General features: G+C 51.6%; 53 protein-coding genes and 1 tRNA gene. 41 read left to right on the top strand and 13 right to left on the bottom strand.

The features are described 5' to 3' along the window. The first annotated feature begins 244 nt into the window (after positions 1-244). The 8 genes from ACML7B_RS08675 (at position 245) to ACML7B_RS08710 (ending at position 10,841) form a co-directional block, all read left to right on the top strand. Positions 245-1,240, top strand: coding sequence for a hypothetical protein (locus ACML7B_RS08675; protein ID WP_418540658.1), 996 nt, complete (start codon positions 245-247; stop codon positions 1,238-1,240). 68 nt (positions 1,241-1,308) lie between these two features. Further along, on the top strand, positions 1,309-2,292 hold the full coding sequence (locus ACML7B_RS08680) for a LacI family DNA-binding transcriptional regulator (protein ID WP_418540659.1): 984 nt from the start codon (positions 1,309-1,311) through the stop codon (positions 2,290-2,292). A gap of 434 nt (positions 2,293-2,726) precedes the next feature. Next, entirely contained in the window at positions 2,727-3,962 is a 1,236-nt protein-coding gene (locus ACML7B_RS08685) for a sugar ABC transporter substrate-binding protein (protein ID WP_106789237.1), read from the top strand. Between the two features lie 101 nt (positions 3,963-4,063). Beyond that, on the top strand, positions 4,064-4,948 hold the full coding sequence (locus ACML7B_RS08690; RefSeq protein WP_106789236.1) for a carbohydrate ABC transporter permease: 885 nt from the start codon (positions 4,064-4,066) through the stop codon (positions 4,946-4,948). Between the two features lie 24 nt (positions 4,949-4,972). Continuing rightward, complete coding sequence (locus ACML7B_RS08695; RefSeq protein ID WP_106789235.1) at positions 4,973-5,803, top strand: carbohydrate ABC transporter permease; 831 nt, start codon at positions 4,973-4,975, stop codon at positions 5,801-5,803. A 19-nt stretch (positions 5,804-5,822) separates the two neighbouring features. Then, complete coding sequence (locus ACML7B_RS08700; protein WP_418540661.1) at positions 5,823-7,310, top strand: glycoside hydrolase family 32 protein; 1,488 nt, start codon at positions 5,823-5,825, stop codon at positions 7,308-7,310. 28 nt (positions 7,311-7,338) lie between these two features. After that, positions 7,339-8,697 carry a right-handed parallel beta-helix repeat-containing protein gene (locus tag ACML7B_RS08705; RefSeq protein ID WP_418540662.1) on the top strand — a complete coding sequence of 453 codons (1,359 nt, stop codon included), beginning with the start codon at positions 7,339-7,341 and terminating at the stop codon, positions 8,695-8,697. A gap of 143 nt (positions 8,698-8,840) precedes the next feature. Next, entirely contained in the window at positions 8,841-10,841 is a 2,001-nt protein-coding gene (locus ACML7B_RS08710) for a beta-galactosidase (RefSeq protein ID WP_418540664.1), read from the top strand. Here the strand turns inward: ACML7B_RS08710 and ACML7B_RS08715 are convergent. Genes ACML7B_RS08715 through ACML7B_RS08725 form a run of 3 tightly spaced genes read right to left on the bottom strand, consistent with a single transcriptional unit; the run spans position 10,816 to position 13,406 of the window. Next, entirely contained in the window at positions 10,816-11,697 is an 882-nt protein-coding gene (locus tag ACML7B_RS08715; protein WP_418540666.1) for a DMT family transporter, read from the bottom strand. The genes ACML7B_RS08710 and ACML7B_RS08715 overlap by 26 nt on opposite strands. Positions 11,698-11,736: 39 nt before the next feature. After that, positions 11,737-12,423 (bottom strand): YjjG family noncanonical pyrimidine nucleotidase, encoded by a 687-nt coding sequence (locus ACML7B_RS08720; protein ID WP_418540668.1) that lies wholly within the window; start codon positions 12,421-12,423, stop codon positions 11,737-11,739. Positions 12,424-12,446: 23 nt separating this feature from the next. Further along, positions 12,447-13,406, bottom strand: a complete 960-nt coding sequence (locus ACML7B_RS08725) for a DNA/RNA non-specific endonuclease (protein ID WP_418540670.1) — start codon at positions 13,404-13,406, stop codon at positions 12,447-12,449. A gap of 215 nt (positions 13,407-13,621) precedes the next feature. Between ACML7B_RS08725 and ACML7B_RS08730 the strand changes: the two genes are divergently transcribed. From ACML7B_RS08730 to ACML7B_RS08770, 9 genes are all read left to right on the top strand, one after another. Then, positions 13,622-14,206: a 50S ribosomal protein L25 gene (locus ACML7B_RS08730; RefSeq protein ID WP_418540672.1), complete on the top strand. Its 585-nt coding sequence runs from the start codon at positions 13,622-13,624 to the stop codon at positions 14,204-14,206. Positions 14,207-14,381: 175 nt separating this feature from the next. Then, the gene (locus tag ACML7B_RS08735; RefSeq protein ID WP_418540674.1) at positions 14,382-14,936 is read left to right on the top strand and encodes a M48 family metallopeptidase; all 555 of its coding nucleotides are present in this window, start codon (positions 14,382-14,384) and stop codon (positions 14,934-14,936) included. A gap of 74 nt (positions 14,937-15,010) precedes the next feature. Then, a complete protein-coding gene (locus ACML7B_RS08740) occupies positions 15,011-15,649 on the top strand; it encodes a lactate utilization protein (RefSeq protein WP_418540675.1) in 639 nt (212 codons plus the stop codon). 50 nt (positions 15,650-15,699) lie between these two features. After that, positions 15,700-15,771, top strand: a tRNA-Cys gene (locus ACML7B_RS08745). Between the two features lie 110 nt (positions 15,772-15,881). Then, positions 15,882-16,700: an EAL domain-containing protein gene (locus ACML7B_RS08750; protein WP_418540676.1), complete on the top strand. Its 819-nt coding sequence runs from the start codon at positions 15,882-15,884 to the stop codon at positions 16,698-16,700. Beyond that, positions 16,697-18,397: a diguanylate cyclase domain-containing protein gene (locus tag ACML7B_RS08755; RefSeq protein WP_418540678.1), complete on the top strand. Its 1,701-nt coding sequence runs from the start codon at positions 16,697-16,699 to the stop codon at positions 18,395-18,397. The genes ACML7B_RS08750 and ACML7B_RS08755 overlap by 4 nt, the downstream gene beginning before the upstream one ends. Before the next feature lie 6 nt (positions 18,398-18,403). Beyond that, the gene (locus tag ACML7B_RS08760; protein ID WP_418540679.1) at positions 18,404-19,102 is read left to right on the top strand and encodes a glycosyltransferase family 2 protein; all 699 of its coding nucleotides are present in this window, start codon (positions 18,404-18,406) and stop codon (positions 19,100-19,102) included. Further along, complete coding sequence (locus tag ACML7B_RS08765) at positions 19,099-21,006, top strand: glycosyltransferase family 2 protein (protein ID WP_418540681.1); 1,908 nt, start codon at positions 19,099-19,101, stop codon at positions 21,004-21,006. The genes ACML7B_RS08760 and ACML7B_RS08765 overlap by 4 nt, the downstream gene beginning before the upstream one ends. Then, positions 21,003-22,787, top strand: coding sequence for a hypothetical protein (locus ACML7B_RS08770; protein ID WP_418540683.1), 1,785 nt, complete (start codon positions 21,003-21,005; stop codon positions 22,785-22,787). The genes ACML7B_RS08765 and ACML7B_RS08770 overlap by 4 nt, the downstream gene beginning before the upstream one ends. A 38-nt stretch (positions 22,788-22,825) precedes the next feature. On the opposite strand, the gene ACML7B_RS08775 is transcribed toward ACML7B_RS08770, so the two are convergent. After that, positions 22,826-23,605, bottom strand: coding sequence for a DUF134 domain-containing protein (locus ACML7B_RS08775; RefSeq protein ID WP_418540686.1), 780 nt, complete (start codon positions 23,603-23,605; stop codon positions 22,826-22,828). Between the two features lie 224 nt (positions 23,606-23,829). On the opposite strand from ACML7B_RS08775, the gene ACML7B_RS08780 reads away from it, so the two are divergent. Continuing rightward, positions 23,830-24,711: a DMT family transporter gene (locus ACML7B_RS08780; protein ID WP_418540687.1), complete on the top strand. Its 882-nt coding sequence runs from the start codon at positions 23,830-23,832 to the stop codon at positions 24,709-24,711. Positions 24,712-24,770: 59 nt separating this feature from the next. On the opposite strand, the gene bilS is transcribed toward ACML7B_RS08780, so the two are convergent. Genes bilS through ACML7B_RS08800 form a run of 4 tightly spaced genes read right to left on the bottom strand, consistent with a single transcriptional unit; the run spans position 24,771 to position 27,296 of the window. After that, positions 24,771-25,283, bottom strand: coding sequence for a flavodoxin family protein BilS (gene bilS, locus ACML7B_RS08785; RefSeq protein ID WP_346707253.1), 513 nt, complete (start codon positions 25,281-25,283; stop codon positions 24,771-24,773). A 27-nt stretch (positions 25,284-25,310) separates the two neighbouring features. Beyond that, positions 25,311-26,012 carry a J domain-containing protein gene (locus tag ACML7B_RS08790; RefSeq protein ID WP_418540689.1) on the bottom strand — a complete coding sequence of 234 codons (702 nt, stop codon included), beginning with the start codon at positions 26,010-26,012 and terminating at the stop codon, positions 25,311-25,313. Further along, positions 26,005-26,883, bottom strand: coding sequence for a DUF5685 family protein (locus tag ACML7B_RS08795; protein ID WP_418540691.1), 879 nt, complete (start codon positions 26,881-26,883; stop codon positions 26,005-26,007). Before ACML7B_RS08795 ends, ACML7B_RS08790 begins: the two co-directional genes overlap by 8 nt. A 17-nt stretch (positions 26,884-26,900) precedes the next feature. Further along, positions 26,901-27,296: a hypothetical protein gene (locus ACML7B_RS08800; RefSeq protein WP_106789217.1), complete on the bottom strand. Its 396-nt coding sequence runs from the start codon at positions 27,294-27,296 to the stop codon at positions 26,901-26,903. Positions 27,297-27,518: 222 nt separating this feature from the next. Between ACML7B_RS08800 and ACML7B_RS08805 the strand changes: the two genes are divergently transcribed. From ACML7B_RS08805 to rpsR, 6 genes are all read left to right on the top strand, one after another. After that, positions 27,519-28,814, top strand: a complete 1,296-nt coding sequence (locus tag ACML7B_RS08805) for a serine dehydratase subunit alpha family protein (RefSeq protein ID WP_418540693.1) — start codon at positions 27,519-27,521, stop codon at positions 28,812-28,814. A 43-nt stretch (positions 28,815-28,857) separates the two neighbouring features. Then, the gene (srtB, locus tag ACML7B_RS08810) at positions 28,858-29,655 is read left to right on the top strand and encodes a class B sortase (protein WP_418540695.1); all 798 of its coding nucleotides are present in this window, start codon (positions 28,858-28,860) and stop codon (positions 29,653-29,655) included. A 6-nt stretch (positions 29,656-29,661) separates the two neighbouring features. Continuing rightward, positions 29,662-29,850, top strand: coding sequence for a DUF951 domain-containing protein (locus ACML7B_RS08815; RefSeq protein WP_346707248.1), 189 nt, complete (start codon positions 29,662-29,664; stop codon positions 29,848-29,850). 129 nt (positions 29,851-29,979) lie between these two features. Continuing rightward, complete coding sequence (rpsF, locus tag ACML7B_RS08820; protein ID WP_106789214.1) at positions 29,980-30,267, top strand: 30S ribosomal protein S6; 288 nt, start codon at positions 29,980-29,982, stop codon at positions 30,265-30,267. Positions 30,268-30,288: 21 nt separating this feature from the next. Beyond that, complete coding sequence (locus ACML7B_RS08825) at positions 30,289-30,735, top strand: single-stranded DNA-binding protein (protein ID WP_106789213.1); 447 nt, start codon at positions 30,289-30,291, stop codon at positions 30,733-30,735. A gap of 35 nt (positions 30,736-30,770) precedes the next feature. Continuing rightward, entirely contained in the window at positions 30,771-31,037 is a 267-nt protein-coding gene (rpsR, locus tag ACML7B_RS08830) for a 30S ribosomal protein S18 (protein WP_106789212.1), read from the top strand. A gap of 412 nt (positions 31,038-31,449) precedes the next feature. Here rpsR and ACML7B_RS08835 read toward each other — a convergent pair whose 3' ends face one another. Beyond that, positions 31,450-31,770 carry a helix-turn-helix transcriptional regulator gene (locus ACML7B_RS08835; protein WP_346707246.1) on the bottom strand — a complete coding sequence of 107 codons (321 nt, stop codon included), beginning with the start codon at positions 31,768-31,770 and terminating at the stop codon, positions 31,450-31,452. A 152-nt stretch (positions 31,771-31,922) separates the two neighbouring features. Here ACML7B_RS08835 and ACML7B_RS08840 point away from each other — a divergent pair, with 152 nt between their 5' ends. Next, positions 31,923-34,148, top strand: coding sequence for a hypothetical protein (locus ACML7B_RS08840; RefSeq protein WP_418540699.1), 2,226 nt, complete (start codon positions 31,923-31,925; stop codon positions 34,146-34,148). Positions 34,149-34,533: 385 nt separating this feature from the next. Here the strand turns inward: ACML7B_RS08840 and ACML7B_RS08845 are convergent, their stop codons facing one another. Beyond that, complete coding sequence (locus tag ACML7B_RS08845) at positions 34,534-34,743, bottom strand: helix-turn-helix domain-containing protein (RefSeq protein WP_346707244.1); 210 nt, start codon at positions 34,741-34,743, stop codon at positions 34,534-34,536. On the opposite strand from ACML7B_RS08845, the gene ACML7B_RS08850 reads away from it, so the two are divergent. From ACML7B_RS08850 to ACML7B_RS08865, 4 genes are all read left to right on the top strand, one after another. Then, positions 34,657-34,896: a hypothetical protein gene (locus ACML7B_RS08850; protein WP_346707609.1), complete on the top strand. Its 240-nt coding sequence runs from the start codon at positions 34,657-34,659 to the stop codon at positions 34,894-34,896. The genes ACML7B_RS08845 and ACML7B_RS08850 overlap by 87 nt on opposite strands. A gap of 375 nt (positions 34,897-35,271) precedes the next feature. After that, complete coding sequence (locus ACML7B_RS08855; RefSeq protein ID WP_204909951.1) at positions 35,272-35,796, top strand: flavodoxin domain-containing protein; 525 nt, start codon at positions 35,272-35,274, stop codon at positions 35,794-35,796. Between the two features lie 192 nt (positions 35,797-35,988). Next, a complete protein-coding gene (locus tag ACML7B_RS08860; protein ID WP_346707239.1) occupies positions 35,989-36,159 on the top strand; it encodes a hypothetical protein in 171 nt (56 codons plus the stop codon). Between the two features lie 107 nt (positions 36,160-36,266). Next, complete coding sequence (locus ACML7B_RS08865) at positions 36,267-37,085, top strand: MBL fold metallo-hydrolase (protein ID WP_418540702.1); 819 nt, start codon at positions 36,267-36,269, stop codon at positions 37,083-37,085. Here the strand turns inward: ACML7B_RS08865 and ACML7B_RS08870 are convergent. Continuing rightward, positions 37,082-37,999, bottom strand: coding sequence for a helix-turn-helix domain-containing protein (locus tag ACML7B_RS08870; RefSeq protein ID WP_418540703.1), 918 nt, complete (start codon positions 37,997-37,999; stop codon positions 37,082-37,084). The two genes, ACML7B_RS08865 and ACML7B_RS08870, sit on opposite strands and share 4 nt — an antisense overlap. A 191-nt stretch (positions 38,000-38,190) precedes the next feature. On the opposite strand from ACML7B_RS08870, the gene ACML7B_RS08875 reads away from it, so the two are divergent. The 6 genes from ACML7B_RS08875 to dnaB all read left to right on the top strand — a co-directional run bounded on the left by ACML7B_RS08875 (position 38,191) and on the right by dnaB (position 45,283). Next, positions 38,191-39,117, top strand: coding sequence for a nucleotidyltransferase family protein (locus ACML7B_RS08875; protein WP_418540706.1), 927 nt, complete (start codon positions 38,191-38,193; stop codon positions 39,115-39,117). Continuing rightward, complete coding sequence (locus ACML7B_RS08880; protein WP_418540708.1) at positions 39,117-40,235, top strand: phosphotransferase enzyme family protein; 1,119 nt, start codon at positions 39,117-39,119, stop codon at positions 40,233-40,235. The genes ACML7B_RS08875 and ACML7B_RS08880 overlap by 1 nt, the downstream gene beginning before the upstream one ends. 12 nt (positions 40,236-40,247) lie before the next feature. Then, positions 40,248-41,267 (top strand): UDP-glucose 4-epimerase GalE, encoded by a 1,020-nt coding sequence (galE, locus tag ACML7B_RS08885; RefSeq protein ID WP_418540710.1) that lies wholly within the window; start codon positions 40,248-40,250, stop codon positions 41,265-41,267. A 145-nt stretch (positions 41,268-41,412) separates the two neighbouring features. Further along, entirely contained in the window at positions 41,413-43,479 is a 2,067-nt protein-coding gene (locus ACML7B_RS08890; protein WP_418540712.1) for a DHH family phosphoesterase, read from the top strand. Beyond that, on the top strand, positions 43,479-43,928 hold the full coding sequence (rplI, locus tag ACML7B_RS08895) for a 50S ribosomal protein L9 (RefSeq protein WP_346707233.1): 450 nt from the start codon (positions 43,479-43,481) through the stop codon (positions 43,926-43,928). The genes ACML7B_RS08890 and rplI overlap by 1 nt, the downstream gene beginning before the upstream one ends. 14 nt (positions 43,929-43,942) lie before the next feature. Continuing rightward, positions 43,943-45,283 carry a replicative DNA helicase gene (dnaB, locus tag ACML7B_RS08900; protein WP_346707232.1) on the top strand — a complete coding sequence of 447 codons (1,341 nt, stop codon included), beginning with the start codon at positions 43,943-43,945 and terminating at the stop codon, positions 45,281-45,283. Here dnaB and ACML7B_RS08905 read toward each other — a convergent pair. Further along, positions 45,266-45,631 (bottom strand): hypothetical protein, encoded by a 366-nt coding sequence (locus tag ACML7B_RS08905; protein WP_346707231.1) that lies wholly within the window; start codon positions 45,629-45,631, stop codon positions 45,266-45,268. The genes dnaB and ACML7B_RS08905 overlap by 18 nt on opposite strands. Positions 45,632-45,808: 177 nt before the next feature. On the opposite strand from ACML7B_RS08905, the gene ACML7B_RS08910 reads away from it, so the two are divergent. Continuing rightward, entirely contained in the window at positions 45,809-46,663 is an 855-nt protein-coding gene (locus ACML7B_RS08910; protein WP_418540715.1) for an N-acetylmuramoyl-L-alanine amidase family protein, read from the top strand. 89 nt (positions 46,664-46,752) lie between these two features. Here ACML7B_RS08910 and ACML7B_RS08915 read toward each other — a convergent pair whose 3' ends face one another. Then, the gene (locus tag ACML7B_RS08915) at positions 46,753-46,923 is read right to left on the bottom strand and encodes a DUF362 domain-containing protein (protein ID WP_106789192.1); all 171 of its coding nucleotides are present in this window, start codon (positions 46,921-46,923) and stop codon (positions 46,753-46,755) included. 197 nt (positions 46,924-47,120) lie between these two features. Between ACML7B_RS08915 and ACML7B_RS08920 the strand changes: the two genes are divergently transcribed. The 5 genes from ACML7B_RS08920 (at position 47,121) to fusA (ending at position 52,220) form a co-directional block, all read left to right on the top strand. Further along, positions 47,121-48,323 carry a substrate-binding domain-containing protein gene (locus tag ACML7B_RS08920; protein ID WP_418540717.1) on the top strand — a complete coding sequence of 401 codons (1,203 nt, stop codon included), beginning with the start codon at positions 47,121-47,123 and terminating at the stop codon, positions 48,321-48,323. Between the two features lie 43 nt (positions 48,324-48,366). Further along, the gene (locus tag ACML7B_RS08925; RefSeq protein ID WP_418540720.1) at positions 48,367-48,930 is read left to right on the top strand and encodes an HD domain-containing protein; all 564 of its coding nucleotides are present in this window, start codon (positions 48,367-48,369) and stop codon (positions 48,928-48,930) included. 138 nt (positions 48,931-49,068) lie between these two features. Continuing rightward, the gene (gene rpsL, locus ACML7B_RS08930) at positions 49,069-49,491 is read left to right on the top strand and encodes a 30S ribosomal protein S12 (RefSeq protein ID WP_106789189.1); all 423 of its coding nucleotides are present in this window, start codon (positions 49,069-49,071) and stop codon (positions 49,489-49,491) included. A gap of 131 nt (positions 49,492-49,622) precedes the next feature. After that, entirely contained in the window at positions 49,623-50,093 is a 471-nt protein-coding gene (rpsG, locus tag ACML7B_RS08935; protein ID WP_207655415.1) for a 30S ribosomal protein S7, read from the top strand. A gap of 9 nt (positions 50,094-50,102) precedes the next feature. Beyond that, entirely contained in the window at positions 50,103-52,220 is a 2,118-nt protein-coding gene (gene fusA, locus ACML7B_RS08940; protein WP_418540722.1) for an elongation factor G, read from the top strand. Positions 52,221-52,409 lie beyond the last annotated feature (189 nt).

Genomic DNA, 52,409 nt, shown 5'->3' on the forward strand with positions numbered 1-52,409 from the left:
AGATAGACTTGCCGGAAGCCTAACGCCTGACCTATCCGACACAGCCCTAAGTGCCGGATAGGAACGGCAAAATTTTTTACACTTCTATTACTTCTTTATCGCACATTAGCAAAGGCGGCAGGCATATCGCCACATCTTACGCCGCCAGAGAATCTGGTAGTTCTAAAGCCTCCTGTTCAGAGGCAGAAATCAACTGCTTGTAACTATGTGAACGCTTCGTTATAATGAAGAAAGGAAGAAGCCTATGCGAAATGAACTGGCCGGAGATCTTTCTCTGGCGGAAGGAAAGAACCAGTACGACAATCACGTGAAACGAGTACTGGCAAACAAGATCATCCTGGCATGGATCTTAAAGTATGTTACGGAAGAATTTGCAGATATGCCTGTGGAGGAGATCAAATCCTGTATCGGATCAGACATTGAAGTGTCTGAGGTGGGAGTTCTGCCAGGCAGAAGTAATCAATGGAAGGCAGAAAAGATTAAAGGAGAAGCGCAGGAAGATGCAGTCCCCGGGGAGGGGGAGATTTACTACGACATCCGTTTTTCTGCATATCTTAAGTTGCGGAAGGAACGGATCAAGCTACTGGTCAATGTAGAGGCACAGAAGGCATTCTATCCTGGATATTCTCTTACAACCAGAGGCGTCTTCTATGGGGCCCGTATGATCTCGGCCCAGAAGGGGACGGAGTTTGCCGGAAGAGATTATGATAACATCCGTAAGGTGTACAGTATCTGGATCTGTATGAATGCGCCGGACTATATCGGGAATGCGATCTCTACGTACCGGATGTGCAAAGAGGATCTGATTCCCGGGATCCCGGATCAGAGAGAGACTTATGATAAGCTGGCAGTGGTGATGGTGTGTCTGAATCCAAAGTCAAAGAAAGGAGATCCTCTGACGCGGATGCTGGGTGTGCTTCTGGCACCTGGAGTCCGGGCAAAAGAAAAGATCCAGAAATTAGAAACAGAATTTGCGATACCAATGGAAACGGAAACAATAGGAGAGGAGTTGAACCAGATGTGCAATCTAAGTGATTATGTAGAAGAAATCGGAATACAAAAGGGAATCGAGCAAGGAATCGAGAAGGGGATCGAGCAGGGGATCGAGCGTGGCAGAGAGCAGACGCTGATCTGCCAGATCGAGAAGAAGCTTGCGAAAGGGATGACGGTCCCGGAGATCGCGGATGCACTGGAAGAGACGGAAGAAACCATCCGCAGGCTCATTGACGGGATGAGATAAAACGATATTTGCAGGGGGGAGATGATTGTGATAAACTGCAAGAAGGGAATACGAAAAGGAGAATTGCGGTGGCAGGGATAAAGGATGTGGCAAAACGTGCCAACGTTGGTGTGGGCACGGTTTCCAGAATGTTGAACAACAGCGGATATGTGGCGGATGCGACAAGAAAAAAGATCGAAGTCGCCATGAAAGAATTGAATTATACGCCCAATGAACTGGCCCGGAATCTGTATCACAAACGGACAGGGATCATCGCGGTGCTTGTGCCGAATGTTCTGAACCCTTTTTTTGCGGAGTTTGTTGACTATGCGGAGGCGGAATTGTATGAGGCGGGGTTCAAAATGATGGTCTGCAATACGGTGAAGGAGAGCAATGCAGAGCTGGAGTATCTGGATATGCTGAACCGCCACATCGTAGACGGCGTGATCACTGGTGTACATTCCCTGGACGTAAAGGAATACCAGAAGGTTAATAAACCTATCGTAGCCCTGGACCGATATCTGGGAGAACACATTCCTGTTGTGGCGGTGGATCATAAAGAGGGCGGACGCCTGGCTGCAGAGGAGCTGATCCGGAGCGGGTGCAGGAAGATCCTTCATTTCCGTGGTTCGGAGATCGTTGATTCTCCGTATCATGAGCGGCATATTGAATTTGAGCGTATCATGAAGGAACACCATATCCCGACCTATACTTACGATATGGAGTGGAACCGTTTGGATCTGGCATATTATAAAGAAGTTGTGCAGGACGTTTTCTCAAAAACAGAGGATTTCGACGGCGTGTTTGCCGTGGATGCACTGGCCATTGAGTGCATGAATGAGACGATCCGGCGGCATCGGAAAGTGCCGCGGGATGTAAAATTTGTTGCCTATGACGGTACTTTTATCACAGAACTGTCGGAACCCCGGATGACGGCAGTGGTCCAGCCCCTGGAAGGGCTGGCCAGGGAGTCTGTACGCCTGTTGACAGATCTGATCAACGGAAAAGAGTACCATGACGAGGCGGTGTTGCTGGGAGTGGAGCTTAGAAGGGGGAAGACAACTCTTCCGTAAAAAAGGAAGATATATTTTTCTGGATGATACTCAAAGTGTACAAAAAGGGAAGAGCAAAATTAGATAAATTACACAAAAACGAATGAAAACAAGAGAAATTATTGACAAATCTGACAGCCTGATTATAATTAGATTTAAGAAAATAATTTTAGTTTATGATTATGTGGAACGCGTTCCATTAAGGAGTTAATCTGTTGCTTTTCTTTTTTTAAAAGAAGATGGAACGGGTTCCACATTGGAGAAAAAAAGATATGGGATGTATCATTTCAGGAGACCTGTGAAAGCGAGGACGTCCTGAATATGATCATTATATAAGTCCTGCGAAGAGCTTTCGGGGCAGTTGCAGATCAAAAAAGCCGGCGATGATCTGCTATGCTGCCGGGGCGAAAAGCAGGAGAAACATGTTAACAAAGCTACAAATAAGGAGGAGAATGATGAAAAAGAAATTGCTCAGTATTTTGCTTGTGACAGCGATGGTAGCAACGATGGCAGCCGGATGCGGCGGTTCAGGAGACAGCGCTTCTGAATCCGAAGAAGGCGGTGGAAACAGTATCACGGTTCTTGTAGAAAGCGGATCTCCTGCCGAGGCTCTTGCAAATGAGACGGCAGCGGATTTTGAAGAAGAGACCGGATGCAAAGTGATCGTGGACGCAGTGGCCTATACAGGAATGTATGACAAGCTTTCCACAGAGATCAAGGCCGGAGAAGCAGCACATGACGTTGCTTGCATGGACTTTGTATGGCTGGCGGCTTTCGCAGATGCCATTGAGCCTGTGGCGGACGCAGATACCAGCGACTTCCTTCCCACACTGGAAGAAAGTGGTACCATTGACGGAAATCTTCTTGGATATCCGATGTGGACAAACTGCAAGATCCTGATCTACAGAAAAGACATTATCCCTGAGGACAAAGTGCCGACCACATGGGATGAGTATAAAGCAGTTGCAGAGGAAGTGGCAACAAGTGATATGTATGGAACAACCGTACTGGGAAGCGGTTCCGACGCCGTATGCTCTTACCTTGACTTCGCATGCCAGGCTGGCGCAGAAGGACTTGTATTTGACGCAGACGGAAATGTAAATATCACAACCCAGCCGTATGTAGACGCCATGAACTTTATGGTAGAGACGTCAGGTGCGGATTATACCCCGTCTGACGCGCTTGCAACAGCAGCCACAGAGTCTCAGGAACTGTTCACAAACGGAAAAACAGCAATGCAGATCAACTGGAGCCATCAGTATCCGGCAGCAGTAGAAGCACTTGGCGCCGATAAGGTAGGCTGCGCACCGATGATCGCAGGAAGCGCGGGAATCGGCGCAACAACAGGCCCCTGGTATCAGTGTGTAATGAAAAATTCTGCAAACAAAGAAATGGCACAGCAGTATGTAGAATATATGTATGATCACAATGCCGACTATATGGATCTCACCCTGAAGATCGCAGGAAGAACCTCCGTATATGAGGAAGCAGGTCAGGAAGCCGGAAACGAACATACAACCGCAGTACTTGAGACACTGGAAGCGGCTCAGTCCCAGCCAAGACCGATGGTATCCACATGGGCACAGATCGAAGAGACTCTGATCGGAGTTGTAGAGTCCTGCCTTGGTGGAGCTGACGTAAATGAGACACTGGAAGCAGCACAGGCTGAAATCGAAGCGATTGGAAAGTAAAACGGAAGCTGATTCCTGAATGATTTGACTGACAGAGGGCGTTCCCTGAGCAAGGACCTGATCCTGGGGCCGCCCTCTGTTTTAAAAAAGGCGGTAGACATATGAGATTGATTTCGAGAAAAACATTGTTGTTATTCTTTTTGCCGGGCGCGATCTTCATGGGCGCGTTTCTGATATATCCGATCATCTCCATGGTTATCGACAGTTTTTTTGAGATCGGGATTACCGGGGAAAAGACGTTTGTTGGATTGGAAAATTATATCCGTGCTTTCACGGCAGGCGGATTTTTGAAGCAGTTAAAGAATACATTTGTTTATATTTTGATCGCAGTCAGCGTAGAGACTGTGATCGGGCTTTTGTTTGCGCTGTTCTTTGAACTGAACTACAAGGGCAGCAAAGTGATCCGGGCGTTGATGATGGCGCCGCTGATGATCGCGCCGCTGGTGGCAGGACTTACCTGGAAGCTGATGATGAGTTCCAGTTTTGGTATCGTCAATGAGCTTCTGACTCGTGTGGGGATCCTGGCCGAGAGCGGCGATATCCTCTGGCTGGCGGACACCAAATGGTCGCTCCTGGCATGCTGTATCGCGGATATCTGGCTGACGGTGCCGTTTATGATGCTGATGTCGCTGGCAGGCTTGCAGGGCCTGGACTCCAGTGTTATGGAGGCGGCGAAGATCGACGGGGCAAATATGTTCCAGCAGATTTTCTATGTCAAGCTTCCCATGATCAAGCCGGTGCTTCTGACAGCCCTTTCTGTCCGGATCATCGACGCAGCCCGGACATTTGACATTATCTGGGCAATGACTGAGGGCGGGCCGAACAGTTCGTCCGAGACCTTGAGCATCGTGATCTATAAGACGCTGACGCGATACAATGACATTGGATACGCAAGCGCAATGGCAGTCGTCTTTATTGCAGCGCTGGTGATCTTTACGCTTGTTTTCATGCAGAGCCTGTGGAATCCGAAGAAAAAGGCAAACTAACAGTGGGAACAGGAGGAAACGAAAGTGAAAAGAAAAGGTGAACTATTTAAAAAAGTTGGAATCTTGATATCAGTCGTTCTTACTGTGTTCTGGCTGATCCCATATATTTATGTGATCTGTTGCTCTTTCAAACCCGGCGCGGAAGTGATCGCAGTACCGCCGAAATTCTTCCCGGAGATGTTTTCTGTAGAAAATTTCACGGGTCTGTTTGAGCGGATGGATGCACTGCAGTTTCTTGTAAACAGCCTGACGGCGGCTGTGTGCAGCACGGTCATCGCGCTGATCCTGGGCGCGCTTGCGGCGTACGCCATCCAGCGCTCCGGGGCGAAGCTCTCCATTGTACTGATCGTGCTGATCCTCTGTCTGAAAATGATACCAACATCCAGTATCGCGGTTCCAATCTATGAGCTGATCTGTGATCTTGGGCTGTACGATACAAGGATTGCGCTGATCATCGTTTATGCGGCGGTGAACATGCCCTTTGTCATGTGGACCATGCTCAGCTTCTATGAAGGGATTCCCACAACGCTGGATGAAGCGGCTTATGTGGACGGGGCAAACAGCCTCCAGACATTCCGGCGAGTGATCCTGCCCATCTGTACGCCAGGGCTGGCCACGGCATTTATCTTTACATTGTTCCTGGCCTGGAATGATTTCCTGCTGGCGCTGCTTCTGACCAGTACCAATGCCAAGACATTTACGGTAGGACTTGCAGGATTTTTGTCTGCCTACAACCTGGACCTGGGACCGATGTGCGCGGGAGCGTTCCTGTTTAGCTTCCCGGTTATGATCATCTCACTGGTGGCGCAGAAATACATTGTCCAGGGAATGACCGCAGGAGCGGTAAAAGGCTAAAGAGGAAGAGGAGAAGTTTATGTCGAGAGAACTCATGCAGCAAAGAATCGAACAGGCACAGATCGAGACTGAACAGAAAAAGGAAATGGTGCAGGCAGGTCCCATGAGGCAGCATTATCATTTTATGCCTCAGACCGGGTGGCTGAATGATCCTAACGGCCTGATCTTCTATAAAGGGAAATATCATTTTTTCTTTCAGTGGAATCCGTACAGCGGTTTCTGGGATTTTATGCACTGGGGCCATGCGGTCAGCGAAGATCTGCTCCACTGGGAGTATCTGCCGCTGGCGCTGGCTCCCAGTGAGGAGTATGATGATTACAGGAAGGGCGGCTGTTTTTCCGGAAGCGCGATCGTGCATGAGGGGAAACTGTTTCTGATGTATACCGGGGTGACTAACCGGGGATCAGGAAATATACAGACCCAGTGCATTGCGTACAGTGAGGATGGGATCCATTTTGAGAAATACGAAGGAAATCCGGTGATCCTTCCGCCGGAAGGAGTGGACGGACAGCATTTCCGGGATCCCAAGATATGGAAACACAAAGACAGCTATTACATGGTGTGCGGGGCAAGCTGCAATAACCGGGCGCAGGCTCTTTTGTACCGGACGGAAGACATGCTGCACTGGACCTATGTCAATGTGCTTGCAGAGAGCCGGGGCGAATGGGGTTACATGTGGGAATGTCCGGATTTCTATCCGCTGGAGGATAAATATGTCCTTATGTGTTCCCCTATGGGGGCAGGAGACCGGAAGGCTGTATATTTCGTAGGAGATTTTGACTATGATACAGGCCGGTTTGACTGGGATCTGTCCGGGGAGATCGACTGGGGGATGGATTTTTATGCGCCGCAGTCTTTCGAGGCGCCGGACGGAAGACGGCTGATCGCGGCCTGGGCCAATGAATGGGAATGCATGCCTTTCTGGAAAGACTGGGGGCCCACTTACCGGGAGGGCTGGTGCGGATTCTTCAACCTGCTCCGGGAAGTGCGGATGCTCCCGGATCATACCCTGCAGTTCGTTCCGGTGAAGGAACTTCAAAAACTGCGGGAAGAAGAGTGCTGCGAAGACCGGATAGAACTGGGAGACGCAGAAGAAAAAGAATTGAGAGCCGGAGACGGGATTTCCTTTGAAATGCAGTTTGCCATCGACCTGGAAGAGACACAGGCAGAAAAAATAGAACTGGACCTTCGCTGCGGCGAGGGCAGGCAAACCCGGTGTATGATAGACTTAAGGCAGGGGACCTTAAGCGTGGACCGGTCCCGGGCGGACGGATGGAGCGCGGGAGTTTCAAGAAGCGTGCTGTTCCTGAAGGGGAAGAAAGAACTGGATATCCATGTTTTCTCGGATCAGAGTTCGGTGGAGATTTTTGCGGATCAGTATCAGAATAATCATGCAAATAATATTTATGCAGGAAACGGGCAGAACAAGATCCTGATCCGCGCTGCCGGAGGCCGCGCAGTGATCAGAGGATACAGATCCTACGGTCTGAAAGAGTGTTTCAGATAAAATAGAACATAAAGGAGAAATGGCAGATATGGCTGGCACAAATTATTATGACGTAACAGAATGGCATGTGGGAGATCCCTATGAGGATATCGGTCAGGTGATCAACAGCATAATCGATGATGTGAAAAAGCGCCAGACGGAGAAGGATGTCCGGGAAGGCGGAAAACCGGGAGCAGTGATCTATATCCCGGTGGGAGATTATCATCTTCGCACCCAGGTAGTGATCGATATCAGTTATCTGAAGATCATGGGATCCGGCCACGGATTTACTTCTTCCAGCATTCGGTTCAATGTTCCGGAAGACGAGATCTGCGGACTCCATGAATTATGGCCGGGGGGCAGCCGGATCCTGGTGGATCTTCCCGCAAAGGAAGAGGGCGGAGAGGAAGCCCAGGCTGCATTCTATGTGAAGCGGGAGGGAAGTCCGCGGATCAGTTCCGTGGAATTTGAAAATTTCTGTATCGACGGGCTGCATTTTGTGGATGACGGAACCGGAGAGCCCAACCCGGAGAACACCTATGTAAATGGAAAGACCGGGATCTATGTGGCGGGGGCGCAGGATTCTTTCCGCATCACAGGGATGGGATTTGTTTATCTGGAGCATGCCATTACGATCTACCATGCAGATGCACTGAGTATTCATGACAATTTTATTGCAGAATGTGGAAGCTGTATTGAACTGCGTGGATGGGGACAGGCCTCCAAAGTGACGGAAAACCTGATCGGCGCGGGATACAAAGGATATTCTATCTACGCACAGAATTTTGGAGGGCTTCTGATCTCTTCCAACAATATTTTCCCCCGGGGGAAGAGCAGCGTGCATCTGGACGGGGTGGCGCGTTCCATCGTGACAGGGAACCGTTTTCATTCCTTTTATCCCGGAATGCTGGTGCTGGAAGGAAATTGTGCGGAAAATCTGATATCGTCCAATCATTTTTATCGTTCCCGGGAGCCCTGGCCGCCGATGCGTGCACATGGAAACGGGCTTGATGACCTCTACGGGCTTGTGTATATCAGTGGAAATCATAATGCGGTGACAGCGAATCATTTTTCTGAGATCCTTGATGAAGAGTATATTGTGCCGGCGGGAGCAAAGCCGGTGATCATCCGGATCGGGGCGGGCAGGAACAACTATGTCTGCGCCAATCATATCGCTGCGCTGACAGAAGCGGCTGAAGAGTCAAAGGAGGCTCAGGATGCCTGCTATTCCGCTCAGGTAGAGGCAATGCTGAGTATCGCCAGAGCAAAAGAGATTCCAGTGACAGCGGTACTGGTGGAGGAAGAGTCTGTGCGCAATACCATTCTGGATACCGGAACGGAAGAAGCGTGTGTGCTTGACAGAAAAGCGAACGCATTCCGGGCGATCCCGGAGATCGGAGATTGTTAAAAAAGGAACTGGGATAAAGAAAGAAGAGAGAGGCATCAGGGGGCCCGCGTAGGGCGTCCTGATGTTTTTTCTTGTGGTTTTACAGGCGCTGTGTTAAATTAATTCTGTAAATCAGACAGAACGGACGCGGGAGGGAGCAGGAAATGTGGTTAGGTGTGGATTATTATCCGGAGCAGTGGGAGGATTCCCTATTGGACCAGGATCTGGATACCATCTGTGAATTAGGCTGCAATGTGATCCGGATCGGGGAGTTTGCCTGGCACCGGATGGAGCGGTCGGAAGGCGCATATGATTTCTCGTATTTTGACCGGGTGGTGGAGAAGGCAAGAGAAAAAGGACTTGCCGTGATCATGGGAACGCCTACGGCGGCGATCCCGTCCTGGCTTGCCAAAAAGCATCCGGAGATCCTTTCAGAATCGGAAAACGGACAGAGGCGGGTTTTTGGCGGGAGACATGTGCATTGTTTTAACAACCCGTATATATATGAATATTCAGAGAAGATCATCCGGGCTCAGGCGGAACATTTCAAGGGAGAGAAAGGGATCGTGGCCTGGCAGATCGACAATGAGCTTGGGCATGAGGGCAGCGACCTCTGCTGGTGTCCCCGGTGCCATAAGGCATTTCAGGAATTCCTGAGAGAGAAGTTCCGGGGCGATATCGGGCTCCTGAATGAGACGTACGGGACAGCCTTCTGGTCTCAGGAGTATAATGACTTTGACGAGATCCCGATGCCCAGAGAGACCATCACAACACATAATCCGTCACTTCGGCTGGACTGGGAACGGTTTCGAAGTGAAAGTATCGTGAAGTTTGCAAGATTTCAGGCAGAGCTGCTTCGTGAGATCATCCCGGGGGCTGTGGTGCTGCATGATTTCCCGGGAGGGGGGCTTGGGAAGCATGTGGATTATTCCCGGGTGGCAAAGGAACTGGACCGGGCGGCTTATAATAATTATCCGGTATGGGGAGGCCAGAGGGAACCGCTGCCACCCAATGAGATCGCCTTTGGGCTGGACTATATCCGGGGCTTAAGACAGGAGAATTTCTGGATCACAGAAGCGATCCTGGGGGCACAGGGACATGATGTGACAGGGTATGCGCCCAGACCGGGGCAGGCAAGATTGTGGTCCTGGCAGGGAATGGCCAGAGGATGTGAATCTCTGTTGTATTTCCGGTACCGGGGAGCGCTCAAAGGAGCGGAGCAGTTCTGTTACGGCATTCTGGACGGGGACAATGTGAAGCGGCGGAAGTTCTATGAGGCACAGAAATTTTTCCGGGAAGTACAGGAATATCAGCACGCACTGGAGACACCGGTAAAAAGCCAGGCGGCCATCGTGTATGATTATGATTCGCTGGCAGCTTTCCGGATCCAGCGGCAAAGCCCCATGCTGGATTGTGAGAAGGAAATGAAATGGTTTCACAAGATTTTCTATGATGGGAATGTGCCGGTGGACGTGATCCCGGCCGGGAGTGATCTCCTGGGATACCGGGTAGTGATCCTGCCGGTAATGATCATTGCCAGGCCGGATATTCAGAAGGAGATCAGAAGATTTGCAGAGAATGGTGGAACCGTGATCATAACGTTCCGGACTTTTGTCAAAGATGAGGACAACAACCTGGTATTTGGGAAAAAGATCCCTTTGGATTTCCAGGATGCCGCCGGCGTCTGTGTGGCTGAAACGGAGAGCCTGCAGGAAGGGCAGGAATTTCCGCTGGAAGGAGAAGGAAGATATGCCGGTGTCAACGGGCATGGCGGTATTTTCCGGGATATGTTGGAGACAGAAGGCGCAGAAGTGCTCTTTCATTATCAGGATGCGTTTTACCGGGAGTATGGAGCGGTGACCAGGAAGCAATGCGGGAAAGGCAGCATTTATTATCTGGGATGCGGATTGGAAGAGGAACTCCTGCGACAGGTGATGGCAAAGATCTGGGAGGAGCAGGGAATCTGTTGTGAGGAATCTCCGGAAGGGGTGGAGATCGTATATCGGGGAAGTAAAGATCACAGAATCCGGATTACCCTGAATCACAATGCCAGGGAAGTGGAAATGGACGGTGTGGTACTTGCTCCTTTTGAATGCAGGATCGAGGAGGAACAGGAGGATTCTGCAAAAGGCGGAAGCCCTATTGCGGGATCCGGCTGTCGATAAAGAGGCAGATCAGGATCAGCCCTGCGCCCAGAAGGCCCAGGCCGTTCAGGGTCTCGCCCAGCAGAAAATAGGCCACCAGTGCAGTCAGGATGGGCTGGGTGCACTGGAGCATAGAGACGGTGGATGCACTGAGGTGCGCCACCGCTTTGTTTTGCAAAAGATAGGCGGCGATGGTGCACACGCCTGCCAGGTAGAGGACCACCAGCCAGGCTTCCGGCTTTGCGGCCGCAAGGACGGAGGTGTGGTCGAAAAGCAGAGCCCCGGCGAGGCTCAGGATCATGGTGACGCCGATCTGTACTCCCGTGACAGAAAGCACGTCCATTTGGGCAATAGCCTTCTCGCCGAATACCAGGACGCCGGCCAGGCACAGGGCGTCCAGAAGCGCCAGGGCTTCGCCGGGGCCAAAGGAAAAAGCGCCGGTATTGCAGCACAGCAGGAACAGTCCCACAATGGTCACAAGCTGTACCGGAAGGTGCCGCCAGGCATAGGGATGGCGGAACACCAGGGAAAACAGAAGGGGGGCGAACAAAACCGGCAGGGACATGATGAAGCCTACGTTGGTGGCGGCGGTAAGATCAAGGGCCAGGTTGCAGGAGATATAGGCCCCTGCACAGCAGAGGGCGGAAGGCAGCCAAAGGGTCCAGGAAACTTTCCGCAGCTGAGAGAAGAGCCGGCGGCCAAAGAAAAGGGCAAACAAAAGAAAGGCAAGAGAGAACCGGGCGGCCAGAAGCCACAGCGGCGTAATGCTATGGTAGGCCACTTTGGTCAGGGGATTGCCGATCCCGTAGACCAGGCTCTGGATCAGGATAAAAGAGATATAAAGGGCTTTTCCTGAATGTGTCCTGGATTCAGGCATGGCTGCCTCCTTTCCGGTCTCTGGTCCGTTGGTGTTGGATCAGATCCTGGTTAAAAGCTGAGGAAGGTCTTTGAGTGCATGGAGTTCATAGTCCGGCTGGATTCCGGTCTCGTTGGCAGCAGAGGATGGGTGGAACCAGATGGTCCGGATCCCCGCGTTCACGCCTCCCTTGATGTCAGAAGTCAGGCTGTCTCCTACGATCACGGTCTCTTCCTTTTGAAAATCCGGGATCCGGGCAAAGCAGGCGTCAAAGTAGGCGGCGCTTGGCTTGTCTGCACCCAGATCTTCTGAGATAAAGATCCCCTGAAAGTAAGGTTGGATCCCGGAGCTTTGCAGCCGGCTTTTCTGTACGGAGGCTGTGCCGTTGGTGACCAGATAGAGGCGGTAGTTCCCGTGGAGTTCCTGGAGAAGTTCTTCCGCCCCTTCTATGAAGTAATGGCCGATGCCAAGCTGGGTTTCGAAGATCCGGGCGGCTTTCCCGGGATCTTGCCGGATGCCAAGCTCCTCAAAGAGCAGCTGATACCGGCGGAGCTTTACCTCCTGGCGGGTCAGTTGTCCCAGCTCCAGAAGCTTCCACTGAGCCAGGTTCAGCTGGCTGTAGCGGGTCACGACAGCCGGGGAGGGATCGACGCCCAGTTCCAGCAGAGTGCGGCGCACCGCCAGGGCTTCTGCCTTGTCAAAATCAAATAAAGTATTGTCCAGGTCAAATAAGATGTTGCGGATCATAAGGGTCCCTTTCTGTAAGATGTCTATGGATTACAGCTTCCGCAGGGCTCATAGCCTCGTTCCACCAGTGTGTCCCGGTCGCCGGTGAAGGTTTCTTTATTTTGGGGCTTGATATCTGCGACGCCGGAACAGTCGGGCAGATGGAACTTCTGGGTGTTCTTGTTCAGAATGTAGGTACGGGTCTCTTCTTCAGAAGAAGTGTCTTCTGAGGTGGTCTCGTCAGAATCCGGTTCTTCCGCAGGGGCGGCGTCCGGCACCGGGCGGGTCTGGGGGTCTCCGGCGGGGTCGCCCCGCTGGCTCTCGCCATCGGCATAGTCGATCACAACGCCGGGCTGGATGTTATAGACGTAGACATTGAAGGAGACCCCGGCGCCGTTATCTTCCACAGACAGGGCTTCCATCTGTACGCCGGAGGCCACCAGATTGTCGCCGTCGAAGATGGGGGTGACCCGGTACAGTACATGGTTATCCGTTTCGCGGACATACTCCGCCACTTCATTTTCAAAAGGAAGCATGCCGTCCACGTTCATAAAGCGGGTGCCGGTGATCAGATTCTCCGGGTTGGCATTCTCCGCGGTAAGCTGGAAGCCAATCAGGTGGCAGCGGTTGTAGAGATAATTGCCATCCACGCCCTCATATTTTACCGTGTGCCAGCCGGTGGGCTTGATCTGGCCGATGGATTCCCGGTCTTCTGTGGGCATAAGATCCTGGCCCACGCAGGCCAGGGCGACCCCGCAGCGGCCCAGAGAGTCCAGATCGCTGTAGCTTTCATAGGACTCCGGTTCCAGGTCTTCTTCTGAGAAATCCGGTTCATTTCCGGCTACTTCAACATAGGGTTCTCCTTCGTAGGCCGGCACGTCTTCCAGTTCGGAGGCAATGGGAGGGCGCTCTGCGAAGGCACCGCAGCCTGTGGGGAAGAGAGCCGAGAGGATCAAAAGGCCCAGAAGGAGGTAGGTTCGAAAGATTTTCCGTAAATTCGTCATAAAGATTCTCCAATAAAAGCAAACGTTTGTTCGATAAAATAACTATAGCATTTCCAAAAAGGGAAATTAATTAATAATTATAACAGATTTTAAAAATATGCGCCACCCCCTCTTGACATGGGTGTTATAATACAGTTGTAGCAAGAAAACCTACTTAACGACCTGCCAAATGTGAAGGCCTGCTAAGCAAATCAGATTTTTGGAGGAAGAGACAAATGGATACTTTAAAAGCTGAAAAAAGAAGTATGGACATCAAGGCAAAGAAATTAAGAAGGGAAGGTTTTGTTACCGGCAATGTATTCGGAAGAGACATGGAAGGTTCGATTCCGGTCAAGATGGAGAAACCGGCAGTGGAACGTCTTCTGAAGACCAGCGGAAAGGGAAGCCAGATCCTGCTGGATATTGAAGGGCAGACGATGAATGTGCTGATCAAGGAAGTGGATTTCAACGGTCTGAAAGGCCGGGTGGACGAGATGGATTTCCAGGCGCTGGTAAGCGATGAAAAGGTACATTCCACAGCAGAGATCATCCTGATCAACCATGAGAAGGTGAACACCGGGATGGTGGAACAGCATCTGCATGAGGTCGCGTACAAGGCATATCCGTCTGCGCTGGTAGATAAGATCCGGGTAGACGTGGGCGACATGAAGCTGGGAGACGTGATCAAGGTGGGAGACCTGGAGATCGCATCCAATCCGGAGATCGATCTTACTACAGATCCGGAGACAGCGGTTGCAAGCGTGATCGAGATCCACTCCGGAGCGGCAGATACAGCAGAAGAGGAAGAAACGGCAGAATAAACCGGCAATGTATGTTTGCGGAAAAACATGTTCGCGGAAAAACCAGGAGCGGCAGCCTGAGATCAAGGCTGCCGCTCCTGGTTTTTTAGGTGGGGACGTGGTATTTTTAAAAATACCACGTCCCAGATTGAAAATACCCTGTCCCTTTTTGGAAAATTTCTGGTATGATAGGTTTATGGCAAAAATAATCTATATTAATGAAATCCCTGTTACAATCGAATACCGCAGGGTGAAAAACATCAATCTTTATCTGAAACCGCCGGAGGGACAGGTGCTGGTGACAGCGCCCAGGCAGGTGCCGGTGAGTCGGATCCGGACGTTTGTGGAGGAAAAGGAGCGCTGGATCCGGAAACACCAGGAGCGTATGCGGGCCGCGGCTGTGAACCGGGAGGCGGAGCCGGAACTGACCCGGGCGCAGCGGCAGGTTTTGCAGGAGAAGGTAGAGTTTTACGCCCAAAAATGGGAGCCCCGGATGGGAGTACATGCCTCCGGGTGGACCCTTCGGAAGATGAAGACCCGCTGGGGAAGCTGTACGGTGGGCACCGGCAGGATCCGGATCAATACAAGGCTTTATTATTTTCCGGATGAGATCCTGGAATATATTGTGGTACATGAATTATGCCATTTGATCGAGCCAAGCCATGATAAGAGATTTCAGGCTTATATGACCCGATTTCTGCCAGACTGGAAGAAAAGGCGGAGGCAGATGCGGGAAGGGCGGTTCAATTAGGGACAGGGTATTTTCAATCTGGGACGTGGTATTTCTGAAAATACCACGTCCCCAACCAGACAGGAGGAGAAGAGATGAACGAAAATCGGATCAAGCGGAACAGGATGTTGGGTGAGACGATCATCAAGGGGCTGGAGTCCCGCAACATGGAAGGCTACTACGTGGAGTCGAAGGAGGAGGCGCTTAAGAAGGCGCTGGAGCTGATCCCGGAGGGGAGTTCGGTGAGCTGGGGAGGATCTATGTCCATCGCGGAGATCGGGCTGAAGGATGCGATCCGCCAGGGGAACTACACGGCCTATGACCGGGAGGGGGCGAAAAACCCGGAGGAGAAGCGGAAGATGGAGCTGGCAGCCTATGACTGTGATTTCTTCCTGTGCAGTTCCAACGCCATCACGGAGGACGGCATCCTGGTCAACATCGACGGGAACAGCAACCGGGTGTCCGCCATCTGCGCGGGACCGCGGAATGTGCTGATGATCGTTGGGATGAACAAGGTGGCAAGGGATGTGGAAAGCGCGATGTCCAGGGCGCGGAACGAGGCGGCGCCCATCAACGCCCAGCGGTTTGGGCTGTCAACGCCCTGCAGCAAGACGGGAGCCTGTTTCGACTGTAAGATCCCGGATACCATCTGCTGCCAGTTCCTGGTAACCCGGTATTCCAAGCGGCCGGGGCGGATCAAGGTGATCCTGGTAAATGAAGAATTAGGTTTTTAAAATGTTGACTTCACAGCGGGCATTTGTTATAATAAACGAGTGCCCGATAAGGCGCAGTAGCCAAGTGGTAAGGCATGGGTCTGCAACACCCTGATTCACCGGTTCAAATCCGGTCTGCGCCTCTTAAGGAAACCCGAGAACGTTACGTTCCCGGGTTTTTTCATTTCGGAAACAGGTATAAAATCCGTTCTCTCCGTCCATTCTAATCAGAAAAGACGGGAGAGTGGACGGCATGGGAAGAAAGGCTTCGCAAGGGGAAAAGGAGCTTCTGGCGGCGGCTCTTGACAACCGGGAGTTTTGTGTCTGGTATCAGCCCCAGGTGGATATGGAGACAGGTAAGATCGTGGGCGCGGAGGCGCTGGTGCGCTGGCAAAGGCCGGGGAAGGGACTGATCCTCCCCGGCCGGTTCATCCCTGCGCTGGAGGAGAATGGCCTGCTGCCCCTTCTGGACTGTGAGGTGCTGCGCATAGTCTGCAGGGATATCCGGGAAGCCCGGGAAGGGGGGATCGATCCCGGCTGGGTGTCGGTCAACCTGTCTCAGCTCCACGCCGGGCACTACAGCGGGGAAATGGTGGGACGGCGGGCCCGGGAGGCAGTGGCCCGGGACCGGCTCCGGTTTGAGCTGACAGAGACCGCTCCCAGCCCGGAGGGCTCCGGGGAAATGCTGGATTTTGCCAGAAGACTGCAGGAGCAGGGATTCCAGATCGCCATGGATGATTACGGCACCGGGAATTCTACCCTGAAACTGCTCCATCAGATCCCCTTTGACATCCTGAAGCTGGACCGGTATTTTGTCAGCCGGATCGGAGCAAAGAAATCTGAGACTATCCTTAAATCTACCATCAACCTGGCAAAAAACCTGGGGATGAAGGTGGTGGCGGAAGGGGTGGAGACCAGGGAACAGATGGAGTTTCTCCTGGGGCACGGGTGCAGGCTGGGCCAGGGATATTATTTCTCCAGGCCTCTGGAAAAGGAGACTTACTTCGCCTGTCAGAAAGAGGGAAGGAAGCTGCCCTTTCAGGCGCGGGAACCTGGGAAGGGAGAAGCATGAGACGGCTGTACCGGCGCCTGGCGTTCCTTTACTTTGTGTCAGCCCTGCTGTTTGTCCTGATCTTCGGCATTCTTTTGTACCTGCGGGGACGGAAAGAAAATGAAGAGTATTTAAGCCAGCTTCTGGAAAGTGTGGACCACAACCTGGAGGAGGCCACCCGGGAATATGAGGAAACGGTAGAGCGGCTGGGTGAGGAGTATGTAACCCACGCCCGGGAGACGGCGTATATTCTGGAAAATGATCCAAAGGCGGCAGAGCTTTCAGCTCTGGAAGCCTTTCGGGAACTGCTGGGCGTGGGGGCCGTCTCTTTGCTGGGTACGGACGGGAAGATCCTGGTCAGCACCGAGGAAGAACTGGTGGGAACCCGGGAGGAAGAGCAGGTGATGGCCGAGCTTTTGACGTCGCCCGGGGCTAAGGGAGCTGTGGTGCAGGTGGATGAGCCGGACTTCTGGGAGCAGCCGGCCTATTTCTATGTGGCGGTGCCGGTGGAATCGCCCCGGTTCGCGGCGGTTCGCCTGGACAGGGATATGGAGCAACTGGGGCTGTCAAGCGGCGCCCAGCGGGTGCAGGAGGTTCTCAGACAGGCTACCACGGAATATGATACCAGTATCTTTGCAGCCGGGAAGGCCCGGGGGCTGGTCATCGGGATCACGGAAAACAACCGGCAGGACATTAGGATCCGCACCCTGAGGGAAGGGAGGGAACTGCTGGATTATCTTGAAGGCCTGCCCTTAGGCGAGGCGCTGGTCATGGAAATCAACGGGGCTTATCAGAGTACCGTGTTAAAAGAGCGGCATGACATGTATCTGGCTGCATTTACCGGGATGGACCGGGTGGCGTCGGATGTGTTTGCCACCTTTGGCGCCGGCCTGTCGGCAATGGCGGTGATCAGCGGGGTCACGATCCTTATGGTGCGCATGTTTATCCGCAGATATCTGCTGGATCATTTCCGGCAGGTGGAGGAAGGGATCTATAAGGTCCTGCGCAGCGGGCGGGGATCTGGGGCCGGAGACAGCCAGATCCCGGAGCTTAAGCCTCTGATGGAGACCATCTCCCGGCTGGAGCGGGAATATGTGGATAAATCAGAAGGAATGCTCCAGATGGAGGACGCCCTTCTGACCGCCAGGAAGGAAGCCCAGTACGACCGCCTCACCGGTCTTTACAACCGGAATGGATTTGAGCGAAGGGCGGAGGAATTTCTGGAACAGGGGGACCGGCAGGGGATGTTGCTCCTCTTCGACCTGGACAATTTTAAACGGGTAAATGACGGGGAGGGACACCCGGCGGGGGACCGGCTGTTGATCTGTTTTGCCCGTTGTCTGTGCAGGGTGTTTCGCAGGGAGGATGTGATCGGACGGCTGGGCGGGGATGAGTTTGCCGTGCTTATCCAGGGTCCCTTGTCCCGGGAAATGATTGAGGAGCGGTTCCGGATATTTTTTGAGGAACTTCACGCCGCGCTGGGGGACAGTTATGAGAAGTACCAGGTCTCTGCCAGCGCAGGGGCGGTGGCTGTGGACGGCAGCCTCCAAAAATATGAGGAACTGTACCGGTGCGCGGATACAGCTCTTTACATCGCCAAATATCTGGGGAAGGACCGGTATTATATCAATAGGAAGAAGGTTGCCTGCATGCGGCGGGAATGTATTGGCTGCCGCGCGGATTGCCCCCGCAGCCAGATCCTGAAGGGGAAGGAGTGAGAAGAGATGAAGAATACCTACATCGTGATCCCGGCCCTGAAGCCGGGGCCGGGGCTGGCAGGAGAGGTCCGGGAACTGGGAAGACGCCTTTGTGCCCGGGTGGTCCTGGTGGACGACGGATCCGGCCCGGATTACCAGAAGACATTTTCCATGGCGGAGAGGGTGGAGGGCTGCCGGGTCCTTCATCACAGGAAGAACCTGGGGAAAGGTCGGGCGCTGAAGACCGGGTTTGCCTATATTAAGGGCCAGCTTCTGGAAGAGAAGGCCCTGATCCTGTGCATGGACTGTGACGGACAGCATTTGCCGGCGGACGGGGCGGGGCTTCTTCTGCTGGCGGAGCGCTGGCCGGGCAGCCTGATCCTGGGCGTCCGGGATTTTTCCGGGGCCGGGGTGCCCTTAAGGTCCCGCCTGGGTAACCGGATCGCCTCCCGGGCGCTTTGTCTTGCGTCAGGGATTCGGATCCGGGATACTCAGACCGGTCTGCGGGCTTTCGACAGCAGCCTGCTGGAGCGGTTCCTGGAAGTGCCCGGCGAAGGGTTTGACTATGAGATGTCCATGCTCCTTGCCTGTGCCAGGGAGGGGATCCCGGTGCGGACTAGGAAGATCAGGACCGTCTATGTAAAGGGCAACGCCGGGTCTCATTTCCGCCCTTTGACGGACAGCCTTCTGGTGCTGGCGGCCTGCCTGAGACGGGAGAGATCATGAAGGAGGGGGAAGTAAGGAAAAGAAACCGGATCTTCTGCCTGTCCATCTTTTTTTCTGCCGTCTATCTCTTCTGGCGGCTCTTTTGCACCCTGCCCTGGGGAGAGGGGATCTTCCAGGTCCTGGCCGGCCTGCTTCTTCTGCTGGCGGAGATGGTGACCGCTTTTGGAACGGCGGAGCTGATGATAGGCCGGATGAAAAGCGAGGGCGTTTTCCTTTCCCTTCCCCAGGTGCCGCCGGAAGCATTTCCGGAGGTGGACGTGCTGATTGCCACCCACAACGAGCCGACCGGGCTTCTCTACAAGACAGTGAACGCCTGTACATTTCTGGAATATCCGGATCCGGACAAGGTACACATCTATGTGTGTGACGACGGAGGACGGGACAGCGTCCGCAGGATGGCAGAAGAACTGAAGGTAGGGTATATCGGGATGAAGGAAAATGTCCATGCCAAGGCGGGGAATTACAACCACGCGCTGGCCCGGACCACCTCGCCTCTGGTCGCCACCTTTGACGCGGATATGATCCCCTGGCGTCAGTTCCTCATGGGGACGGTCCCTTATTTCCAGATCCCTCAGGTGCGGATGGGACTGGTGCAGACGCCGCAGAGCTTCTATAATCAGGATCTGTTCCAGTTTAATCTCTATGCGGAAAAAGGGATCCCCAATGAGCAGGATTTCTTCTCCCGGGAGATCAATCTTCTTAGAAATGCAACCAATACGGCTGCCTACACGGGGAGCAACACGGTGATCCTGCGTGCCGCTCTGGAGGAGATCGGAGGCTTCCCCTGGGGGACGGTGACCGAAGATTTTGAGACCAGTCTGCGCCTTCAGAAGGCGGGGTATGTCACATATGCCACCTCGGAGGTGCTGGCGGCGGGGCTGTCCACCACCACAGTGGGGAGCATGATCCGGCAGCGGGTCCGCTGGGCAAGGGGCGTGATCCAGAGCATCCAGAACACCAACGCCATATTTACCCGGAAGCTTTCTCTTTCCGCCCGGTTGTCCTATTTGAACGCCTGGCTGTACTGGTGGTCGTTTCTGTGCCGGATGATCTTTATCCTGGCGCCGGTGTTGTTCGCGCTTTTTGACGTTCAGCTGGTGGAGTGCGGGTTCTGGGAGCTAATATTGTTCTGGCTTCCTGCCCATCTTCTTTCCCGCCGGGCCATGGAGTATCTGAGCACCAATATCCGCAGCGCCCGGTGGAGCCAGATCATTGACACCATCCTGGCGCCTTACCTGGTGTTTCCGGTGCTGGCGGAATCGCTGGGGATCCATGAGAAAAGATTTCTGGTGACGGACAAGAAGCGGCGGCGGGAGAAGACGGCCACCTTCCCTTATCTCATTCCCCACGGGATCCTGATCCTTCTGACGGTGGCGGCCATCTTCCGGTTTGCCAGGGGGAAATACGGTCTGGCGCTTCTCTACAGCAGTGTAATCCTCTTCTGGCTGGGGTATAACCTGACGGCCCTTGTCTATGCGGTGTTCTTCATGCTGGGGCGGGAGTCCCGGCGGATCTCGGACCGGATCGGCGCCAGGGAGCAGGCGCGCCTTGTGGTGGAAGGAATGGTCCTGGAAGGGGAGACCCTGGATGTTTCCGAGGAGGGGATCGCCCTTCTGATCGCAGGCGGAGAGGGAGCAGGCAGGGGGCTGCCAAAACCGGGGGACCGGTTTGAAGTCACGGTGACTACGACACACTACCAGGCAAGCCTGAAGGCGGTATGCGTATATGCCGGAAAGGGAAAGATCACGGCGACGGTGGAGCCGGCGGACGAGAAAAGCCGCCGCCACTGGCTGCAGATCATCCATGACAGGGAGCATTCCCTGCCCCGGGAACTGGATCCCTGGATGACTGTCTATGATGAGATCCGCCAGAATATTCTGGCGCGGTGGAAGAGAAAGGGGTGACAAAAGTGGGAAGTGTTCTTTTGTTCCTGTCGGTGTGGGGCTATCTTTTTGTCCTGTGCAGGATGGGGAAACTGGCCTTCTGGTTCGCCCCGGTGCTCTGGGCCTGCGGTGCGGGCCTTGTGCTTTTTATAGGAGCGCTTGGAGGGCATTTTCCGGCTGTCTGTGACGGGCTTCTGGCAGGGGGACTTCCTGGTTTTGGGTACTTTGTGGCCTGCCTTGTCCGGGGAAAGGTTTCCCGTCCCAGGTGGACATTTCAGGGGGTGTGCGTAACTGCGGGGATGGCGGCGTTCGCTTTTCTGTCCCTGGGGCTTAGGCTGACCCACTACGACAATTTCTCCCACTGGGCGCTGGCGGTGAAGTATCTGCTTCTTACGGGGGAACTGCCGGGGGCGGAGACTGCCCTTCTTCCCTTCCGGGATTATCCGCCGGGCAGCAGTCTTTTTGTCGCTTACATTTGCCGGTATATGGGCCATTCCCAGGGGCAGATGCTGCTGGCCCAGAACAGTCTTCTCCTGGCCTGCTTCCTGGCGGTGTTTGGAATGGTGCGGGAGAGGCGGAGATTTCTCCTTTATTCCTTCCTTGGTATGGGGCTGTCCCTGCTTTCTTATCTGAACCTGACGGTGCGGATCAACAACCTTCTGGTGGATTTTCTGCTACCCCTTCTTGCCCTTTCGTCCATGGCTTATTCCCGGCGGGAGGAGAATAATCTAAGGCTTTGTGCAGGACAGATCCTGCTTCTGGGATTTACGGGGATCGTGAAGGGCACCGGCCTCTTTTTTGCCGGGGCGGCGGGGATCTATGCCTTCTGGAGGCTGATGAGAAATGGGTGGAGGAGCGGCGCTGCCGGACGCGTGGGGGCCTTTCTCCTTGCAGTTGTTCTGGCGGCAGGGACGGCGGGGCCAGCCCTTGCGTGGCAGTACCATGTGAGAACCGGGCTTGCCGGATTTGAAGGGAAATTTCATTTTGAGGGAGAAGACCGTCCAAGGGAAGAAGGGAAAGAGCTGGAGGAGGGAGGTGATCCTGCGGGGAAAGAGCTGTGGCCGCAGATCCGGGAACGCTTCTGGCAGGCGGCGACAGATCCCCGGGACCGGGCGTTTCAGGCATTTGTCCTGTGCACCCTGCTGGCCCTTGGGGCGTCCGTGTACGCCGCGGTCACCGGGAAGCGCGGATGGGGGCTTCCCTGGGCGCTGGTCTGGGATCTCCTTTTGCTGGCGGTTTATTACGGGGGGATGCTGGGGATGTATCTTTATCTTATGCCGGAGGAAGAAGCCCTGCGGCTGGCCGGGTTTGAGCGCTACGCCTGCAGCGGGATGACCTTGTATGCCGGGATCCTGCTGCTGCAGGCAGTGGCGGATCTGGAAGGCTCCTTTACGGTGGACATCGACCTGCGGGGGGCCTACCGGGCGTACGCCTCCCCGGCGTCCAAGCGCCGGTATCAGTACGCAGTGCTGGGGACCTTCCTGCTGGGGATCAATTTCCTGTATTCCGAGTATAACGGGCTGATCGCCATCCGGTATCAGTATGAAGAGTCCCTGCCGGGGAGGGCGGAAGCGCTGGCAGGAGACCGGTGGTATGAAGGAGGAAGGACAGATCCGGCCAGGTATCTTATCGTTGCCTCCGATGAAGAAGGGCAGGTTTCCAGCGGGGAAGTGAGATATGTGTTCCGGTATTTCCTGTGGGCGGAAGAAGTGGATGTGACCACAGATCCGGCGGCAGAAGTGGAGGCGGGGAGAGAGTACGATCATATATTGGATATAAAGTTGGGGACGTGGTATTTTTGAAAATACCACGTCCCAGATTGAAAAAACCCTGTCCCCAATTAATGTCCGCAGGAATGTTCCCCGCATCCATGGTTCCCGCAAGAATGCTCATGATCTCCGTGATGATGCTCGCCGTGGTGATTGCAGGTGGTATCCGGGTCAAAGTTAAGGGTTCCCTGAAGAAGTGTTTCTACCGCCTGATCAGCAGAACCGGAGACGCCGGGGTAGAGCTGAATGCCTGCTTCGGAAAGGGCTGTGCGCGCGCCGCCGCCGATGCCGCCGCAGATCAGGGTGTCAACACCGTGTTCCGCCAGAAATCCTGCCAGTGTGCCGTGGCCGCTTCCGTTGGTATCCACGATCGTGGAGCCTGCGATCTTCTGATCTTCGATGGTATAGATCTTAAACTGTTCTGTGTGTCCGAAATGCTGGAATACGTCTCCGTTTTCGTAAGTTACTGCAATTTTCATATTTTTTACCTCCTGATAAAAATTTTCCCGATATTGTCTGTGCCGATGACAGCCGCTGCAACGGCTGTTTTTTCCTGTACCGTCGCAGAGACGGTAGTCTCCGCCTTCAATCTTCAGAGGCCGGCCGTCCACCAGGACCAAAGCGATCTTCTGCCGGGCAGAAGCGTAGATCTGCTGGACAGTGGTCCGTGCCACCCCCATGTAAGCGCTGCATTCCTCCTGAGAAGCACCTTCCTTGTCGATCAGCCGGATCGTTTCATATTCGTCAACAGTCAAAATCACCGGATTGTGGGTGAAGCTGTCTGAAACAGGCGAAAATTCGCATATGCGGGGCAGAAAACAGACCCTTCTGCATTTTCGTGGTCTTGGCAAGAAAATCACCTCCAGATTCAAAAAAGGGACAGGGTATTTTCAATCTGGGACGTGGTATTTTTAAAAATACCACGTCCCCAATTGAAAGTTTAATCCCATTTATGACATATGTCAATAATAAAAATTTGTCCAACAAATCTGCGGACAACGTGATACAATAGAGACCGTGGGAAATTTACATAAGAGAAATATGGACATCAAGAGGAAAGAGAGGAAGAACGAGAATGGAGCGAAGACAGGGGGCAGGCCATCTGGCAGCTATATTTACGGTGGTGGTGTGGGGGATCACTTTTATCTCTACGAAGATTCTGCTGGCAGATTTTGAGCCGGTGGAGATTTTGCTGCTCCGGTTTGTACTTGGCTTTGGGGCGCTGCTGCTGGTTTATCCTCATCGGATGCGGGGAACGGATCGGCGTCAGGAGCTTACTTTCGCCGCGGCGGGGCTTTGCGGCGTCTGTCTTTATTATCTTCTGGAAAATATCGCGCTTACCTATACCCTTGCCTCCAATGTGGGGGTGATCGTCTCGGTATCGCCGTTTTTCACAGCGCTTTTCACCCGCTTTTTTGGAGATAAGGAACCGTTGAGAGGCCGCTTTTTCGTGGGTTTTGCGGCGGCGATGGCAGGAATCGGGCTGATCAGCTTCTGGGGATCGCCGGTGCAGGTCAATCCGGTGGGCGATCTTTTATCGCTGGGAGCGGCGGTGATGTGGGGATGTTATTCCGTATTGACGCGCAAGATCAGCGGTTTTGGTTACACTACCGTTCAGACGACCAGGCGGGTATTTGCTTATGGGATCGCATTTATGCTGCCTACCCTTCTCTTCCTGGATTTCCGGGTTGATGTTGCCCGGTTTTCAGAGCCGGAAAATGTGCTGAATATTCTGTTCCTGGGCGTAGGGGCCTCCGCGATCTGCTTTGTGACATGGAATTTTGCCGTGAAAGTTCTGGGGGCGGTTAAGACAAGCGTATACATCTATCTGATCCCTGTGGTCACAGTGATCACTTCTGTACTGGTGCTTCATGAGAAGATCTCCGGGCCGGGATGGGCAGGAATCCTGCTTACACTGGCAGGACTTGCTCTCTCGGAATACCGGGGGAAATCCTAAAAAGGGACAGGGTATTTTCAATCTGGGACGTGGTATTTTTAAAAATACCACGTCCCCAATTAAATTTTTTTAAGGATATTGTCTACGAATACGCGGGCGTGCTCTTCATCCAGGCTGTCGGGATGGGGCAGCGCCTGGTCGAAATTGCGGATGAAATAATCCATCTGTTTCGCGTTTTCTTCATTGCGCATGGCCTCGTATTTCTGCCGCACCTTCTGGGGCATCCGGCCCTGGCAGATAAAGGCGCCCAGATACTGGTTGTCGCTCTCGATCCAGGCGCTGACGCTCTGTTCGATCCGCTTATAGTATTCCGGGGAATCGCCCATGCCGCAGGTGCCAAAAAGGGCGATGGCCTTGCCACTTAAGTCTCCCAGGAAATCGCTGACCCTGAGGCTGCAGGTGCCCCGGTGGACGCAGAAGCCGATGAAATAAACCCGGGCCTCGGGAATGGTCTTGTCTGTATTGATGTCGATCAGGTCCTTGGAATTGCCAGGGAGCCGGGAGAAGATGGCTGCCGCGATCTTCTTGGTATTGCCGGATTCGCTGTCGTAGAGTACCAGATATTCTAACATAGATGGAACCTCCTCAATGAAAGATTTCTATATGTATCTTCCCCCGTAGGGGTTGCCGCAGCACAGTCCGCCGCCGCAGCACAGGTTGCAGACGATGTTGGCGATGCAAAGCTTCATGCACCAGCTGCTCCCACCGTAAAATGTGGTCTGATAGGGGCCCTGGCGCTGCTCATACCACATGCCGCCGCTCTCCAGCTGGCGGACCAGCATCTGATACTGCAGGTTGCCGGGATCCCGGCGCAGCGCCTCCTGGGCGTACTGCAACGCGATCACGTTGTTGCCCACCCCGGAATTTGCCGCGGCGCTGTAGAAATACCACTGGGCGTTTCGGGTCTTGATGCCGTTCAGGAGATTTAAGGCCTCCTGATAGTGGCCGCTGTTGATGAAGTTGGCCGCGGCCTGCATATGAAGCTCATCTTCCGTCTGGGCGGAACTGCCGCCGCTCTGGCGGTACTGTCCGGCGAAACCACGGAAGGGACCGTAATCCCCGAAGGGGCCGTAATCGTAACCGGAGCCGCCTCCGCCTCCGGAAGAGCCGTACTCCCGCTCATGCATGATCTGCTGGTAGGCCTGCTGGACCTCCTTGAAGCGGGCTTCCGCCTGGTCTTTGTTGGGATTGTTGATATTGGCATCCGGGTGATATTTGCGGCTTAAGTTCCGGTAGGCTTTCTTGACCTCGTCGTCGGAAGCGCTTGGGGACACCCCCAGGATGCGATATGGATCAGTCATGATTCATGTCTCCTGTATCAGATTTCTGCAAAGATTTTTCTTTTTGTTCCTGCCGTCTGGCCGTGACCGCTGTATAGCGGCACCATACCCCGGAATACAGGATGTTGCGCAGGATGTCGGCGTGAAGAAGGATGGGAAGGGTCTCGAACTTGCGGGAACACTCGGCCATCATCAGGGTCAGAAGCTTCCTGCAGTCTTCCGCGAAGCCGGGATTTTCCTGGAAAGCTTTCTTCAGCGGATTATAGCTTCCGGTCTTTAGATCCTCTTCCACATCCTCGTAGGCGTCCATGAGGTAAATGAATTTCCCCAGGAAAAATCCCATCTTCCAGAGGGAATCCGCCCACTCGTCTTTGCGATATGTAAATAATTCTGCCATAATCTCCCCGAATAGTCCAGCCATTCTGTCCAGGCTTTCCTCCCTGGCGCGCTCCAGGGCGGTAAGCTTGTCCAGGTTGGAGGCGATGCACCTTGCCTTGGCGGGATACATCTTCTGGATCTCCCGTACTTTGGGGCGAAGGGCCCGGGCCGCGGCCAGGCTCTTTTTCTTCTTCTCGTCCTTCCAGTCGTCCATCAGCTTGTAATAAGTAAGAAGAAGGTTCACTGCCGCCGCGTAGTCGGTAAATTCATTGGTCCTGGCGGTATGCTTCTCCAGGGGGTGGGCGATGCAGTTTACCGTCTCCACCCGGGTCTCCGGCTCGTAGAGGCCGGTGAGCAGAAGGATGAGAAATGTCATGTCGTAGGACAGGGTCATCTGTCCCCGCCGTCCGTAGCGCTCCTTCAGCCGCTTGCACAGGCCGCAGTAGTAGGAGTGATAGACGTCAAAATCTTTGAATTTCATCTCTGCCTTGTTGATGGCGATATATCCAAACATGGTGATCAGACTCCCTGCTAACTGTTTTTGATAAACCGGGTATTACATTTGGGACAACGGATCTCAATGCGCCCCTTCCCTCTGGGGACGCGGATCTTCTGCTTACAGGTGGGGCATTTGTAAATGTGGTGGGTCTTCCGCTGGGCCAGCAGGTTTTTCTGCCGGGCGAAAAAGCAGCGCAGCTTATATGTCCTGGCCAGAAAGGCCTGATTTTCCGCGGAGCGTTTATAGATATTCCGGGAAAACATACGGAAATAGGCATAGATGATCCCTGCCCAGGCCAGAAGGGGGAAGATCGCGTTTTCAAAAAAGAAACTCAGCACAAAGGCCAGGATCGCCGCGCCCACAACGGACCGTCCCAGGTGATCCATCCCGTATCTTCCCTGCATGAACCGCATAAATTTTTCTCTCAAAACAAATCCCTCCTGTTTGAAAATACCGACAGAGCCAGCCCGCAGGCCTCTGCCGGTGTGGTTATAAAACTTATGATAGCCCTCTGGAAGATAAAGTCAATAAACTGCCGATTAAAAATCTATAAAATAATTACCGGATGGATTCCGATAAAAGACTGGTTCCGGGGCGGCCGGTCTGTTATAATGGAAGGCAGTGAAAGAGGGAATATGGAGGTGACCGATATGCAGGAACTGACAAAACTCATCCGGGAGGATATGAAGCCGGCCCTTGGGGTGACCGAGCCTGGAGCCATTGCCTTTGCGGTGGCCACGGCCAGAGAACATCTGGAGCGGCCGGAGGAGATAGAGACCATCGAGGTGGCGCTGAATTCTGGAATGTATAAGAATGCCTTTACCTGCGGCATTCCCAATTCAAGCCGTTACGGCAACCTCTACGCCGCAGCCCTTGGAGCGGTGGCGGCGAAGGCGGAGAAAGGCCTGGAATCCCTGGCGGACATTACGCCGGAGGATGATGAGAAGGCAGCCAGACTGGTGGAAGAAGGCAGGGTGAAAGCCTGGATGAGCCAGGTGGACTCCCGCATTTCCATTGACGCTACCGTGAAGACAGCCACAGAGACCTGCACGGTAGAGATCCGGGACAGCCATACCCACATCGTAAGGATCTGTAAGGACGGGAAAGACATTTTCCGGGAAGAGCAGGCGGCAGAAGAGACAGAAGGCGGGCAGGAGAAGGAAGAGATCCCTGTGATCCACCGCTACTCCTTCCATGAGATCCTGGAGTATGTAAGAAATGTGCCGGAGCCGGAGATCAGCTTTGTCCGGGAGGCATTTTCCATGAATATGGATCTTCTGGAAGAAGGGATCCACTCTGGGCGCGCTGTGATCGCGGAACAGCTTCTGCGGGAAAATGACCACCATATCATCTCCGAGGACGCCCGGAAAACGGCACAGCTTCTGTGCAACGGGGCCATCGAGGCCCGGGTGCTGGGGCTTGGCCGGCCGGCCATGAGCATTACCGGCAGCGGATCTCATGGGATCATCGCCACCATGCCTCTGTTTGCCTTTTATGAGGTAAACTATGAGGTGGTGGACGACGATCTTCTGCTGCGGGCCACGGCCCTCAGCTATCTGATCACCATGTATATCAAGGAGTACTCCGGGAAACTGTCCGCTTTCTGCGGCTGCGGCATCGCCGCCGGTACGGGAATGGCCTGCGGGCTTGCCTACATGCGGGGAGCAGGGGAGAAGGAGCTTGCCATGGTGATCCAGAATATGGCCAGCGGTATTACCGGCATGATCTGTGACGGCGGCAATCACGGCTGTGCCATGAAGGGGATCGTGGCGGTAGATGCGGCCTTCCGGTCCGTAGACCTTGCCATGGAGGGCGTCTGCATTGAGGAGATCCACGGCATCAACGGAAAAACGCCGGAAGACACCATGCGCAACATGGGACTGATCGCATCCCCGGGCATGGTGCAGACGGAGAAGACCATTGTGGAGATCATGGAGAATAAATAACAGAAAGCTGTGGAAAAACGCGGCGCGGGAGGAAAATGCAATTATGGCAGAGGCAAATAGAAAGAAAAGGCATCACAGAGGCAGGAGGCGGAAGCGAAAGGGCGGAGTCTTGTCGAATCTCATTCTGGCAGTTGCCGTTGTGGTGTTCTGCGTATCGGGGTTCCAGTTGATCCGGATCGGAAAAGGATACTTGGACGGCCGGAGCGAGTATGAAAAGGTGCGGGATGTGGCGCTGACCAATCCGGATGAGCAGGAAGGCTTCCGGGTGGATTTTGAGGAATTGATGAAGATCAATCCAGACACAGTGGGATGGATCCGTTTTTATCCGGAACCTTCCCAGATCAACTACCCTATCGTGCAGGGACAGGATAATGACGAGTATCTGCACCGGACCTTTTCTGCCAATGAAAATACTCTGGGGGCTATTTTCCTGAATGTGGACAACAAGGCGGATTTCTCTGACCGGAACTCCATTCTCTACGGGCATCGGATGAAGGACGGCTCCATGTTCCGGCATCTGCAGGACTATGAGGAGAAGTCCTTCTGGGAGGAGAACCCCTATTTTTACATTTACACGCCGGACGGAAGAGAGATCACCTATCAGATCTATTCTTACGCGGTGGTGGAGTCTACATCAGACATTTATCTTACGTCCTTTGCGGACGACGGAGCGTATCAGGAGTTCCTGGATATGACAAAAGAAGCTTCCGCTTATGACACAGGCGTGGAGGTGACGACGGAGGATACTATCGTGACCTTATCTACCTGTACCAGCGCAAGCGACGATCACCGGATCATTGTGCAGGGCGTGAAGGAAAAGGAAGTTGTGCTGGAGGATTAAAAAGAGATGGCATATCAATATGAAGTTGGCGATATCGTGACTCTGAAGAAGCCCCATCCCTGCGGCAGCAAGGAGTGGGAGATCCTGCGGGTGGGAGCGGATTTCCGGCTCAAATGCACAGGCTGCGGACATCAGATCATGATCAGCCGGAAACTGGTGGAAAAAAACACCAGAGATTTGAAGAAAAAAGCTTGAAACAGGCCGCCTTTTATGGTATCATGTAAAACCGTGATACAATAAATCTGTGCAGAAAATGCGCGGAAATCCTTGCTCCCGCGGATAAGAGACGGGGGCCAAAAGACCAGAAGGAGGTGCAAAGGCGACATGAACAAATACGAATTAGCTGTTGTTGTCAGTGCAAAAATCGAAGATGACGAAAGAGCTCAGGTGATCGAGAAAGTAAAAGCGCTGGTTGAGCGTTTTGGAGGCCAGATCTCTGACGTCGATGAATGGGGTAAGAAAAAACTTGCTTACGAAATTCAGAAGATGAAAGAAGCCTACTACTATTTCATCCACTTCGAAGCTGAGAGCGATGTTCCAGACGAGATCGAGCAGAGAATCCGTATCATGGACAACGTGATCAGATATTTATGCGTTAGACAGGAAGCATAAGCGGGAAGAAGAGGTAAATTTATGAATAAAGTAATTTTGATGGGACGACTGACCAGAGACCCGGAAGTGAGATATTCTCAGGGAGACAATCCCCTGGCGATCGCAAGATACACGCTGGCTGTGGACCGCAGATTCAAGCGGGACGGCGAGGCTACCGCGGATTTTATCAACTGCGTGGCATTCGGAAGACAGGCAGAGCATGTGGAGCGGTATTACCGTCAGGGCCTGAAGGTGGTAGTCAGCGGCCGGATCCAGACCGGAAGCTACACCAACCGGGACGGTGTGAAGGTGTATACCACAGAGGTGGTTGTGGAGGAGCAGGAGTTTGCCGAGAGCAAATCCGCCAGCGATTCCCACGCCGGACAGTACCAGTCAGCGCCCGCGCCTGCTCCGGCGCCAGCGGCGGATGCCGGGGACGGGTTCATGAATATTCCAGATGGAATTGATGAAGAATTACCGTTTAATTAAGCATTAGACACTTTCATTAAAAGGAGGTAAGCAAAATGGCTTTTGATAAAGCGAATCGTCCGGAAGGCGGCTTCAAGAGAAGAGGCGGCGGACGCAGAAGAAAAAAAGTTTGCGTGTTCTGTGGAAAAGAGAACAACGAGATCGATTACAAAGATGTAGCAAAGCTGAGGAAGTATATCTCTGAGAGAGGAAAGATTCTTCCAAGGAGAATTACTGGAAACTGCGCAAAACATCAGAGAGCTCTGACGGTAGCGATCAAGAGAGCACGTCACATCGCTCTGATGCCGTATGTACAGGATTAATTGATTTAGTCAGATATGCGTGAATGAAGGAAAGCCTTTAAGTACCGGAAATCCGGTGCTTAAGGGCTTTTTTCTGTATCCGGGAAAGTCTTGCAGGTTCTTAAAAGATCTTGGGATTTCTTAAAGAAATGGTGTAAAGCAAAATAGGATGATCACTATATTCTTTATTAATAATAGAAACACCCTGATGGATCTGTAAAAGAAGAGATCTGTCCGGGCATTTTGGATTTAAGGATTTAAATTTTATAATGGCAGATCTGTGTCGCCTGGAATGTATTTGCAAATATCCTGAGTTTGATTTTCTTAGTGTTTCCCAGCATAGGAGTTGAGTAATATCGCAATGGTAAGGGGCACAGTAAATTTAAATACGAACAACAAGGTTAAAGAATGAAATGTTGGTGATATATTCTAACTATTTCGAAGTAAGTTTTATTATATCCATAACTAATAAAGCTATGTGTTTGCGCTCTTCTTCTGGCAATTGTTTTAAATTACGAGCTAGCTCAATGTATTCTAAATCAATTTCTGAATCATTTTCAAAAAATTCTTTTGGAGTAATGTGAAAATAATCGCAGATATAAAAGAAAACTGTTAAAGAGGGAAGCATCTGGTTGTTTTCTATTCGATTAATATAAGATTCACTTTGCCCAAGAGACAAACTCATTTCACGAGCAGATACGCCTTTTTCGAGTCTTAATTGAGCTAATCTTTCGCAAAAAAATGTTTCATACATATGAATCCTCCTATTATGCTATTGTAATACACAAACAAGGCTAAAATATGCATTATAAATATAGAAAAGTATTGACAATGGGTAGTTTAAATATATATAATTGATTAGAATATAAACTTAAAATATTTATAAATGTTTAGGAGAGGAGAAAGATGAAGAGAGTAAAGGCAGTTGCTATTATATGTGTATTGACATTGGCTTTGGGAACACATGTGAATGCAAAAGAAGTAGATAATCAAAGGTTATCAGAGTACAGCGGGTTATCGGTAGGTGGATATGACATTGTTTCTGGGGGAAAACTGACAGGAGAAATGCCACAAAATGTCAGTTACGATATGGAAACTAATGTATTGACGTTGAATAATTTCTATTTAGAAGATGATTCGGATGAGTTCAATGGAATTTCCGCTAGTGAAATGGGAGATGATTTTACTATTCGGCTTGAAGGGGAGAATACCTTGGATGTGCTTCAAACAAATTCTTATTACGGATTAATTGATAGCGGTTGGGGGAATTTGACAATTGAGGGTCCTGGTATTTTAAATTTATTTAATGTTTCATTTATAGGAATACAATGTATGGGTGACTTGACTATTGAAAACTGTACAATTAATATGACTGGAGATTCAATACAAGGCGAATATTTTTACGGAATTTCAGGTTCGACTTATGATGAAACAGAAACACTTATAAACGAATCGCAAATTAACATAAGCAATGTAATGGCCAGTGGATCACAAGCTGCAAATGCTGGGATTGATGTACAAGATGGCAACTTATCAGTACGAAATTCAAAAATTGATATTCAATTAGAAAATGGAAATATTTTTGGACTGGCAGCGGGACAAACTGATGAGTATGGTGGAAGATTGACAATAGATAATTCAACAGTTGAATGTATGACTAGCACAGATATTGGAAATAGATATAATCATAATATGTATTTTTATGAAATGGCAGATCCGGATAGTCTTTACTATTATGTTCAAGATGGGGACTCTTTTATACAGAAAACGTTTGATGAAGCATTTGAATTTGAAAAATATTTGGCTGGGCGATATGATTCTAATTATGGAAGTACTGTGATTTCTTCCATTCCCTTGGAGGAATATTGTTCTCATGAATGGGATGATGGAAAAGTTACAATTTCTCCCTCCTGCGAGAATACAGGAAAAAAAGAATATACATGTACCAAATGTAATGAAACTAAAATAGAAACAATTCCTGCATTAGGACATGAGTGGAAGGAATGGGAGATAGTTAAGGAAGCAACGTGTACAGAGGACGGAGTTCGTATAAGAACATGTAGTCGTTGCAATGATACAGATACAGAGTCTATACCTCAACTTGGCCATGACTTTGAAGTGAAAATAGTGAAAGAACCAACCTGTACTGAATCTGGTATTCAGGAAAAGGTATGTTCAAGATGTGGCTTTGCGATTGAAAATGAAAGTATTTCTGCAACAGGTCATGATTATGAATGGATAGTAGAAAAGGAAGCAACCTTTCATGATGACGGTTTGAAAAAAGGTACTTGTAATAAATGCGGAGATGTAATTACAGAAAGAATACCTAAGTTAAGTGAATCACATAAGCATGAGTTCAGCGGAAAAGAAGTGATTACAAAGCCGGCTACATGTACATCCGAAGGAAGTAAAAATATTTATTGTACTGAACCTGAATGTGGAGAATTTATTACAGAGGTAATTCCTATGACGGAGCATGCTTTGGGAGAATGGACAACTGTTAAAGATGCAACGTGTGCTGAAAACGGTTTAGAGGAAAAAAATTGTACGGTTTGTGGTAAAGTGATCGAAACAAGGATAACAGATAAGATTCCACATACTTATGAAGAATGGGAAATAACAACTGAGCCAACATGTACAGAGGCAGGAGTAGAAACATCGGAATGCACGGTTTGTGGAGAAGAAACTGTTAGAGGAATAAATCCTCTTGGACATAATTATGTAGAGTGGGAAGTGACGAAGGAAGCAACATGTACTGAAAATGGCGAAGAAAGTTCTGCATGTGTACGTTGTGGTGAAATTACTGCAAGAGTGATAGCGGCAGAAGGACATTCATTTGGTGAATGGGAAATTGTAAAAGAAGCAACATTGAATTCAGAAGGAGAACGGCAGGCAGTTTGTTCAAAATGTGGGGAAATCAAAATAGAAACGATTCCTAAGCTATCTGATTTACAATCATCTGCGTCTAATGGAAATGTTAAAGATGATGATACAATAGATAATAATATAGATTCTAGTACTCCACAAACTGGAGATCAGACATCCGTGCTTATTTATCTTATTTCATTATCTGTTACAGCAGCTATTGCTTTGATAGTTGTAATGAGGAAAATAAATAAAAAGAATATGTAAAAACTTCTTTTGTATTAGTAAAATTATAGAGGGTGTCACAAAATCATCAAATGATATGCTCCCTTCTAGGTCAATGTCATTAAGTTAAAACTTTTAAAAGAAAGAGAACTTCGTTATATCAAAGAAGATTCTCTTTCTTTTTGGGTATAGACATATAAAAATTCAAAAAAGCTTGACAGATTACTAAAAATTTGTGGCGAAGCCCCTTGATGTATAAATTTCAAGGAGGTGCTGCATGAAACCTGCAGATATTAAAAAATCTAGAGGAAGGAATAACAAAGAAGAATGGAGTAAAGCAACACTATATTTTTAAATACTAGAAATACCCTGGTGGATCTGTAAAAGAAAAGATCTGTCAGGGCATTTTTGATTTAAGAGTTAAGTTTTATAATGGCTGGTCTGCATCACTTGGAATATATCTGCAAATCTCCGGAATATCACAATCCAGAATACGGCAGAGATCATTCAGCGTTGTAGTATTCAACGGTTTGTTCTCAATATTAGAGAAATGAAATGGACAAAAGAACAACAGGAAAGATTTGAAAAGTTCATACTGGGCGATGATATGGACTTCTACGAGGAGTACACGATCCATCTGACGGATGAGGAACAGGAAAAATTCTTTGCGGAGAATCCGGAGTTTATGTCAGAATATCCCATCAGCCGTGACATGATATATCTGTTAAGGGATCCCATGTACAGAGGATTGATGAGAAAGATCAAGAAATATGAAACGGGAGTAGAATAAAAAGATTGCTCACAGCCTTCATTTTGTGCCATCGCGATGGGCTTTTTTGAGGCTCAAAGGAGACGGGCGATAGAAATATTGTCTCAATAAACTCAGGGTCCAGTTGGATGATCTGTTCAGCCGTTTGGATCATTGCGAGGATTTCAATCACAAGCCGGATATATGCAGGTATGGGAAGGCAGAGTTCCCAGCAAGAGTGCTGCCATGTGAAATGCAAATAACAGATTTTCTGTTTTGGTATTACCGAATCTGTTATAATCAAGCTGAAAGAAATGAGGTACATGTTAGTAGAAATTTGGCATGGATTTAAATTGAATATTTTGATATATAAAACTATAATGTAACCAACAAATGTGAATTTGAGGAGATCAATTTATGAACGGAGTAATCCTATATCAATCAAAATATGGTGCTACAAAAAGATACGCTGAATGGTTGTCTGAGGAAACCGGGTTTCAGTGTATAGAAACAAAAAAAGCTGATATTAATGAAATTATTGCATATGACGTTATTATTTTAGGCGGAGGAATATATGCTTCCGGTATTGCTGGTTTGTCTTTCCTAAAAAAGAATATCAATAAATTGGCGGACAAAAAAGTTATTGTGTTTTGTTGTGGTGCATCTCCATATGAAGAAAATGCATTTCTACAAATCAAAAAGCATAACATAAAAGATAATTTATCTGATATTCCAGTCTTTTACTGTCGTGGCGCATGGGATATGGACGCAATGTCTTTCAAAGATAGAACTTTGTGCAATTTGCTTAGAAAAGCCGTTGCAAAGAAAGATCCATCTGATTATGAAATATGGGAAAAGGCATTAATGGAAGCCGGGGATAACAACTGCGACTGGACTGACAAAAAGTACATTGAACCAATAATGGAATATATTAAGCGATAAACACCAGTTGAGAAGAGACTTTATGAAACGGGAATTGGGAATTGTCAGATGTGGCCTTGCATGCTGTTTATGCACAGAGACTCCAGATTGTGATGGATGTGGTTCAAACGGCTTCCCGGATAATGATTCTTGTGAGAACAAAAAATGTTCAATTGCAAAAGGGCTGACACATTGTTATGAGTGTGAAGAAGATTGCAGGAAGCAGAACTAGAAAATCAAATTGTCGAAGCGAAAAAGAAAGATATTGCGTTATATCAAAGCTGGGAAGAAAGCGTTGCTTTTGCAAAAAGGATATTGTCTGGAGATATTGATGCTTATAAGGTAAAGGGATTGGCTAAGCGATGTCTTTTGAAGTGGATTTAATCAAAAACTATAATAGGCATGAACAGCAATAAGATGTACATGCCTGTTTTTCTTGCAAAGCTGTTGAAAATCCAGTATCTTAAAAAGCGGAGAAAGGAGAATGCCTTATGCGACTGACCATGCTTGGAACTGGCAACGCCAATGTAACCGATTACTACAACACCTGTTTCCTGCTGACCAAAGAGACCCCGGAGGGGCCCGCCCATTTCCTGGTGGATGCCGGAGGCGGCAACCGGATCCTGAAGATCCTGAAGGATGTGGGGGTCCGGATGGAAGACATCCACGATCTGTTTGTGACCCATGAGCATGTGGATCACATCCTGGGAGTGATCTGGCTGGTCCGCATGATCGGACAGAAGATAAACCGGGGGGAATACCAGGGGGAACTGCATATTTACTGCCATAAAGAGTTGGCGGAGAAGATCCGGGCTATTGCTGAGATGACTATTCAGAAGAAGGTGTGCCGCAATTTTGGTGAGCGCATTATATTTGAAGTGGTGGAATCCGGGGAAACCCGCCAGATCCTGGGATGCCCGGTGACCTTTTTTGACATTGCCTCCACCAAGGCGAAGCAGTTTGGTTTCACCATGAGGCTGCCTGACGGGAAGAAACTGACCTGCGTGGGAGACGAGCCCTACCGGGAGGAAGAGCGTGCTTACGTGGAAGGGAGCGACTGGCTCCTGCATGAGGCCTTCTGCCTGTACAGTGAGGCGGAGCGGTTCAAGCCCTACGAGAAGCATCACAGTACTGTGAAGGAGGCCTGTGAGCTGGCAGAGAGCTTTGGGATCCCCAACCTGCTCCTGTACCATACCGAGGAGACCCATGGCAGAGAGAGGAAGAAGCTTTATGTAGAAGAGGGCCGGCAGTACTATCACGGGAACCTGTATGTGCCGGACGACCTGGAATTGTTTGAATTAACCAATTAAAAACTTCCGTCTGCCACGGCCTTGATGGAGGAGGCATACTCGGAAGGGGTCATGCCGGCTATTTTTTTGAACTGCCGGGAGAAGTAATGGATGGAGGTGTACCCCAGGGTCTCGGAGATCTGGGTGAAGTTCATCCGGCCGGTGCGGATCATCTCTTTGGCCGCGTTGATCTTCATGTGGGAAAAGTATTCGATCACGCCCAGGGAGGTCTTCTTCTGGAACAGTTTCTGGAGCTGGGAGCGGCCGATCAGGTTGTCCCGGCAGATCTGTTCGATGGTGACGTGGCTGCTTAAGTTGGCCTCCAGGTAGTCGGTTACACGGCGGAAGATCTCTGCGTCGCTTTTCTCCCGGGTGGACTTGGTGGAGGCGGTGTCGGAGGTGATCTCTCTGGGGGACAGAGAGGGCTGGAGGTACCGCCTGGTGAGATGGATCAGGAACTGTTCCAGATAGAGGCGGATCAGCTGCTCGCTGCCGAAGAGATCGGATTCCTTCTGAGGCATATTCTGGAGATAGGGGTCGTCCAGGCGGCAGGCGAAGCAGTGCCGGGCCTCCATGATGATGTTGGCCAGAAGGTTCCGCTCGGTGCTGTCGGCCTTGAACAGACGTTTCCGGAAGAATTCCATGGCTTCGCCGGGGCAGTCAAAAGAAATGACCACCAGATTGGGGGCGATGCCTTCCACCGCCTTTACATTGTGGAATTCTCCGGGCTCGTGGAAGAGGATCTCCCCTTTTTTGAGAACGGTGAAGACATCGCCGGCGGTGACGCCTACCTGGCCTTTGTCCACGAAGATAAATTCCCAGAAATCATGGCTTTCTCCCGCGAAGGAGAAGTTGCTCATATATTCAAAATAATGGATGCTATAGATCCGGTTAATTGAGATGGAATTTTTCAGATCCACACCGTGATACGCCATAAATCCGCCTCCCCGGGCTCTTGCGTTTTGGCCTGGCAAGAGCGCTGTTTCTCTGTTTTTCTTTCATTATATAAGAGGCGGAAGAAAAAAGCAAAAGAAAAGTGCGGATTGTGCAAATTAAGAAAAATATAAGACAAAGATTTTGAAACATGATTGTACTATAATTTAAGCAAATGTTGGGAGGAATGACAATGAACAAACCAGTATTAGTCATTATGGCAGCAGGAATGGGCAGCCGCTACGGCGGCCTGAAACAGATCGACCCGGTGGATGAGGAAGGCCACATTATCATGGATTTCTCCATGTACGACGCGAAGCAGGCCGGGTTTGAGAAGGTGATCTTCATCATCAAGAAAGAGAACGAGGCAGACTTTAAGGAAGCCATCGGCGACCGGATCGGCAAATATATGGATGTGTCTTATGCGTTCCAGGAGCTTGATAATCTTCCGGAAGGGTTCCAGGTGCCGGAAGGCCGGGTAAAACCCTGGGGAACCGCCCATGCGGTCTTAAGCTGTATCGACCAGATCGACGGACCCTTCGCGGTGATCAACGCGGATGATTACTACGGACAGGAAGCATTCCGTCTGATCTACGATTATCTGGCCACCCATCAGGACGACGACAAGTACCGCTACACCATGGTGGGGTATGAGCTTGGCAAGACGGTGACGGACAACGGCCATGTGGCCCGTGGCATCTGCGAGATGAACGAGGCGGGAGAGCTGGTGGCCATCAACGAGCGGACCTGGATCGAGAAGCGGGACGGGGGCATCGCATTTACGGAAGACGACGGAGAGACCTGGACCTTTGTTCCGGCGGACACCACCGTATCCATGAACCTGTGGGGATTCTCCAGAAGCATTCTGGAGGAGATCCGGGACGGGTTCCCGGCATTTCTTCAGGAAGGGCTTAAGACCAATCCTATGAAATGCGAGTATTTCCTGCCCTCAGTGGTAAGCCGTCTGCTGGGCGAGGAGAAAGCGACAGTGGCAGTGCTGAAATCTTCGGACAAATGGTACGGCGTTACCTACAAGGAAGACAAGCCTGTGGTGGTAGCTGCGCTGAAGGCGATGAAAGAAGCGGGTCTCTACCCGAAACATATCTGGGAGGAAGCGTAATGGCAGCAGTAACACAAAAGCAGAAGGATGAAGTGATCAGTAATTTTCGGTTTGAAGGGACCCTGCTTTCCCAGGAGCCCTATGGAAGCGGTCATATCAACGATACATTTCTGCTGGAATTTGAGATCGCGGAAATGGGAAGATTGAAGGTAATCCTGCAGCGGATGAACCGGGAAGTGTTTAAGAAGCCGGTGGAGCTGATGGAAAATGTGATGGGAGTGACCGCCTATCTGCGGGAGCGGATCATTGAAAATGGAGGCGACCCGGAGCGGGAGACCCTCAATGTGATCCCCACCAAAGAAGGGAAACCCTATTACCTGGATTCCTGCGGGGATTACTGGCGGTGCTACCGGTTTATCACCGACGCCACCAGTTATGACCAGGTGGAGAAGCCGGAGGACTTCTATGAGAGCGCGGTGTCCTTTGGAAACTTCCAGCGGCTGCTGGCAGGTTATCCGGCGGAGACTCTTCACGAGACCATCGAGGGCTTCCACGACACCAGGGCGCGGTTTGAAGTATTTAAGAAGGCTGTGGCGGACGATGTGATGGGAAGAGCCGATTCTGTCCGGAAAGAGATCCAGTTTGTCCTGGACCGGGAGGATGTGGCGGATTATTTCAGCGAACTGCTGGATAAGAAAGAACTTCCTCTTCGTGTTACCCACAATGATACCAAGCTGAACAACATCATGATCGACGATAAGACCGGCAAGGGGATCTGCGTGATCGACCTGGATACGGTTATGCCGGGACTTGCAATGAACGATTTTGGCGATTCCATCCGTTTTGGCGCCAGCACGGCGGCAGAGGACGAGCAGGATCTTACAAAGGTATCCTGCAGCATGGAACTGTTTGAGCTGTATACCAAAGGCTTTATCGAAGGCTGCGGCGGAAAGCTGACTGAGAAGGAGATCCGCCTTCTCCCCATGGGAGCCAAGGTGATGACCTTTGAGTGCGGGATGCGTTTCCTCACCGATTATCTTCAGGGAGACGTATACTTCAAGACCCACAGGGAAGGCCATAACCTGGACCGGTGCCGGACCCAGTTTAAGCTGGTGGAGGACATGGAGAAGAAGTGGCAGACCATGCAGGAGATCGTTGAAAAATATATGAATGTCTAGGAGGGAAATGACATGGCAAAGATCTTGATCACAGGAGGCGCGGGCTATATTGGAAGCCATACGGCGCTGGAACTTTTGAACCAGGGATATGAGGTTGTGGTTTACGACAATCTGTGCAATTCCTCTAAGGAGTCTCTCCATCGGGTGGAGGAACTGACCGGGAAATCCATCCGCTTCTATGAGGGAGATGTGCTGGACGCAGAGGCGCTGGAGGCCATGTTCCGGGCGGAGAATGTGGACGCTGTGATCCACTGTGCAGCCCTGAAGGCTGTGGGCGAATCCGTACAGAAGCCGCTGGAGTACTACCGCAACAACATCACCGGCACACTGACTTTGATGGACGTGATGGATAAGGTGGGCGTGAAGAATATCGTGTTCAGTTCTTCCGCAACCGTTTACGGAGATCCGGAGATCATCCCCATCACTGAGGAGTGCCCCAAGGGACAGTGTACCAATCCTTACGGGTGGACCAAATCCATGATGGAGCAGATCATGACGGACGTACAGAAGGCAAAGCCGGACTGGAACGTGATCCTTCTTCGTTACTTCAACCCGGTAGGGGCTCACAAGAGCGGACGGATCGGAGAGGATCCCAAGGGCATCCCCAACAACCTGATGCCCTACATTTCCCAGGTGGCAGTAGGAAAGCTTCCGAAACTGGGAGTTTTCGGCAACGACTACAACACTCACGACGGTACCGGCGTGCGGGATTATATCCATGTAGTGGACCTGGCCATCGGACATGTGAAGGCAGTAGACTATATCTTCACCAATCCGGGACTGGATGTGATCAATCTGGGAACCGGAACCGGATACTCGGTGCTGGATATGGTGAAGGCATTCTCCAAGGCCTGCGGCAAGGAGATCCCCTACGAGATCAAGCCGAGAAGAGCCGGAGATATCGATATGTGTTACGCGGATCCTGCCAAGGCAGAGCGGGTGCTTGGCTGGAAGGCAGAGCGTGGCCTGGACGAGATGTGCGAGGACGCCTGGAGATGGCAGTCCCAGAATCCCAACGGATACGAGGAGTAAAGCCCGGCCTTGGGCCGGATCAGGGCGGAAGTTGCCGCGGCGGCGGCAATTTCCGTCTTTTATTTTCGGTGGGGAAGTGGTATAATACAAACGTATATCGTGAAAAATCCATCGTTTTTATTGGGAAGTTTCAGAGGATGTAACTATGGGAAAGAGGAAAAAGGAAAATAAAAGCATACGTCTGAAAGGACAGCTCAGGATGTATATGCAGTGGCCGGCGATCATGGCGGTCTTCCTGGTGCTGGTGAATATCTGGACGTATCGGATCGACCGGCGCGCAGGAACGGTAATGTTTATCTTCGTCCTGATCTATATCGTGATGACCGGGATCCTGTACCTGTACAGCAAGTCGCTGATCATGAAGGATCTGGTGGAATTCGCGGCTCAGTACGGCGTAGTGCAGAACACCCTTTTGAAAGAGCTGGCGGTGCCTTATGCCATCTTCCTGGAAGACGGGAAAGCGGTGTGGATGAACAGTCAGTTCGAGGAAGTGCTGGGAGGGAAACCCAAGCGGGACGTCTACATCAGCAAGTATATCCCGGAACTGAACAAGAGCATTTTCCCCAAAGAGGAAAACGATGTGGTCCACATGGACGTCTATTACGGCGTCAGGGAATATAAAGCAGAGCTTCGGAAGGTGTCTGTGAAGGGCTTCAGCGAGACGGAGCGGCTGATGGAGATGCCGGAGGAAGAAGAGTATTTCATCGCCGTATACCTTCAGGATGTGACGGAGCTGAACCGTTACATCAAGGAAAATGAGGAACAGCGGCTGGTAGCAGGCCTGATCTATATCGATAATTACGATGAAGTGATCAATAGCGTGGAGGAGGTGCGCCAGTCTCTTCTGGTGGCGCTGGTGGACCGTAAGATCAATCAGTACATCGCCCGGGCGGACGGCATCGTCAAGAAGATGGAGAACGATAAATATTTTATCGCCATCCAGAAGCAGCGCTTCAAGCAGCTGGAGGAAGACAAGTTCTCCCTCCTGGAAGAAGTCAAGTCTGTGAATATCGGGAATAACGTCCCGGTGACTTTAAGTATCGGACTGGGACTGAGCGCGGAGTCTTATTCCCAGAGTTATAACTACGCCCGGGTATCCATCGACCTGGCTCTTGCCAGAGGCGGCGACCAGGCGGTGATCAAGGATTCCCACGGGATCACGTATTTCGGCGGCAAGCGGGAGCAGACTTCCAGGAATACCCGTGTGAAGGCCCGTGTAAAGGCGGAGGCTCTGCGGGAGTTCCTGACGGTGAAGGACAAGATCTTCGTAATGGGGCATAAGTTAAGCGATGCGGATGCGCTGGGAGCCGCGGTAGGTATCTGCCGGGCGGCGGCGGCGCTGGAAAAAAGCGCCCATATCGTGCTGAATGAGGTGTCGGCGTCCTTGCGGCCCCTCTATAATCTGTATGTGGACAATCCGGACTATCCGGCGGACTTTTTCCTGACGCCTGCGGAAGCGGTAGGCCTGGCGGATGAAAACTCCATGGTAGTGGTGGTGGACACCAACCGGCCGATGATGACGGAGTGCGAGGAACTGCTCCACATCGCCAAGACTATCGTGGTGCTGGATCATCACCGGCAGAGCAGCGACAATATTGAGAATGCCCTGCTGTCTTACATTGAGCCGTACGCCTCTTCGTCCTGTGAAATGGTCTCAGAGATCCTGCAGTATATCGTGGACGACATCCGGATCCCCAATCTGGAGGCCAGCAGTCTCTACGCGGGGATCATGATCGATACCAACAATTTCGTGAACCGGACGGGAGTGCGGACCTTCGAGGCGGCTGCTTTCCTGCGCAGGCACGGGGCGGATATCACCCTGGTGCGCAAGATGTTCCGGGACGACATGGAAGCTTACCGGGCGAAAGCGGAGATCATCAGCAGCGCGGAAGTTTACCGGGAGCGTTTTGCCATCGCCACCGGCGTGGGGCTTGCCATTGAAAGCCCTACCATCGTAGGAGCCCAGGCAGCCAACGAGCTTCTGGACATCAACGCCATCAAGGCGTCCTTTGTCCTTACGGAATACAATGGAAGGATCTATATCAGCGCCCGTTCCATTGATGAGGTGAATGTGCAGATCATCATGGAGCGTCTGGGAGGCGGAGGCCATATGAACGCCTCGGGAGCACAGTTTGATTATACGGATATGGACCGCGCGGTGGCAGCTCTTAAGAGCGTCATTGACGAAATGGTCGAAGGAGGAGATATCTGATGAAAGTAATTTTGAAAGAGGATGTAAAGTCCCTGGGTAAGAAGGGGCAGATCGTAGAAGTCAGCGACGGATACGCAAGGAATTTTATCCTGAAGAAGGGAAAAGGGGTGGAGGCCACCTCCAAAAACCTGAATGATCTGAAGCTGCAGAAAGCCAATGAGGATAAGATCGCCCAGGAGAATTATGAGGCGGCCCAGGAGCTGGGCAAGAAGATCGAGGCCGGGCAGATCCAGGTGTCTATTAAGACCGGGGAAGGCGGCAAGGCCTTTGGCTCCGTCTCTTCCAAGGAGATTGCGGAGGAAGCCAAAAGCCAGCTGGGCCTGGATATTGATAAGAAGAAGATCCAGCTCAAGGAGACCATCAAGACGCTGGGAACCCATAACGTACCTGTCAAACTGCACCCCAAGGTGACCGTTGAGCTGAAGGTGGTTGTGACAGAGGAAGCGTAGGAGGAAAGAAACCGATGGAAGAAGCGCTCATCAAACGGGTCATGCCCCACAGCGTTGAAGCGGAGCAGTCGGTGGTCGGCGCCATGCTGATGGACAAAGACGCCATCCTGACGGCCTCCGAGCTGATCAGCGGCCAGGATTTCTATCAGAGCGCCTACGGGGTGATCTTCGATTCCATGGTGGAGCTTTTTAACGAGGGGCGTCCGGTGGATCTGGTAACCCTGCAGGACCGGCTGAAAGAGAAGGATGTGCCGCCGGAGATCAGCAGCCTGGAGTTCGTCCGGGATCTGGTGACGGCAGTGCCCACTTCCGCCAATGTGAAATATTACGCCGAGATCGTGGCGGACAAGTCCATGATGCGGCGGCTGATCAAGCTGAACGATGAACTGTCCAATATCTGCTACGCGGGGAATGAGCCTTTGCCTGCCATCCTGGAGAAGACGGAGAAGTCTGTCTTTGAACTGCTCCAGAAGCGGAATCTGGGAGAGTATACCCCCATCCGCCAGGTGGTGTTAAACGCCCTGGACCGGATCGAGCGGGCGGCGAAGAATAAAGGAAATGTGACGGGGGTCCCCACCGGGTTCAATGATCTGGATTATAAATTGTCAGGCCTGCAGCCCTCGGACCTGGTGCTGGTGGCGGCAAGACCGTCTATGGGCAAGACGGCGTTTGTCCTGAACATTGCCCAGTATGTGGCTTTTAAGAAGGAAAAGGGCGTGGCCATCTTCAGTCTGGAGATGTCCAAGGAGCAGCTGGTGAACCGTCTGTTCTCCCTGGAGTCCCAGGTGGATTCCCAGGCCATCCGTACCGGAAATCTTAAGGATTCTGACTGGGAGAAGCTGATCGAGGGGGCCGGGATCATCGGGAAGTCCAATCTGATCATTGACGATACCCCGGGAATCTCCGTGTCAGAGCTTCGCTCCAAGTGCAGAAAATACAAGCTGGAGCACGATATCCAGCTGGTGATCATCGATTACCTGCAGTTGATGACAGGAAGCGTGGGAAGGCATTCTGAGTCCCGGCAGCAGGAGATCTCTGAGATCTCCCGTTCCCTGAAGGCGCTGGCCCGGGAACTGAACGTGCCGGTGGTGGCCCTGTCCCAGTTGAGCCGGGCGGTGGAAGGAAGGCCGGACAAGCGGCCCATGCTCTCGGACCTGCGTGAATCTGGCGCCATTGAGCAGGACGCGGACGTGGTAATGTTTATCTACCGGGATGAATACTACAACAAAGACACGGAATACAAGAAGCAGGCGGAGATCATCATCGCCAAACAGAGAAACGGCCCGGTGGGGACCGTTCATCTTGCATGGCTTGCGGATTATACCAAGTTCGCCAACCTAAGTCGGCAGGAATAATCGCTTTAACTTTTCTACTGGACCGCTTTCGGCGGCAGATTTCCGGAAGGATTGCTGCTGCCGGATGAGCTGGTCCAGTTTTTTGAACTGTTCTTCTTCCTGGCGCTCCTTGGCGTCCAGCAGGAAGGACATCTCTTTGCTGAACATGGAGATGAGCACTTCATTGTTATTTTCCAGCATCCGTTTCAGGCGCAGCTGCTCCCTGGTCCTCTTAAGGTCCGGGATCAGCGCTTTCAGCTCTTCGAACGGAACGCCCTGTGCATGGAGTTCCTGAAGACATTCACAGAGCTTGGCGTCATCTTTGGTCTCCCGTTTCAGTTGTTCCAGTGTGTTTCCTGCATTTCCCATAGAAAAACCCCCTTATTCTTAACTTGTCCCCTTTCCAGGCAGATACAGCATAGCACGGGGAAGGGGCGAAAGATGTCGAAGGCAGTCGGGGGAAATGGAGAAATTTCTGCCCGGATCAGAGGGAAAACGACGCATTTTTATGATACAATAGGGATCAGTGACGGGAGGAAGAAGAGAATGAAGAGAAAATGGCTTCTCCTGGCGCTGGCCGTAGTTCTTATCCTGGAACTTGCGGCAGCGGCAGGGATCATCTATAAGACCAGATTACAGGGAGACGGCGAAGAAAAGGGAGGCGCAGTGGCAAAAGCGCATAGCGCCCTTGCGGAGACCCCATCCTCCGGGAGCGAAGAGGCATCGGAGGAGGAGAAAACAAAAGAGAGTGAGGAGTCCAGGCTGAATGGTTTCCTTGTGGCCATTGATCCGGGGCACCAGGGGCCTCATGTGGATATGAGCGCGAAAGAAGAGAACGGGCCGGGATCCGGGGAGATGAAGGCCAAAGCCACCGGCGGTACAACCGGAGCCTATACGGATCTTCCCGAATATCAGCTGAATCTGGATGTTGCCCTGAAGGTCCGGGATCTTCTGGAGGAGCGGGGCTATCAGGTGGTGATGGCGCGGGAGGACAATGACACCGCCATCAGCAACAAGGAGCGGGCTCAGCTTGCCAACGAGGCCGGGGCGGATGTGTGCGTGCGGATCCACGCCAACGGAAGTGAAGACCCGTCGGCCCAGGGGGCTCTTTGTCTTGTCATGTCCCGGGACAACCCTTATGTGGGAGAACTCTGCGAGGAGAGCAGCCGCCTGGCGGAATCGGTGCTTGCCGCCTACTGCGACGCGACAGGATTCGCAAACCAGGGGGTGGTGACCAACGACACCATGACGGGGCTTAACTGGAGCGAGATCCCGGTGATGATCCTGGAGATGGGATTTATGACCAATGAGCACGATGATACGAAGATGGCGGATGCAGACTTCCAGGATATCATGGCAGAGAGTATCGCAGATGGGATCGACGCCTATTTTGAACAGTAAAAAACAAAGGGGAACGCAGCAGTTGATGTGCGTTCCCCTTTATTTTTCTGTAAATACAGGAATCCCTGATGTGGATCTAAGTTATATGATTAACCCTCAGAGATCGCTCCTGTAGGACATACAGAAGCGCATGCGCCGCAGTCTACACAGGTATCCGCATCGATCTCGTAGTGATCTGCGCCCTGAGAGATAGCGCCTACTGGACATTCAGCCTCGCATGTTCCACAGCTTACACATTCATCGCTAATTACATGTGCCATTGGTATGTACCTCCTTTATTATTTTATCCATATCATAATACAAAAGGGCGAAATATACAAGGGACTTTAAAAGTGCACATGAAAAAAAACAGTAGAAAAATTTAAGATTTTTTTCAACAATTTTTCACCAAATTGGTGTATAGTAGTTCTTGGTTTTAGATACAGAAAGAATCGGAATTATCGGGAGTGTTTGCGTTATGAAGAAGAAATGGAGTCTGACGGCGCTGCTTTTGAGCCTGTCCCTGGTACTGGGAGCCTGCGCTCCCGCAAACAGCGGGACGGATAAGGAAGATACAGCGGGCGCCGGGGCAGAACAGGAAGAGACGGTGGACGAGGGCCCGGCGTACCAGGCCAGGCTGGATGTGATCGATCCGGCGGCCTACGGGAACGCCCAGGGACTTACCCTGGAGAAGGGATCCTACATCTCCATTATCGGGAAGAGCGATGGCGGCCAGTACTGGGACGCAGTGAAGGAAGGCGCCCTGCAGGCGGCGGAGGATATCAACAAGGAGCTGGGATATGAAGGGGATGATGAGATCAAAGTCACCTACAGCGGCCCGGCCAAGAGTGATGACGTGGACGAGCAGGTAAGCATCCTGGACGAAGAGCTGGACCGGTATCCGGTGGCGCTGGGGATCTCCATTGCCGATATGCAGGCCTGCGAGGTACAGTTCGACCTGGCGGCGGAAAGCGACATCCCGGTGGTGGCTTTTGACTCCGGCAGCGATTACCAGGGCCTGATGGCTACGGTTTCCACAGATAACGCTGAGGCGGCGGCCTATGCGGCGGGACAGATGGGAGAGCTTCTTGAGGGGAAAGGGCAGATCGCAGTCTTTGCCCCGGATTCCAAGTCCCAGTCGGTGCTGACAAGGGTGAACAGCTTTGTAAAGCAGCTGGAGAAGGACTATCCGGAGATCCAGGTAGTTTCTACCTATTACAGTGACCAGATGGAAGAGATGCAGGAGACGGTGGCGGAAGAGATCAAGGCCGGTACATATCAGAGAGGGGAAGAGGCGGAAGATCCCCAGGAAGTAACGGCAGAAGAGATCACGGAAGAAGACATCATGGATTACCTTTTTGCCAAATACCCGGACCTGAAGGGCTGCTATGGAGTCAGCGGGGAGTCGGTGGAGCTGATCCTGGAGACCCTGGACCGGCTGGAGAAAGAGGATGTGGCAGTGATGGGCTTCGACGCAGAGGAAGAAGAGGTAGCTGCCATGGAGGAAGGCAAGGTGGACGGCCTTGTGGTGCAGAATCCCTTCGGCATGGGGTACGCGGCGGTGATCGCGGCGGCCCGGGCGGCTTGCGACCTGAACAACGAGGCCTATGTCAATACCGGGTATGTGTGGATGACGCCGGACAACCTGGAGAGCGAAGAGATCCAGGACATGCTGTATTAAGAGATGCCGCAAGGCAATGAGAGAAGATGAGGAGGAAGGAACCATGAACAGAGAACAGGCACATGAGATTTTGATGAAATACATGGAGGGGGAGAATTACATCACCCACTCTTACGCGGTGGAAGCCATCATGCGGGGACTGGCCAAGCGGCTGGCGCCGGATGAGGTAGAGTACTGGGGGATCGTGGGACTGCTCCACGACCTGGATGAGGAGCAGTGCGACTGGGCCCACGACATGAGCGTCCACGGCCCCACATCCGTTGAGATCCTGAAGAAAGAGGGCATTGAGGACCAGGTGCTTTTTGACGCCATCTGCGCCCACAATCCCAAGAGCGGGATGAAGGCCAGGACCAAGCTGCAGTACGCCATCCTGGCGGCGGATCCCATGAGCGGCTTTGTGAAGGCGGTGGCCCAGATCTATCCGGACAAGAAGATCGCCAGCGTGAAGCACAAATCCGTGATGAAGCGGTTCAATGAGCTGCGGTTCGCCAAAGGGGCCAACCGGGATTATATGGAAGCCATTGAATTCACAGGCTTAAGCCTGGACGATCTGATCGACGTGGCCCTGGAGGAGATGGGAGCCATCGCGGACACCCTGGGATTGTAAAAAATGCCCGAAATCCCTTGACATCCTTGAAGAAACGTAATAAACTATTTGAGCGTGCAAAAAGATGCATCATCTTTTTTGTGCGCTCATTTCGCGGAAATGAATGCAACTTATTATTATTGTAGGAGGTGAAAGAGAATGCCAACATTTAACCAGTTAGTAAAGAAGGGACGTCAGACAGCAGTTAAGAAGTCTGGAGCTCCGGCACTTCAGAAAGGCTACAACTCTTTGAGAAAGAGAGCGACCGACGAGTCCGCTCCTCAGAAGAGAGGCGTATGTACCGCGGTTAAGACAGCAACTCCGAAGAAGCCTAACTCAGCGCTTCGTAAGATCGCCAGAGTTCGTCTTTCCAACGGAATCGAAGTGACAAGCTACATCCCGGGCGAAGGCCACAACCTTCAGGAGCACAGCGTTGTCCTGATCCGTGGAGGAAGAGTAAAGGACCTTCCGGGTACCAGATACCACATCGTTCGTGGAACTCTGGATACGGCAGGCGTTGCCAAGAGAAGACAGGCCCGTTCCAAGTACGGCGCCAAGAGACCAAAAGACGCTAAGAAGTAATCACGAACAGAACTATGATAAAGTAAGTTGCAGGATATATAGACCGTATGTCCTGTGCACTACACTGTATCATCAGAAAGACACATGTGAGTACCGATGAATTAATCATTATGTTTAAGGAGGGAAGGACCGTGCCACGTAAAGGACATACTCAGAAAAGAGACGTATTAGCGGATCCATTGTACAATAACAAAGTGGTTACCAAGCTTATCAACAACATCATGTTGGACGGTAAGAAGGGGATCGCTCAGAAGATTGTATACGGAGCGTTTGAAAGAGTCGCAGACAAGACCGGCAAGCCGGCGATCGAAGTATTTGAAGAGGCGATGAACAACATCATGCCCGTACTTGAGGTAAAGGCAAGACGAATCGGTGGAGCGACTTATCAGGTGCCGATCGAGGTTAGAGCCGACAGAAGACAGGCACTTGCACTTCGCTGGCTGACCAACTTCTCCCGCGCAAGAGGCGAGAAGACCATGGAGGAGAGACTGGCGAACGAGATCATGGATGCAGCCAACAACACTGGCGCAGCCGTGAAGAGAAAAGAAGATATGCACAAGATGGCTGAAGCAAATAAGGCATTTGCTCACTACAGATTCTAGGAGGCAACCATGGCTGGAAGAGAATATCCATTAGAGAGAACCAGAAATATTGGTATCATGGCTCATATCGATGCCGGCAAGACTACGCTGACAGAGCGTATTCTCTACTATACCGGCGTAAACTACAAGATCGGTGATACTCATGAAGGTACTGCGACAATGGACTGGATGGAGCAGGAGCAGGAGAGAGGTATCACGATCACTTCCGCTGCCACCACCTGTCACTGGACACTGGAAGAGAACGGCAAGCCGAAGCCGGATGCCCTGGAGCACAGGATCAATATCATTGATACTCCGGGACACGTGGACTTCACCGTAGAGGTTGAGCGTTCCCTGCGTGTACTGGACGGTGCGGTTGGCGTATTCTGCGCCAAGGGCGGTGTTGAGCCTCAGTCTGAAAATGTATGGCGTCAGGCAGACACATACAACGTTCCGAGAATGGCTTTCATCAACAAGATGGACATTCTTGGCGCCGATTTCTACAATGCCGTAGAGCAGATCCGTACCAGACTTGGAAAGAACGCGATCTGTCTGCAGCTGCCAATCGGCAAGGAAGATGATTTCAAGGGGATCATCGACCTGATGGAGATGCAGTCCTACATTTACAATGATGAGAAGGGCGACGACATCACCATCGGAGAGATTCCGGAGGACATGAAGGACGACGCAGAGCTCTACCGTACCGAGCTGGTAGAGAAGATCTGTGATCTGGACGACGATCTGATGATGGAGTACCTGGAAGGAAATGAGCCTTCCGTAGAAGATATGAAACGGGTGCTGAGAAAGGCTACCTGTGAGTGTAAGGCAATCCCGGTGTGCTGCGGTTCCGCATACAGGAACAAGGGTGTTCAGAAGCTTCTGGACGCGATCCTGGAGTACATGCCGGCGCCTACCGATATCCCGCCGATCGAAGGTGTGGATATGGATGGAAATGAGATCGTGAGACATTCTTCTGATGAAGAGCCGTTCTCCGCTCTCGTATTCAAGATCATGACTGACCCGTTCGTTGGTAAGCTGGCTTACTTCCGTGCTTACTCAGGAACAGTGAACTCCGGTTCCTACGTCCTGAACGCGACCAAGGGCAAGAAAGAGCGTGTGGGACGTATCCTGCAGATGCACGCCAATAAGAGACAGGAGCTTGACAAGGTATACTCCGGAGATATCGCGGCAGCGATCGGATTCAAGTTCTCCACCACAGGTGACACCATCTGTGACGAGCAGCATCCGGTAATCCTGGAGTCCATGGAGTTCCCGGAGCCGGTTATCGAGCTGGCCATCGAGCCAAAGACCAAGGCTTCCCAGGGCAAACTTGGAGAATCCCTTGCGAAACTGGCAGAAGAAGACCCAACCTTCCGCGCGCACACTGACCAGGAGACTGGACAGACCATTATCGCCGGAATGGGTGAGCTTCACCTGGAGATCATCGTAGACAGACTTCTGCGTGAGTTCAAGGTAGAAGCAAATGTAGGTGCTCCTCAGGTTGCGTACAAGGAAGCGTTTACAAAGGCTGTGGATGTGGACAGCAAGTACGCAAAACAGTCTGGTGGACGTGGACAGTACGGACACTGTAAAGTAAAATTCGAGCCCATGGATGTCAACGGGGAAGAGACCTTCAAGTTTGAGTCCACCGTAGTCGGCGGAGCGATCCCGAAGGAGTACATCCCGGCAGTAGGCGAGGGTATCGAAGAGGCTATGCAGTCCGGTATCCTGGGAGGATTCCCGGTTGTGGGCATCCACGCCAACGTATATGACGGATCCTACCATGAGGTAGACTCCAGTGAGATGGCATTCCATATCGCCGGATCCCTGGCGTTCAAGGACGCTATGAAGAAGGCGGCTCCGGTACTGCTTGAGCCTATCATGAAGGTTGAAGTTACCATGCCGGAAGAGTATATGGGCGACGTCATCGGCGATATCAACTCCCGTCGTGGACGGATCGAGGGTATGGATGACCTGGGCGGAGGCAAGATCGTTCGCGGATATGTGCCGTTGTCCGAGATGTTTGGTTACTCCACCGACCTTCGTTCCAGAACTCAGGGACGTGGAAACTACTCCATGTTCTTTGAGAAATACGAGCCCGTACCGAAATCCGTACAGGAAAAGGTATTATCCGGGAAAAATGAGTAATTAAATATGAAAAAGGCTTGAAAAACTGTATGATTTGAAATATAATCATTCTTAGCCGAGCAAAAACGTAAATATTTTTTATGAAAATGCCCTTGCAGGCGCTATTATAAGGAGGATATTCAAAATGGCAAAAGCTAAATTTGAAAGAACAAAACCGCATTGTAATATCGGTACCATCGGCCACGTTGA

It is taken from the genome of Massilistercora timonensis, assembly GCF_048354975.1.
Lineage (GTDB): Bacteria > Bacillota > Clostridia > Lachnospirales > Lachnospiraceae > Massilistercora > Massilistercora timonensis.

Excerpts from the sequence above, each read along its gene's own strand:
- ACML7B_RS08675 (WP_418540658.1), top strand. The coding sequence starts at position 245 with ATGCGAAATGAACTGGCCGGAGATCTTTCTCTGGCGGAAGGAAAGAAC.
- ACML7B_RS08685 (WP_106789237.1), top strand. The coding sequence starts at position 2,727 with ATGAAAAAGAAATTGCTCAGTATTTTGCTTGTGACAGCGATGGTAGCA.
- ACML7B_RS08690 (WP_106789236.1), top strand. The coding sequence starts at position 4,064 with ATGAGATTGATTTCGAGAAAAACATTGTTGTTATTCTTTTTGCCGGGC.
- ACML7B_RS08700 (WP_418540661.1), top strand. The coding sequence starts at position 5,823 with ATGTCGAGAGAACTCATGCAGCAAAGAATCGAACAGGCACAGATCGAG.
- ACML7B_RS08705 (WP_418540662.1), top strand. The coding sequence starts at position 7,339 with ATGGCTGGCACAAATTATTATGACGTAACAGAATGGCATGTGGGAGAT.
- ACML7B_RS08710 (WP_418540664.1), top strand. The coding sequence starts at position 8,841 with ATGTGGTTAGGTGTGGATTATTATCCGGAGCAGTGGGAGGATTCCCTA.
- ACML7B_RS08715 (WP_418540666.1), bottom strand. The coding sequence starts at position 11,697 with ATGCCTGAATCCAGGACACATTCAGGAAAAGCCCTTTATATCTCTTTT.
- ACML7B_RS08720 (WP_418540668.1), bottom strand. The coding sequence starts at position 12,423 with ATGATCCGCAACATCTTATTTGACCTGGACAATACTTTATTTGATTTT.
- ACML7B_RS08725 (WP_418540670.1), bottom strand. The coding sequence starts at position 13,406 with ATGACGAATTTACGGAAAATCTTTCGAACCTACCTCCTTCTGGGCCTT.
- ACML7B_RS08730 (WP_418540672.1), top strand. The coding sequence starts at position 13,622 with ATGGATACTTTAAAAGCTGAAAAAAGAAGTATGGACATCAAGGCAAAG.
- ACML7B_RS08735 (WP_418540674.1), top strand. The coding sequence starts at position 14,382 with ATGGCAAAAATAATCTATATTAATGAAATCCCTGTTACAATCGAATAC.
- ACML7B_RS08740 (WP_418540675.1), top strand. The coding sequence starts at position 15,011 with ATGAACGAAAATCGGATCAAGCGGAACAGGATGTTGGGTGAGACGATC.
- ACML7B_RS08750 (WP_418540676.1), top strand. The coding sequence starts at position 15,882 with ATGGGAAGAAAGGCTTCGCAAGGGGAAAAGGAGCTTCTGGCGGCGGCT.
- ACML7B_RS08755 (WP_418540678.1), top strand. The coding sequence starts at position 16,697 with ATGAGACGGCTGTACCGGCGCCTGGCGTTCCTTTACTTTGTGTCAGCC.
- ACML7B_RS08760 (WP_418540679.1), top strand. The coding sequence starts at position 18,404 with ATGAAGAATACCTACATCGTGATCCCGGCCCTGAAGCCGGGGCCGGGG.
- ACML7B_RS08765 (WP_418540681.1), top strand. The coding sequence starts at position 19,099 with ATGAAGGAGGGGGAAGTAAGGAAAAGAAACCGGATCTTCTGCCTGTCC.
- ACML7B_RS08780 (WP_418540687.1), top strand. The coding sequence starts at position 23,830 with ATGGAGCGAAGACAGGGGGCAGGCCATCTGGCAGCTATATTTACGGTG.
- bilS (WP_346707253.1), bottom strand. The coding sequence starts at position 25,283 with ATGTTAGAATATCTGGTACTCTACGACAGCGAATCCGGCAATACCAAG.
- ACML7B_RS08790 (WP_418540689.1), bottom strand. The coding sequence starts at position 26,012 with ATGACTGATCCATATCGCATCCTGGGGGTGTCCCCAAGCGCTTCCGAC.
- ACML7B_RS08795 (WP_418540691.1), bottom strand. The coding sequence starts at position 26,883 with ATGTTTGGATATATCGCCATCAACAAGGCAGAGATGAAATTCAAAGAT.
- ACML7B_RS08805 (WP_418540693.1), top strand. The coding sequence starts at position 27,519 with ATGCAGGAACTGACAAAACTCATCCGGGAGGATATGAAGCCGGCCCTT.
- srtB (WP_418540695.1), top strand. The coding sequence starts at position 28,858 with ATGGCAGAGGCAAATAGAAAGAAAAGGCATCACAGAGGCAGGAGGCGG.
- ACML7B_RS08815 (WP_346707248.1), top strand. The coding sequence starts at position 29,662 with ATGGCATATCAATATGAAGTTGGCGATATCGTGACTCTGAAGAAGCCC.
- rpsF (WP_106789214.1), top strand. The coding sequence starts at position 29,980 with ATGAACAAATACGAATTAGCTGTTGTTGTCAGTGCAAAAATCGAAGAT.
- ACML7B_RS08825 (WP_106789213.1), top strand. The coding sequence starts at position 30,289 with ATGAATAAAGTAATTTTGATGGGACGACTGACCAGAGACCCGGAAGTG.
- rpsR (WP_106789212.1), top strand. The coding sequence starts at position 30,771 with ATGGCTTTTGATAAAGCGAATCGTCCGGAAGGCGGCTTCAAGAGAAGA.
- ACML7B_RS08835 (WP_346707246.1), bottom strand. The coding sequence starts at position 31,770 with ATGTATGAAACATTTTTTTGCGAAAGATTAGCTCAATTAAGACTCGAA.
- ACML7B_RS08840 (WP_418540699.1), top strand. The coding sequence starts at position 31,923 with ATGAAGAGAGTAAAGGCAGTTGCTATTATATGTGTATTGACATTGGCT.
- ACML7B_RS08850 (WP_346707609.1), top strand. The coding sequence starts at position 34,657 with ATGAAATGGACAAAAGAACAACAGGAAAGATTTGAAAAGTTCATACTG.
- ACML7B_RS08845 (WP_346707244.1), bottom strand. The coding sequence starts at position 34,743 with ATGGATCGTGTACTCCTCGTAGAAGTCCATATCATCGCCCAGTATGAA.
- ACML7B_RS08855 (WP_204909951.1), top strand. The coding sequence starts at position 35,272 with ATGAACGGAGTAATCCTATATCAATCAAAATATGGTGCTACAAAAAGA.
- ACML7B_RS08865 (WP_418540702.1), top strand. The coding sequence starts at position 36,267 with ATGCGACTGACCATGCTTGGAACTGGCAACGCCAATGTAACCGATTAC.
- ACML7B_RS08870 (WP_418540703.1), bottom strand. The coding sequence starts at position 37,999 with ATGGCGTATCACGGTGTGGATCTGAAAAATTCCATCTCAATTAACCGG.
- ACML7B_RS08875 (WP_418540706.1), top strand. The coding sequence starts at position 38,191 with ATGAACAAACCAGTATTAGTCATTATGGCAGCAGGAATGGGCAGCCGC.
- ACML7B_RS08880 (WP_418540708.1), top strand. The coding sequence starts at position 39,117 with ATGGCAGCAGTAACACAAAAGCAGAAGGATGAAGTGATCAGTAATTTT.
- galE (WP_418540710.1), top strand. The coding sequence starts at position 40,248 with ATGGCAAAGATCTTGATCACAGGAGGCGCGGGCTATATTGGAAGCCAT.
- ACML7B_RS08890 (WP_418540712.1), top strand. The coding sequence starts at position 41,413 with ATGGGAAAGAGGAAAAAGGAAAATAAAAGCATACGTCTGAAAGGACAG.
- rplI (WP_346707233.1), top strand. The coding sequence starts at position 43,479 with ATGAAAGTAATTTTGAAAGAGGATGTAAAGTCCCTGGGTAAGAAGGGG.
- dnaB (WP_346707232.1), top strand. The coding sequence starts at position 43,943 with ATGGAAGAAGCGCTCATCAAACGGGTCATGCCCCACAGCGTTGAAGCG.
- ACML7B_RS08905 (WP_346707231.1), bottom strand. The coding sequence starts at position 45,631 with ATGGGAAATGCAGGAAACACACTGGAACAACTGAAACGGGAGACCAAA.
- ACML7B_RS08910 (WP_418540715.1), top strand. The coding sequence starts at position 45,809 with ATGAAGAGAAAATGGCTTCTCCTGGCGCTGGCCGTAGTTCTTATCCTG.
- ACML7B_RS08915 (WP_106789192.1), bottom strand. The coding sequence starts at position 46,923 with ATGGCACATGTAATTAGCGATGAATGTGTAAGCTGTGGAACATGCGAG.
- ACML7B_RS08920 (WP_418540717.1), top strand. The coding sequence starts at position 47,121 with ATGAAGAAGAAATGGAGTCTGACGGCGCTGCTTTTGAGCCTGTCCCTG.
- ACML7B_RS08925 (WP_418540720.1), top strand. The coding sequence starts at position 48,367 with ATGAACAGAGAACAGGCACATGAGATTTTGATGAAATACATGGAGGGG.
- rpsL (WP_106789189.1), top strand. The coding sequence starts at position 49,069 with ATGCCAACATTTAACCAGTTAGTAAAGAAGGGACGTCAGACAGCAGTT.
- fusA (WP_418540722.1), top strand. The coding sequence starts at position 50,103 with ATGGCTGGAAGAGAATATCCATTAGAGAGAACCAGAAATATTGGTATC.